Origin of the sequence: Hymenobacter aquaticus, from assembly GCF_004765605.1 — a bacterium.
In the GTDB taxonomy this organism is placed as follows: Bacteria; Bacteroidota; Bacteroidia; order Cytophagales; family Hymenobacteraceae; genus Hymenobacter; species Hymenobacter aquaticus.
Window position 1 is genome coordinate 227313 of record NZ_SRLC01000001.1, and the last position, 57671, is coordinate 284983.

Below are 57671 nucleotides of genomic sequence, written 5' to 3' on the forward strand. Positions count from 1 at the left end.
CTGGTGGCATTCACGGCCAAACTGCGCGGCGACAACACGGTGGCTCTGAACTGGGCTACTGCCAGCGAAACCAACAACCGTGGTTTCGAAGTAGAGCGCAGCGCAGACGCCAAGAACTTCAAGACGATTCTGTTCAAAGAAGGTGCTGGCAGCTCGACGACCCGCACCAACTACGACGCGGTTGACACGAAGCCCCTGGCTGGTGTGTCGTACTACCGCCTGAAGCAGATCGACACGGACGGTGCCGTATCGTACTCGAAAGTAGTGGTCGTGAAGGCCGCTATGACCGACGTGACGGTGTATCCGAACCCCACGCAGGGTGCTGAACTGGTAAACGTGGCAGTGCCGAACGGCTCGACGGAAGGCCTGCTGGTGCGCATCACCGACCTGACGGGCCGGGAAGTGCTGCAGACCCGCCTGGGCAGCCAGGGTGAGCTGAACACGCAGAACCTGAAAGCCGGTACGTACATTGTTATCATTGGTGAAGGCGCCGCGAAAGTGAGCCGGAAGCTGGTGAAAAACTAAGTATAGCCCTCACTTGATAAAAAAGGCCTCCCAGGTAACGGGAGGCCTTTTTTTGTGTTATCACCCGACGGGTAACTATTACATAACAAGGATGCTACGGTATATTATAAAGCTAAACGTATATCTTTAAGAGCTACATTGCTCCTGATGTAGGCTGGACCTTAGTTTCTTTCTGCATGCCAACAACAAGTACTCTATTTCGGCCATTCCGCTCTGCGGTATGGTCTTTTTTGTTTTTGCTGATTCTGCTGCCGTTAGCCGGGAAAGGGCAGAGCACCGTGTTCCGGGAAACAATGGGCACGGTAAGCAGCAACACTGCTATCAGCGCACACGAAACCAATAACGGGTTCGACAACGACGGTTATACCATGACCGATGGTGGGGCCGCCAACCCCGCCGACATTCGCATTTCATCCCCCTCAGCTGGGTACACGGGGGCCAGCGGATTCGCCAACGTTTTCTTCACCGCGAGCGGCGAGCGGGGCTTCGCTATTGAGGGAATTGATGCCGCCGGCTTCACGGGTCTGAGTCTGGGCTTTGCCGTCAGAAAGGAATCAGCGGCCAATACGACCTTCGGAACCTTGGTGGTTGAGTATTGGGACGGCACTGCCTATCAGCCTCTCACGGTTTCGGGGTTGCCGGCCAGTACGGCCGGGGCGGGCTGGTACCTGATTACGGGAGTATCGTTGCCGGCCGCGGCGCAGATTAATGACCTGAAAATCCGCTTTCGTAAAACGGCCGGCACCATGCGGCTAGATGACGTGGAGCTTAAGGGCACCGACGCTACGCCACCCGCTTTCCTGAATGGTTACCCGACGCTCAGCGCCATTACCGCATCGGGTTTCACGGCCCTGACCAAGCTCAACGAGGCCGGCAAAACCTACTTTGTGGTGGTGGCCGATAATGCCGCAGTACCAACGGTAGCGGAAATCAAGGCCGGGCAAAGCAGCGGGGGCGGGGCACCCGTAGCCAGTGGTACCATCAGCACCGCCGCCGCCACGGAAGGCAGCCGCGGCGTAACCGGCCTCAGCGCCGGGACCAGCTACGACGTATACTTTATAGCCGAGGATAACCTCACGCCTACGCCCAACATTCAGGGCGCACCTATCAAGCTCGACGTGACAACCCTGGCCACGGCAGATACCACGCCGCCGGTGTTTGCTTCGGGTTCCCCAACAGCTACGGGCGTAACGGTAACGGGCTTCACGCTGTCGTCGACGCTGGACGAGGTGGGCACCACATACTACGTGGTACTGGCCAGTGGAGCCAGCGCACCTTCATCGGCGCAGGTAAAGGCCGGGCAGAACGCCAGCGGCACGGCTGCGGCGGTGAAGGGTTCCGTGGCTAACCCCACGGCTAACACGGCGGCTACCACTGCCGTAACGGGCCTGACTGGCGGTACGACCTACGATGTGTACGTGGTGGCCGAAGACGCGCCGCTCAATCTGCAGGCTGCCCCGGTAAAGCTGACCGTAACGACTGCGCCGGCTCCGCCGACTGTTACGGGCCTCAATCCTACCTTCGGGCCGGTTGGAACGGCGGTAGCCATTGCCGGCACGGGTCTGAGCACCATTACCGGGGTTACGTTCGGGGGCGTGGCGGCTACCGGCGTTACGGCCACGGCCACGCAAGTGACGGCCACCGTAGCCAGCGGTACTCCCCTCGGAGCGGGCATCGTGGTCCTCTCTGACGGGACGACTACCTACCAGGCCCCGGGTACGTTCACCGTAACCGCCGCGCCCACGGTAACAACGACGGCGGCTTCGAACGTTACGGCCACCACGGCTACCTCGGGAGGCTCCGTGACGAGCAACAACGCTACCATCAGCGGGCGGGGTGTTGTATATGCTACCACGGCCAACCCCCGCATCGGGGGCAGCGGCGTGGCACAGGTCACGGCCACTGGTACTACCGGCTCGTTCACCAGCAACCTGACGGCCCTCAGCGGCAGCACCACGTACTACGTGGCGGCCTACGCTACCAGCGAATTTGGCACCACGTACGGCCCCGACCAAACGTTTACCACGTTGGCCCCGTTTGCGGGGCTGTTCGAGGATTTTGAGGTGACGACCCCCACCAAAAGCAGCTACCCGATTGGCACGGTAACGACGGCCAACGGCAGCTGGACGTTCGATGAGGCGGTAGTTGGCAACCTGTCCAACGACAAGAAGAACGGTACCAAGTCGGCCCGCTTGCGCGGGGGAAGTATTTACATGAACTTCAATAAGGCCAATGGCGCCGGCCTGGTTACCATCACTGCCGCCTCTTTCGGCACCGACAGCCCGTCGTCGTACGCCATTGATATTTCGACCGACGACGGCGTTACCTACGATGCTTTTACCAGCGACGTCATTGCGGCCACCAGCACGCTGACGGCGACGCAGTTTGCCGTGAACGTGCCCGGGGCAATCCGCCTGCGGGTGCGGCACGTGGGCGGCTCGGTGGGCAACAACCCCCGCCTCAACATTGATGACATTACCATCACTGATTTCACGGGAACCGCCACCACCATTGCCGCGCCCACCTTTGCCGGCACGAGTTTCTGCACGACCACCGCGGCGACTTTCCCGGTTGACTTCGTCCCCTCGGGTACCTTTGCCGCCACCAACGATTTCTCGGTACAGCTGTCCAACGCCGCCGGCTCTTTTGCCTCGCCGGTAGTGGTCGGGACGGTAACGGATAACCCCGGTACGGCGACGCCGATAACTGTCAGCGTCACGATTCCGGCGGGTACGGCCAGCGGCACGGGCTACAAGCTGCGAGTGGTAGCCAACGACCCGGCCCGCAACGGCGCGGCTTCGGCCGCTATTACCCTGGTAAATTCGCCGACGGTTACGGTGGCCCCCAACGCGCCCCAGACCTTGTTGCCCAACGCCAACGGCACCCCACTGGTGGCTACCGAAACGCCGGCGGCCGTGTCGCGGCAGTGGTTCTACACCACGCCGTCGAACACTACGCCTACCGCAATTTCGGGTGCTACCGGCCTGAGCTACACGCCCAGCTTCGCCACGCCCGACACGTACTACGTCACGGTCGTATCCACGTTTGCCGCCTGCGGCTCCGTTGCCAGCAGCGCCGTAACCATTACGGTGGCCGCCCCGGTAGCCACGCTCACGGCCACGCCCAACGCGCTGACGATAAATGCTACCACCAACCAAACTGGCACCCAGGAGTACCTGCTGGAAGGCAGCAACCTGCCGGCCAACGCGCCGGTGGCCCTCAGCAGCAACAACCCCGCCGTCGACTTCTCCCTGAACGGGGGCGCCAGCTACGTAAGCACCGCTTCGCTGACGGCCTCGGCCAGCGGCAGCCTCAGCCAGACGGTGCGGGTGCGGTTTTCCGCGCCGGCCACGGCCGGGACTACCACTGCCACGATCAGCAATGAAAGTGGAGCGCTGTCGGCACCGGTAGCGGTAACGGGCAACGCCAGTGAGCCGGCCGCCTCCACGCCGTTTACGCCGGGTAACCTGGCCCTGGTGCGGGTGGGGGATGGCAGCGCGGCGCTGACCTCGGCCGCCACTCCCATCTTTATCGACGAGTACACGCCCGCCGGAACGCTGGTGCGCAGCATTGCCGTGCCCACCGCCCCCGCCGGCAGCAACTTCGCCCTGACGGCCAACGGCACCTCGAGCACCAATGGGCTGGTGACTTTGTCGCCTAACCGGCAGTTCCTCACTTTGGCGGGCTACAACGCGGCCCCCGGGACGGCCAGCGTGGCTACGGCCAGCGGCGTCGAGCGGGTTGTGGGCCTAATTACGGCTAACGGGAGCATCAACACCAGCACCCGCATGACCGACGGCTACCTGGGTGGCGACATTCGCTCGGCAGTTACCACCGATGGCACCGGCTTCTGGACGGCGGGCAACGGCGGGGGCAGCACGGCTAACCTGGCTTCGGGCGGCACCCGCTACGTGGCCTTCGGCAGCAGCGGCACTTCTACCCAGCTCAGCACCACCCCGACCAATACCCGCGTGGCGGCCATTTACTTCGATCAGCTGTTCGTGAGCACCGGCTCCGGTAGCAACGTGGGCATCAACACCGTGGGTACGGGAGTGCCAACCGATGCCGGGCACGCTACCACGCTGGTAGCTGGCCTAACGGCCGGGGATGCCTACGGCTACGTGTTCTTTGACCTGACCGATGCCGTAGCCGGCCCCGATGTGGTATACGTGGCCGACGGCAACGCCGGAATTCGTAAATACTCCCTGGTGGGCAGCAGTTGGGTGCAGAATGGCTCTACCATTTCCGGAGGTGGGGCTCTGCGGGGCCTGGCCGGCTCGCGCACGGCGGCAGGTATCCGCCTGTTTGCTACCAGCGCCGGTAACCTGTACACCGTGCTCGACGACGTAGCTTACAACACGGCCCCCAGCACTACTACGCTTACTTCCCTGGCCCTGGCGGGTACCAACCAAGCTTTCCGCGGCCTGAGCTTTGCTCCCGGTTCGCCGGTGGTGTTGCCCGTCAAGCTCACCGCCTTTACGGCCGAGCGGCAGCAAGGCAGCGTGGCCATTCGCTGGACCACGGCTTCGGAGCACAACAGCGCGCATTTCCAGGTTGAGCGCAGCGACGACGGCAAAAAGTTCGCCGTGGTGGCCCAGGTGGCTGCGCAGGGGCAGAGCACCCGCACCCAGCACTACACCGCCCTCGACCAGCAGCCTTCCACCCGGTTGTCGTACTACCGCCTGCGGCAGGTCGACCAGGATGGCACGGCGGCGTACTCACCGGTCGTAACGGTGCGGCCCGCCCAGGAAGCGCTGCTGTACCCGAATCCCGTGCAGCGGTTGCTCACGGTGCAGTTGCCCCAAACCCCGGCGGCTACCACGCTGGTGCAGATTACGGACTTGTCGGGCCGGGCGTGCATCAGCCGCCGCATCGGGCAGGGCGAGCAACTGGACGTGCAGGGCTTGCAGCCCGGTACCTACCTGGTGTACGTAGGCGAAGGTGCCAGCCGGGTCGTGCAAAAGGTTGTGAAAAACTAGGCCGCCCTATTTTTCGCCCGCGTGAATCCACTAAAAAAAGCCTGCTACGGTGAGTAGCAGGCTTTTTTGTGTCTGGGCGGTAGTACGATAATCAGAAAATATGGTTTATAACTATTGGGTTAATATTTTATATATTGCCGATACGTGAAAAAAGAAAAGATTCTGATTACTTCTGAGTCTACGCTTCGCCCTTTTATCTGCCGTCCGTCACAACACACCTCCTGATCTGAACTCATAGCTAGTTGGCCCATGAAAAGAACAACCGCAACACACCTACTATTTGCCGGCCTGATGCTTTGCCCGCTGTTAAGCTGGAGCCAAGCCCAAAACCTGACCCAGAACTTCGATAGCCAGACGACTACATCACTACCGTACACGACAACTGGCACCGGTGGCGTAGCGGCAGCAGTGGGGGTAAGTAGCTCCAATGGCTACCAAGTGGCCAAAAACAACAATGGCAACACAGCAGTTCTGGGCACGCTCGAAACCGATGTCATTCGGACTACTTCAGGGGCTACTACCACTTTCAAGCTGCGCCTGTCTGTCACGGGCAGCGGCATGAGCAATAATGACGGCTCCGTCACTATTGCACTTCGCACGAATGGCGGTGCTTACGGCGGAGCCGGCAATACGCTAACAATTACTGGGCCCACCTCCGGGAATACCAACGTGCCGTGGGCGTATGGTACCGGTACCCTAAACGGCACGATGGGTTCATTGGGAACAACAGCCGTGACCAGTGGCAACGGAGCCGGCTCAATCTCGATTACTCTACCGGCCAATACAACCTCGGTGCAGGCCAGAATATCATTCGACGTACCCAAACAGTCTCAGCTGAACGTAGACGACGTACAGTTCGACAGCAACAGCCCGCTGCCCGTGGAGCTGGTCGCCTTCAGTGCCAGCCGCCAGAGCAACACGGTGCAGCTGAAGTGGACCACGGCCAGCGAAACCAACAGCAACCGGTTCGAGGTGCAGCGCAGCGCCGATGGGCAGAGCTTTGCCACCATCAATACGGTAGCCGGCGCGGGCACTACCACCACGGCCACCAACTACCTGAGCGTCGATGCGGCGCCCCTGGCGGGCACGAGCTACTACCGCCTGCGGCAGATAGATACCGACGGCAGCGTGTCGTATTCGCCCGTGCGGGTCGTGGGAGCAGTTCTGGCTATGGTTTACCCCAGCCCGACCTATGACCTGTTGAACCTGCCCGCCACGGCCGCCGGCGCTGCTTACCGCGTGCTAAATACCACCGGGCAAACCGTAATGCAGGGAACTGTACCGAAATCGGGGGCGCTTACCATGCGCGAATTGAAGCCCGGGGGCTACTTCCTGGAAATTACCAACAATGGGGAACTAAGCCGGCAGCGCTTTGTGCGAGAATAATTCACGGCTTGTTACTGTACACAAAAAAAGCCTCTTCCGCGGAAGAGGCTTTTTTTGCTAAAAGCGACTGGCAAATTACTGACTACACCGAGAAACTCTCGCCGCAGCCGCAGGTGCGCGACGCATTCGGGTTGTCGAAGTAGAATCCCTTGCCATTGAGACCATCCGAGAAGTCGAGCTGAGTGCCGGCCAGATACAAAAAGCTTTTCATATCAACGACTACCCGCACGCCTTTGTCTTCAAACTCCTGGTCCATGGGCTTCACCTCGTTGTCGAAATCGAGCTTGTAAGAGAGGCCCGAGCAGCCGCCCCCGGCTACGGAAGCCCGCAGGCGGTACGTCGCGTCGAGCTGCGCGTCCGACATCAGACGCTCTACTTTCTCCTTGGCTTTTTCAGAAACGGTAATCATGGCTGGTGGCAGTACTGGGTGTGGCGTACTTGGTAGGCAAACAACGAGTGGGGCAGAAGAGTGTCCCGCCCCTAGGAGCTTGCTACCGGTTACTACGAAGAAGGATTGAGCACAACACTGAATACGGTAATCGTGTTCAGGTCGCGTCCGTAATACAATTTGTCGAGGGCTTCGTAGGCATTGTGGGCCCGGAAGTAGGAAGTCTGCAGCTCTTTGTCGCCGCGGGCCCGCCACTGAATGGTGTAGGAGCTCTCCGTGTCGCGCAGGCGCTGCACGTAGGTCAGCATCTTGCGCAACGCATCCAGCTTGTCGTAGCCTTCCTCGTAGCGAAACAGGAAACTCTGGTGGTGGCGCGGATTGACGGTAATCAGATCCAGGCGCACCAGGCCATCCAGCTGCCGGTACTCGAACAGCAGATTGCCCGGACCCATGCCCAGGTAATCCTCAATCTGCTTCTGGATCCGGCTGCTTTCGACGTGAATGTCGGGCGAAACTTCCATTGGGGGACTGTTAAAAGCCAATTGCTGATTGTTGACTGCGGGTTAGGCTCCGGATTGGCCGGAGAACAACTGGCAGTCGACAATCAGCAATTAACAACCACTTAATGGTGAGCCTTGGCCTCTTCCAGGGCGGGCATGCCGTTCTTGACGCGGTAGTCGTTGATGGCCGACTTAATGGCGTCCTCGGCCAGCACCGAGCAGTGAATCTTCACCGGGGGCAGCGCCAGCTCTTCCACGATTTCCATGTTGTCGATGGCCAGAGCCTCGTCCACGGTTTTGCCTTTCAGCCATTCCGTCGCCAGCGACGAAGAGGCAATGGCCGAGCCGCAGCCGAAGGTTTTAAACTTGGCGTCGGTGATGGTGTTGGTGGTTTCGTCCACCTCAATCTGCAGGCGCATTACGTCGCCGCACTCGGGGGCACCCACCAGGCCCGTACCTACGTTCTTTTTGCTTTTGTCCAGCGTGCCCACGTTGCGGGGGTTGCTGTAGTGGTCGATTACTTTATCGGAGTAAGCCATTTTCTTGAATTCTGAATGTTAAATTATGAATTCTGAATTAGTTGCTGGTCTTCGGAATGATGGTTAATTCAAAATTCAGCATTCATAATTCAGAATTGCGAAGCAAAGCGGAGCCTAGTGCTCAGCCCACTCAATTTTGCTGAGGTCGATGCCTTCCTTGAACATCTCCCACAGGGGCGACATTTCGCGGAGCTTGGTCACGGCTTCTTTTACGTGGTTGATGGCGTAATCGATCTGCTCTTCCGTGGTAAAGCGGCTCAGGCCGAAGCGCAGCGAGCTGTGGGCCAGATCGTCGCTCAGGCCCAGGGCCTTAAGCACGTACGAGGGCTCCAGCGAAGCCGAGGTGCAGGCCGAGCCCGACGAGACGGCCAAGTCTTTCACGCCCATCATCAGGCCTTCGCCTTCCACGTACTTAAAGGAGATGTTGGTCACATGGGGCAGGCGGTGTTCGCGCGAGCCGTTCACGTAGCTTTCTTCCAGCGTCAGCAGCTCGCGCTCCAGCTTGTCGCGCATCGCCGAGAGGCGGGCCGTGTCGGCCGCCATTTCCAGGCGGGCCAGCTCACAGGCTTTGCCCAGGCCCACGATGCCGGGCACGTTCAGGGTACCGGAACGCATGCCGCGCTCGTGGCCGCCGCCGTCCATCTGGGCGGTTACTTTCACCCGCGGGTTCTTGCGACGCACGTACAGGGCACCTACGCCCTTGGGGCCGTACATCTTGTGGGCCGTGAAGGCCATGATGTCGATGCCGTCGGCAATAACGTCCACCGGAATCTTGCCTACGGCCTGGGTGCCGTCGGTCATGAACAGGGCGCCGTGCTTGTGGGCAATGGCGGCAATTTCGCGAATCGGCTGAATGGTGCCGGTTTCGTTGTTGCCGTACATGATGGTCACCAGAATGGTCTGGGGCGTCATGGCCGCCTCCAGGTCAGCCAGGCTGATCAGGCCTTCCGAGTTGACGGGCAGGTAGGTTACGCGGCCCCCCAGCTTCTCGATGTGCTTGCAGGTGTCGAGCACGGCTTTGTGCTCGGTGGTGGCGGTAATGATGTGGTTGCCCTTCTGAGCGTACATCTCATATACCCCCTTGATGCCCAGGTTGTCGGACTCAGTGGCGCCCGAGGTGAAGATAATCTCCTTGGAATCGCAGTTGATGAGCGAGGCAATCTGCTCACGGGCGTAGTCGACGGCTTCTTCCGCGGCCCAGCCGAAGGGGTGGTTGCGGGAAGCGGCGTTGCCGAACACCTCGGTCAGATAAGGCATCATGGCCTCCAACACGCGTGGGTCCAGCGGAGTGGTAGCGTTGTTGTCGAGGTAAATAGGTAGCTTGAGCATGGCTCGGAGTATGTAAATCAGCGAAAAACCAGAGAAAGCAGGCGAATCCTAGTGGAGAATGATTCGCAGGTAGAACACCAAAACCGGTGAACAGGTTTTACTTTGTGCCACAAAAGTAGATATATTCCAAATAGCGTCCATCAGCTTCCCACCCCAACTTTCATGTTTACCAATCTTGAACATCTCGGCCTAGCCGTGCACGACCTCGAAGCAGCCACGGCGCTCTACACGACCTTGCTCGGGCAAGCGCCCTATAAAAAGGAGCACGTAGCCAGTGAGGCCGTGGATACCGTGTTTTTTCAGGTGGGCGGCTCCAAGATTGAGCTGCTGGCCGGCACCTCGCCCGACAGTGCCATTACCAAGTACCTGGGTAAGAAACCGGAAGGCATTCACCACGTGGCTTTCGAAGTCGACGACATCCGGGCCGAAATGGCGCGGCTGCGGCAGGAGGGCTTCACCCTGCTGAACGAGGAGCCCAAGCGCGGGGCCGACAACAAGCTGGTGTGCTTCGTGCATCCCAAAAGCGCGGCCGGCGTACTGGTAGAGCTGTGCCAATCCATCAGCCCCCTCGACCATGACTAATAATACGAACAGCAATTTCTTTCGCCAGGAGGTGGATGCCGCCGTGGACGTGCTCCTGCTGCAACAGGTGATTCTCTATCCCACCGATACGGTGTGGGGCCTGGGCTGCGACGCGGAAGTGCCGCCGGCCGTGGAGAAGATCTACAAGATCAAGCAGCGGCCGGCCGAGAAAGGCTGCATCGTGCTGGTGGCCGACGAGGCCATGTTTGCCAAGTACGCCGCCGTGGTGCCCCCGAATCTGACGGAGCTGCTGGCCGCCCAGGAGCGGCCCACGACCTACATCGTGCAGGGCAGCCGCCACCTGGCGCCCAACCTGCTGGCCCCCGACGGCACCATCGGGCTGCGCGTGGTCCAGAACGACGAGTTTACCCGCAAAGTAGTGCGCCGCCTGGGCCACGGCCTGGTATCTACCTCGGCCAACCTGAGCGGGGAGCCCACGGCCGCCATCTACTCCGAAGTCAGCCCGGCCATCGTGCGCGCCGTCGACTACGTGGTAAGCTGGCGGCAGGAGGACGAAACCCGGTCCCAGCCCTCAAAAGTAGTGCGGGTGCTGCCCGACGGCGGCCTGGAAGTAGTGCGGGGTTAATGTGCTCAGGTGCTAATGTGTTGTGAATGTGCCAATGACGTTCCGTCATTGCGGGGTGCAGTCAAGGTAACCCGTCTTCTGCGCAGTACGAAGTGACCTTTTAAACTGAAAAGCCCTTTCCCGCATGAGCAGGAAAGGGCTTTCTAGTAAAAGGCTCGGCACGCTTTAGAGGACGGATTGCTTCATGCCCCGCAGGGACACATTCTCCACATTCCACCACATTAACAACCATTAGCACATTACCCACATTCGCACATCAGCACATTAAACAATTACCTTTGCGGCCGTTTTAACTGTCCGCGTTGCGCATGAATACTCCCCAGCTTCCCGAGAATCCGTTGTTTCATACCATTGCTGAGGCGGCCGGTGAGCTGGGCTACCCGGCCTACGTTATCGGGGGCTTCGTGCGGGATTTGGCGCTGGCACGGCCCAGCAAGGACGTGGATGTGGTGTGCGTGGGCGACGGAATCAGGCTGGCCCAGGCCGTGGGGAGCAAGCTGCCGGGCAAGCCCCGCGTGACGGTGTTCAAGAACTTTGGCACGGCCATGCTGCCCACCGAAACCATTGAGCTGGAGTTTGTGGGCGCCCGCAAGGAAAGCTACCGGGCCGAGAGCCGCAAGCCCGAGGTGGAGGCCGGCACCCTGGAGGAAGACCTGGCCCGCCGCGACTTTACCATCAACGCCTTGGCCCTGAGCCTGAACCCTGGGGATTTCGGTACGCTCGTGGACCGCTTCGAGGGCATGCGCGACTTGCAGCAGAAAATCATCCGCACCCCGCTCGACCCGGATATTACCTTCTCCGACGACCCGCTGCGCATGATGCGGGCCGTGCGCTTTGCCACCCAGCTCGACTTCGACATCGAGCCCGACACCTTCGACGCCATTGCCCGCAACAAGGACCGCATCAAGATTGTGTCGCAGGAGCGCATTACCGTCGAGTTGAACAAGATTATTGAGGCCACCAAGCCCAGCTACGGCTTCAAGCTGCTGTTTCAGACCGGTTTGCTCCAGCTGATTTTCCCCCGCATGGCCCAGCTCTACGGGGTGGAGAAAGTTGGGAGCCATGCCCACAAGGACAACTTTTACCACACCCTACAGGTGCTCGACAACGTGGTGGCGGCCGGCGGCGACCTGTGGCTACGCTGGGCGGCCATTCTGCACGACATTGCCAAGCCCGCCACCAAGCGCTACGACAAAAAGGTGGGCTGGACCTTTCACGGCCACGAAGACAAGGGTGCGCGCTGGGTGCCGGGTATTTTCACCGACCTGAAGCTGCCGCAAGGCGAGGAGATGCGCATGGTGCAAAAGCTCGTGCGCCTGCATCTGCGGCCCATTGCCCTGGTGAAGGAAACCGTGACCGACTCGGCCGTGCGCCGCCTGCTGTTCGAGGCCGGCGACGACATCGACCGGCTGATGCTCCTGTGCCGGGCCGATATTACAAGCAAAGACCACCAGCGCAAAGAGCGCTACCTGCGCAACTTCGGGTTGGTGGAAGAAAAGCTACGGGAAGTAGAAGCCAAGGACCATCTGCGCAACTTCAAGCCCGTTATTACCGGCGAAGTCATCATGGAAACCTTTGGCTTGAAGCCCTCCCGGGAAGTGGGCGAGCTGAAGGAAGCCGTATTGGAGGCTATTCTCGATGGCAAGATCCGAAACGAAATGGAGGAAGCCTTTGCCTACCTGTTGCAGCTCGGGCAGGCAAAAGGACTTCCTCCGGGTCACTCGTTCTCTCACCAATAAGCAAACCCAATCAATTCGTGTTGTCGCGGAGATAGATGCCGGTCAGGAACCAAGGGTTGCCTGGCCGGCATCTGTTCGTTTAAGTAAGTAGGAGCCCCCGGGCGTGGGCGGCTGAAAAGCCGCCGGTCACCAGTGGGCGCGGGAGTAGCAGTGCAGCCGTGGAAACTGGAAAAGGGTGGCCGCGGGGCTACTCGTTGGTCGTGTCGTCGTCGCTGTTGCCGGTGGTGAGGCGCACCACCCGCGAGGAGCCCGACACATCCTTCTGCACCTTATTGGGCGAGCCGGTATACTCCACCCGGCTGGCGCCGCTGAGCTCGGCGCGCAGGCGGTCGGCCACTTTCACGCGGGCCTTGCTCATGCCGGAAAGCTCAAGGTCAGCACTTTGGGTGCTCATGCGCAGGCCCTGCACCTGGCTGGCGCCGTCGCCTTCCACGTTCAACTCGTTGGCTGCGCCGCGCAAATCGGTGCGGCAAGCCCCGCTCAGGTTCAGGTCGAGGCGGGGTACGTCCACGTTGAGCAGCGCGTAGCAGGCGCCCGACTGCTCTACCTGGAGCGCCTGGTCTTTGAACCCGGCCACGTTGGCTTTGCAGACCCCACTCAGATCCAGGGACGTCAGCTCCGGCATCTGCACCCGAATCAGCACGGGCTTGCGGTTGCCAAAGCCCGACAGAAACGAGTTGCGGTTGCGGCCCCGAATCGTCAGCTCATTGCCGTTGGCTTCCACGCGCAGGTCGCGCAGGTCCTTGTCGTCGCCGGCGGCGTCTACCTTAAACTCCGGACCCTGGCGCACCAGCACGCGGTAGGCGCCGCTGGCTTCGATGGTGCGGAAGCCACTGACGTTGAAGGTGCGCCGGCCCGAGCCGTAGCGGCCGGGGGCAGTGGAGAATCCTTTGTCGTCAATGTCGATGTCGACGCCCACGTTGCCGTCCTCGTCGTCATCGGTGTTGACCCGGATCCGGTAGCTTTCGTCGCCGGCGTCCACGCGCACGGTGGTGTCGGTGGTATCCGAGTCGGCCTGGTCGTCGTCCTCATCGTAGCGGCCGAAGCTGTCTTCCAGATCGTCGCCGGTACAGCTGAGGCACTCCAGCTGGTTGCCGCGCAGGCGGTAGGTGTGCTTTTCCGGGTCGTTGGGCTTCTGGTCGTTCACGAAGTTGTCGTCGTTCAGCATGTAGGAGAAGTCGTGGCCCAGGCGGAACGTCTTGTTGCGGGGCAGGCGCACCAGCAGGCTCAGGTCCTGGTCGCGGTACTTCGCGCTGGGGCGGAACGAGAAGTGGTCGTCGAAGAGCAAGGTCGAGTCGTTGCTCTGGCGCACGGTGTAGGTCACCGTGCTGACGGCCGTCTGCCGGGCTTCCGCTTCGCTGTAGCCGCTGGCGGAGAAGGTTTTTTCCACCTCCACGGCCGCCCCGCTGTCGGCGGGGGCCAGGCGCACGTCCACCCGTTGGTCGGAGCCCCGGTCGACGCGGCGCGTATCCAGCAGCAGGGTAGGCGTGGCCTCAAACCCGGTGAAGCGCTGGGTCTGGGTTACTTCGCCTTGCTCCTGGAAGTTGCGGTTGATCTGCGTCATGGCCACGGCCACGCCCACGACGCCCAGCAGCCAGAGGCCGAACATGGTCAGGTTGGCGGTGCGGCTCAGGATGGAGCGGCGCAGCAGCAGCCCCAGGCCGGCCAGCATCATGGCCAGGGCCGGAATGGCCGTCAGCAGGAAGAAGGCCAGCAGCGCCCAGCTGGGCACGGTGTTCATCATTACGTTGGCCGACACGTCGCCCAGCACGAAGTTCTGCGACTCCGGAATCGTGCCCAGGCCAATGCCCAGCAGAATCAGCAGCGTGAGCAGGAAGCCGAAGCCGATGATGGTCATCATCACCCCGATAAAGATGCGCAGGGCCGAGCCGATGAAATTCAGCAGGGGCCGGATGTTGCGGAACAGCTCCTCCAGAAAAGTGCCCACGGGCCGGTTGTTGCCCAGGGTTTCGGGGTTGCCGTCGGGGTTGCTGCGCAGGTTGCTGTCGAGGCTGGAAAGCGTCAGGGCGTCGCCCCGCATCCGCATCCGGTCGGACACGGTTTTGGCTTCGGGCAGCAGAATCCAGAGGGCAATGTAGAGCGGGATGGCAAAGCCGCCGGCGAAGAGGAAGGCCACGAACAGCACCCGGATCAGCACCACGTCCACGTTGAAGTAGGCGGCCAGACCAGCCGACACCCCGCCGACCTTGCCGGTGTCGGTGTCGCGGTAAAGCTTCTTAAAGGTGGGGTCTTCTTCGCCCGCTACCATATCGTAGCGCTTGGGCAGGGCAATCCAGAGAATGATGTAGACCAGCAGCGAGACGCCGGCCAGGTCGCCGCCAAAGTCGCTGTGGCCGTCGTAGCGGTCGAACACCACGGGGGGTAGCAGCAGCAGCGTCAGGAAGCCCAGGCGCACCCACAGCGGGTTGATGGCGAAGTAGCGGGCAATACCGGCGGCGACGCCGGCAATCTTGCGGTTGGCCATGTCCCGGAACAGGCGCTTGGGCTCGGTAGCGGCTTCGGCCGTGGCGGCCCCGGCGGCTTTGGCGTAGTTGGTGTACACCTCGGGGCCACCGGCCAGGGCTTCTTCCTCTTCCTCGGCCTCGTCGGCGGTCTGGAAGTCGCTCACGCGGCCCATCTTACCGACCATTTCCTGCACGTCGGCCAGGGTGATGACCTGCTTGGTGGTGGAGGTGCGGGCGGCAAACAGCTCGGCAATGCGGGCCTCAATGTCGGCCACGATTTCCTCGTGTCCGCGGTAGCCGGAAAAGTGCGCCCGTACTTCGGCCAGGTAGCGGCTCAGTACATCGTAGCCGTCTTCTTCGATGTGGAAGATGAGGCCTTGGAGGTTAATGCTGATATTCTTTTTCATCTCAGTGCTGCAAATCAAGAGTAACTCGAAAGGAGGAATGGTCCGGGCCAACTAGCTGCCGCTACGGCGTTGGGGTTGCGGCGCCATTGAGGTGAGGTTTCTGGCGGATGATGCGGATCGAATCCTGCACTTCCTCCCAGGTCAGGCGCAGCTGGTGCAGAAACTCCTGGCCGTCGGGGGTGAGGGTGTAGTACTTGCGGGGCGGTCCGGAGGTGGACTCTTTCCAGGTATAATCAAGCAAGCCGGCATTTTTGAGGCGCGTCAGCAGCGGATAGAGGGTTCCTTCCACTACAATCATGCGGGCGGAGGTGAGCTCCTCCAGCATGTCCGACGCATACACCTCGCCGCGGGCAATGATTTCCAGGATGCAGAACTCCAGGATGCCCTTCCGCATCTGCACTTGGGTGTTCTCTACTTTCATGGGCTGGGGCAGAAATCGGTGAAGAATGAAACAAAGATAATGGAAGGTACTATGCGACGCAAGGTACTGGTCGAATTTATTTTTAGTACTATGTAATACATAGTTCATGGACGGTGGAATTGTAGCCCGGCCAGCCGACAAAACGGGCTGGGCTAAAAACCGGAAGGCGGATAAAATCGTTGATTGCCGCGTACCAAGGCCGATTTCGGTTGACTACAGTCGAGCCGCGCCCGTCGGCCCGATTCGCCAGCGCACTATTAATAAGTATCTTGCGTTGCTGCTCCGGACAAACCTGGATTTTATTCATTACACCTCTATGCTGCACTTCTCCCGATTCGCCCCCGCACTGGTAGGGGCGGGCCTTAGCCTGGGTCTGGCTACCGTGGCTTCGGCCCAAACCAAAGACCTGACGCCCAAATACAGCAACGACTTTCTCAACATCGGGGTGGGGGGCCGGGCCCTGGGCATGGGCAACGTGCAGGTAAGCTTGGTAGGCGACGCCACGGCCGGCTACTGGAACCCGGCGGGCCTGCTGAATCAGAAGAGCAAGTACGACGCGGTGCTGATGCACTCGGAGCTGTTTTCCGGCATCGTCAAAAACGACTACGCCGCCTTTTCCATGCCCCTCGACGAGCAGAGCGCCATCGGGGCCAGCCTCATCCGGGTGGGCGTCGACGACATTGCCGATACCCGCGCCCTGGTGAACGAGTACGGGCAGGTGTCCTACGACCGTATCACCTACTTCTCGGTGGCCGATTACGCGCTGCTGCTCTCCTACGCCCGCAAGATCGGGGCAGTTGAGGGGCTGAAGCTGGCCGGCAACGGCAAGATCATCTACCGCAACGTGGGCAAGTTTGCCAACGCCTGGGGCTTCGGCATCGACGCGGGCGTGCAATATGACAAGGGCGGCTGGCGGCTGGGCCTGATGGCCCGCGACATTACCACCACCTTCAACGCCTGGGCCATCAACTCCGACGAGTTTCAGGGCAGCGCCAACGCCTCGGACCCGGTGCCGGCCAACAGCACCGAAATCACGCTGCCCCGCTTTATCCTGGGGGTGGGCCGCGCGGTGAAGCTGCCCGCCCAGCTCACGGCCCTGGCCGCCGTCGACTTGGAAATTACCACCGACGGGCAGCGCAACACGCTCGTGTCGAGCAGCGCCGTGAGCATCGACCCCAAAGCCGGGCTGGAGCTGGGCTACAAGGACCTGATTTTCCTGCGCGGCGGCGTGAGCAACTTCCAGAAAATGGACGCCGATAAGTCTTTCGACGGCAAGGGTGGCTGGAAGCCCCAGCCCAGCCTGGGCGTGGGCGTGGCCTTTAGCGGCCTGCGCCTCGACCTGGCCCTCTCGCGCCTGGCCATTGAGAAGGTAGGTGACCAGGGCTCGACCAATTCCGTTATCGTTTCGCTGGGCTACGGCTTTAAGTAAGCCCCGGGCCGCCCGACGCTTGTCGGGCGGCTGGTGTCGAAACCTTCAGTTAGTATCTATGATCAACTCTACCCAACTTCGAAACCTGCTGCGCTGTTTTGGCTTGCTGCTGGGAGTAGTTCTGCTGCGTCCGGCTGCCGTGCAGGCGCAATCGGGCCCGTACGGCAACGAGTGGCTCGTGCCGGGGCAGGCCTACTATAAGATTAAAGTGGCCCAGGACGGGCTCTACCGCCTGGACTACCAGTACCTGACCCGGGCCGGGCTGGGCAGCACGACCAACCCGCAGCGGCTGCAGCTCTGGCGCCGGGGCCGGGAAGTGGCCATCTACGTGGGCGGCACTTCCTCGACGGGGCTGGATGCCACGAGCTACGTGGAGTTCTATGGGCAGCGCAACGACGGGGCCCTGGACAAGGGCATGTACAAGAACCCGGCCGAGCAGGCCCAGCGGCTCTACAGCCTCTACACCGACACGGCGGCCTATTTTCTCACGGTCTCGGCCACGGCCAACGGCAAGCGCATGGCCCAGCCCGCCCTGAGCCCCGTCGGTGGCAAGCACCCGTATTGGATCAAGCCCCAGACCAACGTTATTGCCGACCGCTACCACGACGTTCCGGCCGAAAACTTCGTGTACCAGCCCTGGGGCGAAACCAACGAAGGGTTTCTGGGCCAGCACTGGGGGCGCGGCTTCGATAACTTCGGCAACGTCTCGCGGGCCGGCGACGAGTATAAGGTAGACTCGGTGGACAGCCGCTCCGCCACCGGTCCGCTGCCGGTGCTGGAAACCCTGGTGGTAGGAGCCAGCAACTCGGCCCACACGATAAACCTGTACGTGAAGCCCGAGGGCACCGACACCTGGCGCGTGTTCCGCACCTTCGTGATGCAGGGCTTCGAGCAGCGCAAAATCGTGGAGCAGCTGCGCCGAACCGACATCAAAGCCAGCGGCGTGGTCCGGATGCTGATTGAGGTGGTAACGGCGGCCACGCCCAGCACCGAAAACAACCTGGTGAGCCTGGCCTACCTGCGCGTCAGGCACACCCAAACGGCCCGCTGGTTTCCCAAGCGCAGCTTCTTTAGCTTCAGCAACGACTCGACCCTGGGCGCGGCCCCGGCCTACTACACGCTCGACAGCATCCCGGCTACCGTCCGCGGATTTGATGTGACCGACCCCTACAATGCCCAGCGCATCGAGGGCCTGGCCGGCGTGGGGCAGCAGCGCACCTACGTGTTTCCGAATGCCCTGGCTGGCAACCGCACGCGCAACCTGGTGCTGGCCGACGTGGCCCGGGCCCTGGTGCCGCTGCCCGCGCAGCCCGTGCGGTTCCGCGCTATTTCGCCCGCGTCGCACAACTTCCTGATCGTAAGCCACCAGGCGCTGATGAAGCCGGCCGGCGACACGCTCAACCCGGTGCGCGAATACGCCAAGTACCGCGCCTCGGCCACCGGCGGCCGCTACGACACGCTCGTCGTAACGACCGACCAGCTCTACAACCAGTTTCACTACGGGGAGAAGTCGGCGCTGGCCATCCGGCAGTTTTCCCTTTACATGCTCACCAACCCCCGGGCCAAGTACCTGCTGCTGCTGGGCAAGGGCCTGAATACCGGCGAATTGGGCAATGGCAACATCTACCACCGCAAAGACCCGCGCGGCTACTCGCCCACGGTGCGCGACCTGGTGCCGACCAGCACGCGCGGCTCCTCCGATACTTTCTTTTCGGCCGACTGGCCCAATAACGACTACGCCGCCCGCATGGCTACCGGCCGGATTTCGGCCCAGACGCCGCGCGAAGTGCTGGATTACCTCAACAAGCTCCGGGAGCACGAGGAAGTAATCAGCCGGCCCGACGCGCCCGATCTGGCGTGGCGCAAAAACGCGCTGCACCTGGGCGGGGGCGAAGAGCCCTACCAGTTTGAGCTGTTTGCCCAGTATCTGAACGAGTATAAAGCCCAGATTGAGCGGCCTTTCTTCGCCGGTACGGTCGTCAAGACGTACTCGCGCACCACGCTGGGGCTGCCCCAGGAAATCAACGTTTCCTCGGAGCTGAACACCGGCCTGGCCCTGATCAACTACTTCGGCCACGGTTCCATTCAGGAACTGTCGTTGGGCCTGGGCAACGTCCGCACCAATCCGGCGAAAGGCTATAACAACCGGGCCAAGTACCCCATCATGTTTGCCAACGGCTGCGCGGCCGGCAATACGTTTTCCATCTACAACGCCCTCTACGCCGAAGACTGGATTCTGGCCCCGAAAAAGGGCCTGATCGGCTTCATGTCGGAGTCCAGCTTCGGCTTTGAGTCGACGATGCACACCATGCAGAAGCTCACGTATCAGCTGATGCTGAACGATGCGGCCTGGTACGGCAAGCCCGTGGCCGACGTGCAGAACGAGGTGGCGCGCCGCCTGCAGAACGGCCCGCTGAACAACCCCATCGGCCAATCGGCCCTGCTGAACACGGTGTGGCACGCCGACCCGGCCCTGCGTTTGTTCTCCCCGCCCAAGCCCGACTTTCTGTTCGGCGCGACGCCCCTCACGGTGACGCCGGTGGGCACAGAGCCGGTGCGCACCACCTCCCGGGAATTTAAGCTGCTGGTGCAGGTGCGCAACCCCGGCAAGGTGACCTACGACAAGCTCGATATTTCGGTAAAGCGCACCTACGACCCCACCACGCTGCCCCTGCGCGCCGACACGCTCTACACCTTCACCAACCTGCGCCAGGCCCTGCACGACACGACCTACGCGCTGGTGCTGCGCAACACGGGCAATGCCTTCGGCAACAACCAGTTTCTGGTTACGCTCGATTACCAGAACCGCGTGGATGAGCTGGATGAAACCAACAACCAGGCTTCGACGAGCTTTTCGTTTTTGCAGGAGGGCATCACCCTGCTCAACCCGCCCGAGTTTGCCATCGTCAGCACGGCCAAGCCCCGGCTGGTGGGGCAGACCAACGACCCGCTGGGCCCCCGGCGCACGTTCCTGCTCGAAGCCGACACGACGCTGAGCTTCTCCAGCCCGCTGCTGCAGCGCACCAGCATTCAGGCCGCGCTGCTGGCCGACTGGCGGCCCACGCTGCCGGTGCTGGCCGGGCGCGACAGTGTGGTCTGGTACTGGCGCATGCGCTTCGAGAGCAAGCTCACGCCCACGGAAAATACGGAGTGGGTCACTAGCTCCTTCCGGGTGATTCCCACTAGCCCCGGGGGCTGGTCGCAGGCCCACCACGGGCAGTTCAGCCGCTCGCAGCGCCAGCGCGTGGACGTGGCCGCGCCCTCGGGCAAGTGGAGCTTCTCTGACATCACCAAAAGCCTGACTCTGCAGACCCGCGGTGGCGGCTCCGGCGGTATCACCTTCCTTGATTCTTACGGGGTGCAGGTGGATAACGAGCCGCTTTCGGTGCTGGAGTGCGGCGTGACGTACCCCAACATTCTGGTCAGCGTGTTTGATGGCAGCTCACTGAAATCGTTGCGCACGGTGGCCGGTACCTACGATTCCTGCGGCATGGCGCCCAACCGGTTTTACCAGTTTGCCCGGAGTGCCACCGACAACATCAACACGCCGGCCCGGCAGGCCCAGCTGCTTTCCTTGCTGACCAACGTGCCCCGCGGCGCCTACGTGGCGTTGCTGTCGGTAAACAAGGTTGATTTCGGCTCGTTTTCCCCGGCCCTGAAAGCAGCTATTGCCGGCCTGGGCTCCCAGAAAATCAATCAGCTGCAGAACGGGGACCCCTTCGTGTTCATCGGCCAGAAAGGCCCCGGTGGCCGCCCCGCTCAGGAAGCCACGGCGGATTTGGGCAGCGCGGTGCCGCGGGCCGAGCAGGTGGTTTCGCTGCGCGGCACGCTGGCCACCAAGGGCGGCAGCGGAGTGGTGACCTCCCCGCGCATCGGCCCGGCCCAGCAGTGGACCACGCTGGTGCACACTCTCAAGCAGGAGCCCACCGACAGCTACACCCTGCGCCTGCTGGGCATTGCCCCCGATGGCACGCGCCGGGTGCTCAACGCCAGCGTGCCCCGCGGGCCATATGCGCTCAGCGCGGTGTCAGCCAAAGATTATCCGTATCTGCAATTGGAAGTGGTGCTCAAGGACACGCTGCAGCGCACGGCCCCGCAGCTCAAACAGCTCTTGGTGACGTACCAGGGCCTGCCCGAGGGCATCGTGCGCCGCGACTCGGTGGTGGCCAAAACGCCCACCGCTTACGACCCTACCGCTCTGGCCAAGCAAGCCGAAGGAGGCTCGGTGTCGGTGCCGGTGATTTTCCAGAACGTGAGCGGGCTGCCGTTTGGCACGCCGCTGAAGGCGGTGTTTACGCTGCGCAACGCCACTAAGGAAATCAGCAAGGAATTTGACCTACCTGCCCTGGGTGCCAACGGCACGGTAGCCTTCAACGCGGCAATGCCCCTGGATATCTACGGCGACATCAGCGGCTCTGTCACGCTCAACATCGACAAGAACCGCAGCCGGTTGCCCGAGCTGTTCTACTTTAACAATGAGCTGACGATACCGTCGTTCCGGGTGGAGGACCGTAGCGTGCCGCCGGTGCTGGACGTGGCCTTCGACGGGCAGCACATTCTCAACGGCGACATCGTCTCGCCCCGCCCCACCATCACCGTGCTGCTCACCGATGAGGACAAGCTGCGGCCCATCACCGACCGGAGCGCCTTTGACCTGGTGCTGACCCCGCGCAATGGCACGCCGCAGAAAGTAAACCTGAACGCCTCGAACGTCATTTTCCTGTCGGATCCGGCGAAAGGCACGGCCCGCATCGAATATAAGCCGGGACAGGATACACCGCTGGCGGATGGGCTCTACACGCTGGAAGTGCAGGGACGCGACGCCTCGGGTCGGGCCGCCGGGGCCGAGAACTACCGTGTGGGCTTCGAAGTGGTCAACGCCAGCAGCATCAGCCACGTGTTTCCCTACCCCAACCCCATCACCCGCTCGGCCCAGTTTGTCTTTACCCTCACGGGCGAAGAGCTGCCGCGCAACCTCAAGATCCAGATCCTGACGCTCACGGGCAAAGTCGTGCGCCAGATTCTGATGGCCGAGCTGGGGCCCTTGCGCATCGGCACCAACGTGACGGCCTATCACTGGGACGGCACGGACGAGTACGGCGACCGGCTGGCCAACGGCACGTATCTGTACCGGGTGGTGCTGGACGACGCGGCGGGCAAGTTTGAGCAGCGCGCCACCGCCGCCGACAAGGCCTTCAAGAACAACTGGGGCAAGCTCGTGCTGCTGCGCTAGCTTTATTTCCGCTTCTTCCTCAGAAACAGGCAGTCAAGTCCGGCTGCCTGTTTTTCTTTGTAGTACTACAACAACTTGCCTGCATCTTATATGTCCCGTTTCTACCGGTTTGATTCTTTCCCGCGCTGGTTTGGCTTTATATTTCTACTGCTGCTGCTGACCAGCCGGGGCGCGCAGGCGCAATCGGGCCCGTACGGCAACGAGTGGCTCGTGCCGGGGCAGGCCTACTACAAGATTAAAGTGGACCAGGACGGGCTCTACCGCCTCGACTACCAGTACCTGACCCGGGCCGGGCTGGGCAGCACGACCAACCCGCAGCGGCTGCAGCTCTGGCGCCGGGGCCGGGAAGTGGCCATCTACGTGGGCGGCACTTCCTCGACGGGGCTGGATGCCACCAGCTACGTGGAGTTCTATGGGCAGCGCAACGACGGGGCCCTGGACAAGGGCATGTACAAGAACCCGGCCGAGCAGGCCCAGCGGCTCTACAGCCTCTACACCGACACGGCGGCCTACTTTCTCACGGTCTCGGCCACGGCCAACGGCAAGCGCATGGCCCAGCCCGCCCTGAGCCCCGTTGGCGGCAAGCACCCGTATTGGATTAAAAACCGGTTGTTTATCCGCAACGAGCGTTTCGCGGAGAATACTGAAACCACCGTTCACCAACCCTGGGGCGAGGCGGGGGAGGGGTTTATGTCCTACAGCTACGGCCGGGGCACGGGCAGCAACCACCAGTCGCGTATGGCCTCCTGGGCGCCCGATACGTTGTCGGACATGCTACCCAGCGGCGGCCCTTCGCCCCGGGTCGAAATGCTGATGACCGGGTCCAGCAGCGGGCCGCACGAGCTGACGACCTCGGCCCAGCAAACCACCTCCACCGACAAGGATATCGTGACCCGGCCGCTGGGGCCGCCGGTGGTGCTGCAAGGCTTCGAGCAGCGCAAGCTGAGCTACCCCTTTCTGCGCTCCGACGTGTATCCCAATGGGCGCATCGGTATCATTACCGACATCAACAATGCCGTGAACCCGGGTGCCAAGAACTGGTTCCGGATGGTGTACCTGCGCCTGATTTACCCTTCGGCCAGCGCCTGGCCCACCGGCCGCCGCGAGGTGAGCTTCTCCAACGACTCCACCCTGGGTGCGGCCCCGGCCTTTTATCAGCTGGATAATATCCCGGCCTCGGTGTGCGGCTACGACGTAACCGACCCCTACAACGTGCAGCGCATCGTGGGTGTCGGCAGCGGGTTGCAGCGCACGTTTGTGTTTCCCAATGCCACGGCCGCCGCTACCCGTCAGCTGCTGCTCACCGATCTGACCTGGGCCCGGGTGCCGCCGCCAGCCCGGCGCGTGCAGTTCCGCACCATCAACCCGGCCGCCTACAACTACCTGATTGTAACCAGCCCGGTGCTGATGAAGCCCACCGGCACCTCGGCCGACCCCGTGCGCGACTACGCCGCCTACCGGGCCGCCCGCTTCACCCCGCTCATCGTGACCAGCGAGGAGCTCTACGACCAGTTTCACTACGGGGAGAAGTCGGCGCTGGCCATCCGGCAGTTTGCCCTTTACATGCTCACCAACCCCCAGCCCAAGTACCTGCTGCTGCTGGGCCAGGGCATTTCGCCGCAGGAGGTGAACACCGTGAAAGTGCTGGTAAACGGGAAGCTGGAAGACGACTACGTATACCTGCGCAGCGACCCGGAGCGCTACCGGCTGACCAGCGCCGACCCCGCCGCCCGCGACCTAGTGCCCACGAGCACGCGCGGCAGCTCTGATGCCTTCTTCACCGCCGACTGGCCCCGCAACGACTACGCCGCCCGCATGGCCACCGGCCGCATTGCGGCCAACACCCCGGCCGACGTGCTGGCCTACCTGACCAAGCTGCGGCAGCACGAAAGCCAGCTGGACGCCTCACTCGAAACCCAGCCCTGGCGCAAAAATGCCCTGAACCTGCTGGGCGCCCAGACCGAGGCGGAATACGCCCGCTTTGCCCTGCGGCTGGACCAGTATAAGGCCCAGATTGAAAAGCGGCCTTTCGCGGGCAAAGTGGTGAATAGCTACGGCACCGCGGGCATTGTTTCAACCAAAAACATTGCGGCCGACCTGAACGCCGGCTTGTCCCTGATTACCTATTTCGGGCACGGGCAGCCTGATATTCTGCAGCTCGACTTGGGCGACATCAACAACCCCTCCAACGGCTACAACAACGTGGAGAAGTACCCGGTCATGTTTGTGAGCGGCTGCGCGGCCGGCAACACCTTCCGGGGCCAGCCGGCCCGCTACGCCCAGCAGTGGCTGCTGGCCGACCAGAAAGGCCTGGTCGGTCTGATGGCCGAGTCGGACTTGGGCGGCGAGGGCGACGTGCATACCCTGCAAACGGAGCTGTATGATGTGCTGCTCAACGATGCCGCCTGGTATGGCAAGCCCGTGGCCGAGGCCCAGAGCGAGGCCGTGCGCCGCCTGCAGCGGCGGGGCACGCCCGACCCCGGCGCGGTCAGCAGCTGGATGAACACGGTGTGGCACGCCGACCCGGCCCTGCGCCTGTATTCGCCCCTGCGGCCCGACTTTGCCTTTGGCGCTCCGGCCCTGGAAATCAGGCCCGACGGCACGGAGCCGGTGCGGGCCAAATCGGCGAGCTACAAGCTGCTGGTGCGGGTGAAAAACCCGGGCAAGGCCACCGGCGACAAGCTGGACTTCCGGATTCAGCGCCAGTACGACCCGCTGACGTCCGACAACCGCCCGGCCGACGTCTACTTTTTCCGGGCCCAGCCCCAGCCCCTGGCCCTCGGCGACACCACCTACACCTTCGTATTGCCCAATCCGCAGAGCCCGGCCAAGGTCTTTGGTACCAGCATCTTCACCGTTACCCTGGACGACCAAAATAAAGTGGCCGAGCTGGATGAAACCAACAACCAAGCTTCGACGAGCTTTTCGTTTTTGCAGGAGGGCATCACCCTGCTCAACCCGCCCGAGTTTGCCATTGTCACCAACGCTAAACCCCGGCTGGTGGGGCAGACCAACGACCCGCTGGGCCCCCGGCGCACGTTCCTGCTCGAAGCCGATACGACGCTGAGCTTCTCCAGCCCGCTGCTGCAGCGCACCAGCATCCAGGCCGCGCTGCTGGCCGACTGGCGGCCCACGCTGCCGGTGCTGGCCGGGCGCGACAGTGTGGTCTGGTACTGGCGCATGCGCTTCGAGAGCAAGCTCACGCCCACGGAGAATACGGAGTGGGTGACTAGCTCGTTCCGCGTGATTCCCACTAGCCTTGGGGGCTGGTCGCAGGCCCACCACGGGCAGTTCAGCCGCTCGCAGCGGCAGCGCGTGGAGGTGGCCGCGCCCTCGGGCAAGTGGAGCTTCTCTGACATCACCAAAAGCCTGACCCTGCAAACCCGCGGCGGCGGCTCCGGCGGGGTTACGTACGAGCCGGGCTACGGTATCCGGCTGGACACCGAGCCGGTGTATGCCGAGGATTGCGGCATTGCTTTCCCCAATCTTCTGGTGGCCGTGTACGATGGTAATTCCCTGCGGCCCCTGCGCAGCCTGGGGGCCGGCCCCTACGATTCCTGCGGAACGGCCACCAACCGCTACTACCATTTCGCCCGGAGTGCCACCGACAACATCAACACCCCGGCCCGCCAGGCGCAGCTGCTGGCTCTGCTGAATCAGGTGCCGACGGGCGCCTACGTGGCCCTGGTTTCGATTAATAAGGTGGATTTCAGCTCGTTTTCGCCAGCCCTGAAAACTGCCCTGACGGCCTTAGGCTCGCAGAAAATCAACCAGCTGCAGGACGGCGACCCGTACGCCTTGTTTGCGCACAAAACCGGCGGCGCGCCCGTCGCCCAGGAAGCCACGGCGGATGTGGGCAGCACGGTGCCGCGGGCCGAGCAGGTCGTCTCGCTGCGCGGCACGCTGGCCACCAAGGGCGGCAGCGGGGTGGTGACTTCCCCGCGCATCGGCCCGGCCCAGCAGTGGACCACGCTGGTGCACACCCTCAAGCAGGAGCCCACCGACAGCTACACCTTGCGCCTGCTGGGCATTGCCCCCGACGGCACGCGCCGGGTGCTCAACGCCAGCGTGCCCCGCGGGCCGTACTCCTTGAATGGGGTTTCAGCCAAAGACTATCCGTATTTGCAGCTGGAAGTGGTGCTCAAGGACACGCTGCAGCGCACGGCCCCGCAGCTCAGGCAGCTCTTGGTGACGTACCAGGGTCTGCCCGAGGGCATCGTGCGCCGCGACTCGGTGGTGGCTAAAACACCCACCGCCTACGACCCCACCGCCCTGGCCAAACAGGTAACGGACACCGGATACCTGACCGTGCCGGTGATTTTCCAGAACGTGAGCGGGCTGCCGTTTGGCACGCCGCTGAAGGCGGTGTTTACGCTGCGCAACGCCACCAAGGAAATCAGCAAGGAAATCGACCTGCCCGCCCTGGGTGCCAACGGCACGGTGGCCTTCGACGCCAGAATAAGTGCCTTCGACCTCTACGGCTCCATTACGGGCACTGTGACGCTGAATGCGGCCAAAAACGGTGGGCGGCTACCGGAAGTGTTCTACTTTAACAATGAGCTGACGATTCCCGCATTCCAGGTGGAGGACCGCAGCGTGCCGCCGGTGCTGGACGTGGCCTTCGATGGGCAGCACATTCTCAACGGCGACATCGTCTCGCCCCGCCCCACCATCACCGTGCTGCTTACCGATGAGGACAAACGCCGCCCCGGCATGGAGCGCAGCGCCTTCGACCTGGTACTGACCTATCCGAACAAGGAAACGAAAAAGGTCGATTTAAACGCCGCCAACGTCAGATTCACTGCCGAGCCGGCCAAGGGCAGCGCCCAGGTAGAGTACGAACCCGGCCGCGACGCACCGCTGGCGGATGGGCTCTACACGCTGGAGGTGCAGGGGCGCGACGCCTCGGGCCGGGCCGCCGGGGCCGAGAACTACCGCGTGGGCTTCGAAGTGGTCAACGCCAGCAGCATCAGCCACGTGTTTCCCTACCCCAACCCCATCACCCGCTCGGCCCAGTTCGTCTTTACCCTCACGGGCGAAGCGCTGCCGCGCAACCTCAAGATCCAGATCCTGACGCTCACGGGCAAAGTCGTGCGCCAGATTCTGATGGCCGAGCTGGGGCCCTTGCGCATCGGCACCAACGTGACGGCCTATCACTGGGACGGCACGGACGAGTACGGCGACCGGCTGGCCAACGGCACGTATCTGTACCGGGTGGTGCTGGACGACGCGGCGGGCAAGTTTGAGCAGCGCGCCACCGCCGCCGACAAGGCCTTCAAGAACAACTGGGGCAAGCTCGTGCTGCTGCGCTAGGGCTGCCGCGAAGCGTACCGATTACCGAAGCGAGGCGGCCAAATCCGGCTGCCTCGCTTACTTTGCGGCCCCGTTCGTTTTCCGGTGTTCCACTGCTCTTTCTGCTGCTTTATGACCGAATCTGCTGGCATGCACGCCTTGTTCTTTGAAACCTTCGGCGGCCCCGAGGTGCTGCGCTACGGCCCGGTGCCCCGGCCTGAGCTGTTGCCCGGCACGGTATTAATGCGAGTCAAAAGCATTGGCCTCAATTACGCTGACATCTACCGGCGCTACGGCAACTACCACCTGGTGGGCGAGCCACCCTACATTCTGGGCTACGAGGCCGCCGGCGAAATTCTGGCCGTGGCCCCCGACGTAACCCACCTGCATGTAGGCCAGCGCATTGCCTGCGCCGACGTGCCGCACTCCAACGCCGAGGTGATGCGCGTGCCCGTGGAGCACGTCATTCCCCTGCCCGACGATATTGCCTTCGACCAGGCCGCGGCCTTGCTGCTCCAGGGCCTGACGGCGCAGTACCTCACCGCCGACAGCTACCCGGTGGGGCCCGGCACGGTGGCCTTGGTGCACGCCGTAGCCGGTGGGGTGGGGCAGCTGCTCACGCAGTTCATCAAAGCCCGGGGCGGGCAGGTCATTGGCCTGACGTCGAGCCCGGCCAAGCGGGAGCAGGCCCTGGCCGCCGGCGCCGACGCCGTTTTTCTGTACCAGGACGCGTGGGAAGCCGCCGTGCGCGACTATTGCGGGGCGGCCGGCGGCGTCGAGGTGGTCTACGAATCGGTGGGCAGCACGCTGGCCCAGAGCCTGGCCGTGACGCGGGTGCGGGGCACGGTGGTGTTTTTCGGCATGGCCGGCGGCGACCCGGCCCCCGTGGACCCGCGCCAGCTGATGGACCGTTCCCTGACCCTGACCGGCGGTGACCTGTGGAACTACCTGACTTCGCGCGCCGAGCGGGAGCAGCGGGCCGCGGCCTTGTTTGAGCTGGTGCGCGGCGGTCAGCTGCAGGCGGTTGTCACGGCTGCTTTCCCGCTTAGTGAGGGGCCGGCGGCGCACCGTTTGCTGGAAAGCCGGCAAAGCACCGGCAAGATTCTGCTGCATCCCTAACCGTCGTTTCGCCCCGTATGCCCGCACTCCGGTCTGTTTCGTCGGCTCACGCCCTGGGCTACCTCGATGGCCTGCGCGGCTTGGCCGCCGCCGTGGTCGTTATTCACCACCTGGCCGGCTTTTTCTACCCCACCATGCTTTCCGGCGACGCCTACTCGGCCCACTGGGGTGGGGGCGTGGAGCAAGCCGTAGCCAGCACCCCGCTCAACCTCCTGATTGGCGGCAACTTTGCCGTTTGCCTGTTTTTTGTGCTCAGCGGCCTGGTGCTCAGTGAGAAATTCTGGCGGACCGGGCAGCTGGAAGTGCTTCGGTCCCAGGCCTGCCGCCGCTACGTGCGCCTGATGCTGCCGGTGCTGTTTGCGGCCCTGGTAGCCCTGGCATTGTGGGTGGCCGGGGCGTACCGCAACACGGAAGTGGCCGAAATCACCGGGGCCCGGCGCTTCGGCGAGTACTGGGCCGAGCTGCCGGGCCTCAAGCAAATTCTGCACGATCTGGCGGTGGGTATTCCGCTGGGCGGCGAATCGGGCTACAACCCGGTTTTCTGGACGTTGAGCATCGAGCTGTTCGGCTCCTTTATCGTGTTTGCCCTGCTGGCGTTTTTCGGTGCGGTGCGGCACCGGGCCTGGGTGTACGCTGCGGCTATTCTGGTGCTGAGCGTCTCCGAGCTTAACTTCTACTACACCGGCTTTATTCTTGGCGTCTGGCTCAACGACTGGCGGCACCACGCGCCGGGCGGGCTGCCCCGGGGCGTAGGCGTGGGTAGCCTGCTGCTGCTGGGTGCCGTGTTTTTTGGCTCGTACCCCACGGCCGACCTGGTGCGGGTGCAGGACACCATCTACTGGTTTTTGCAACCCGACTGGCTGGGCAACGAGCGGGCTATTCAGGTGTGGCACCTGCTGGGGGCGGCGCTGCTGCTGCTGGGCGTGTTTGCCCTGCCTGGGTTGCAGCGGCTGTTGGGCCGGCGCTGGCTGCGCGGCCTGGGCGCTGTTTCCTTTTCGCTCTACCTGCTGCACTTTCTGGTGCTGGGCTCGTTTTCCAGTGCCGTGTTTCTAGCCCTGCGGGCACAATTCGGCTACGATGCCAGCGTCGCCCTCACGGTGCTGGCCACCCTGCCCGTGCTCGGGCTGACGTCCTACGCCATGTATCGAGTGGTCGATTTGCCCGGCATCCGGCTGGCGCAGTGGCTCTACGACCGGTTTTTCCGGCCCGCTGCCCAGCCGCAAGCCACTGCTGCCGCTCCGGTAACTACCGCCGCCGAAGCGTGACGAAGCTAAAGGCATAGGCGTGCTGGTCGTCGGGCTCGTGCCGCTCCCGGGTTTCCTCGCGCCACTCGCCCGGCAACAGGTCCGGAAACACCGCGTCGCCCTCAAAGTCGTGGTGCACTTCGGTCAGGTACACCGTATCGGCCATCGGCAGGGCCTGGCGGTAGATTTCGCCGCCCCCAATCACGAAGATATTTTCATCGGTGGTGCGGGCCGTTTCCAGGGCGTCGGCAATGGAAAACGCGGCCTCGCAGCCTGTTGCCTGCCAGTCGGCCTGGCGCGTTACCACGATGTTGCGCCGCTTGGGCAGGGGCCGGCCAATGGCTTCAAACGTGCGCCGGCCCATGATAATTGGGTGGTTCAGCGTCAGGCGCTTAAAGTGCTTCAGATCATCCGGCAAGTGCCAGATCAGCTGATTGTCCCGGCCAATCACGCCGTTATCGGCTACGGCTACCACTAAGGCTATCATACGGTCGGGGCGTTTAAGACGGCAGCGTTGAAACCGCGCAGAAACTCAACCACGGGCATACGCTTTTTGCCTTCCAGCTGCACGTCGAGCAGGTCGAGCTGGCCCTGGCCGGTGTGCAGGCGCAGGTAGGTGCGGCCGTCGGTAGCCCAGGTGCCGGGCGCGGCGGGCTTGGTTTCGTCTAGCGCTTTGGCCTTGAAAATCTTGAGCGTGCGGCCGTCGGGCAGCTGGGTGAAGGCCGTAGGAATGGGCGACAGGCCCCGCACCAGGTTCACCAGCGCCGCGGCGGGCTGCGCCGCGTCAAGGCGGCCGGTTTCCTTCTGGATTTTAGGCGCGGATTTCAGCTCCTGGCCCGTAGTCTGCGGAATGCTGGGCGCGGTGCCGGCGGCAATAGCCTGCACGGTGCGCAACGCCAGCCGGGCCCCGGCAGCTTTGAGCTTCTCGTAGAGCGCGCCGAAGTCGTCGTCGTCGGCAATGGGCACCACGTCCTGGAAAATCAGGTTGCCGGTGTCGATTTCGTGCTGCAGGAAAAACGACGTGACGCCGGTTTGCTTTTCCCCCTGAATCAGGGCCCAGTTGATGGGCGCCGCCCCGCGGTACTGGGGCAGGAGTGAAGCGTGAATGTTGATAGAACCCAGCCGCGGCATGTTCCACACGGCCTCGGGCAGCATCCGGAAGGCGACTACCACCTGCAAATCGGCCGCGTAGCCGCGCAGCTCCTGCTGAAACTCCGGCGCCTTCAGATTCGTGGGCTGCAGCACCGGCAGGCCGTGGGCCGCCGCCGCCTGCTTCACCGCCGACTCAGCCAGCTGCCGGCCCCGGCCCGCGGGCTTATCGGGCGCGGTAATGACGGCCACCACTTCGCAGCCGGACCAGGTAAGCAGGGTTTCGAGGGTAGGCACGGCAAACTCGGGCGTGCCCATGAAGACTATTCGTAGCATATGTAGTATTTCACGCAGTGTCTCGCAGTGGATTACGCAGTGGCCCGCTGGGGCGACACTGCGAGACACCGCGCCGCCTACTGCGAGACCCTGCGTGAGTTTTACTTGAAATCCGGGTACAGCAAATACTTCTTGCGCAGCGCCTTGTACTGCCCCAGCGCCGGCTCCCAGCTCTTGCGGATTTCCTTTTCCGATTTGCCCGCCACCACCATCTCCCGCAACGAGTTGGTGCCGGTGAGCTGCTCGAAGTACTTGCCGAAGAACTTGTCCTTGGCCGTGCTCTGCTGGTAAAAGTCAATCAGGTAGCGCAGGGTGAAGCCGCCGGATTCAGCCGCGGAGAGCTTGCGCAAGTCCTGGCCGTAGCATTTCTGTCCGTTCAGCGGCGGCTGGGGCGAGCCGGTGGTGGGGTGGGGCGTGAAGCTGAAGGGCCGGGAAGTGGGCTGAGTCGGCGCGCCTATCATTTCGAAGGGTGCCTCCGTGCCCCGGCCCACACTCACGTTGGTACCCTCAAACAAACAGATGGTGGGGTAGAGCAGCACCGCGTGGGCGTTGGGCAGGTTGGGCGAGGGCCGCACCGGCAGCTCGTAGCGCGTAGCGTGGGTGTAGCCCGCCACTGGCACCACCGTCAGGGGGCATTGCTTGCCGCCGGCCAGCCACTTTTCGCCGTTGATCATCTGGGCCAGCTCGCCCACCGTCAGGCCGTGCACCACCGGAATGGGGTGCATGCCCACGAACGACTTATGCTGGGGCTCCAGCACGGGCCCATCCACGTAGAAGCCGTTGGGGTTGGGCCGGTCCAGCACGATGACGCTCTTGCCCTGCTCGGCGGCGGCTTCCATCACGTAGTGCATCGTGCTGATAAAGGTGTAAAACCGCACGCCCACGTCCTGAATGTCGAAAATGAGCACGTCCACGTCGGCCAGCATTTCCGCCGAGGGCTTCTTGCTTTTGCCGTAGAGCGACTTCACCGGCAGCCCGCTGCGGGTGTCGCGCCCGTCCTTGATGGTGGCCCCGTCGGCTTCTTCTCCCCGAAAGCCGTGCTCGGGGGCAAAAATGGCTTTCACCTGCACGCCCTGGCTCAGCAGCGTGTCCACGAGGTGAGTGCGGCCCACCAATGACGTTTGATTCACGACCAGACCCACGCGCTTGCCTTGCAGCAGCGGCAGATACTTGCCAAACTGCGCCGCGCCCATTTGCAGGCCCGCCGGCGCCGGCGGGGCCGTTTGCGCGGCCGTTTCGGGCGCCCGGTCGGGCGTGGCCAGCCGGGCCGGGGAGGGCGTGCAGTAGCCCACGAAGAGCGCGAAGCCGAGCAGGCCACAGAAGATAGAAGATGCCATCAGGAAACGAAGCTAGGAAACTGAACGTAGACGCGTAGCTTTACGCCAGTGAACATCTCGCGGTACATATCCAATAAGATTGACGGAGCCGACACCGGGTCTTTTACCTCGTCGGTGACAAAAATAGCCATTATCAGCATTGCGCTGGGCGTGGCCGTCATGATTGTGTCGTTTGCCATCCTGGAAGGATTCCGCAACGAGATTCAAAGCAAGATCTTTTCCTTTGGCGCCCACCTGCAAGTCAGCAAGTACGACACCAACAATTCTCTGGAGGTTGAGCCCATCGGCGGGCCGCGGCTGATCAAGGACTTGCACCGCTTCAAGCAGGTGAAGTCGACCCAGTCGTTTGCCCGCAAAACGGCCATCATCAAGACCAAGGAGGAAGTGCTGGGCGTGGTGCTCAAGGGCATCGACGAGAAAGACGGCATCTCGCCGATGCGCGAAAACCTGGTGGCCGGCAAGTTCCTGGCTTTCCCCGACTCGGCGGCCAGCAACGACGTGCTGCTCAGTCGCAAAGTGGCCGACAAGCTGCGCCTGAAAGTGGGCGACGAAGCCCTGTTCTACTTTATCCAGAACCCGCCCCGGGTGCGCAAGTTCAACGTGCGCGGCATTTACCAGACCGGCCTCGACGAGTTCGATGAGGTCTACATCATCGGCGACATCCGCCAGATCCGGGAGCTGAACGCCTGGCCCGACTCGCTGGTGGGCGGGGTGGAAGTCGTGCTCAAGGACTTCAACCAGCTCGACCCGGTTTCGGACAACATGTACGAAAACCTGCGCTACGACCTCAAGCTGGACAAAATCACGGATCAGTACGCCCAGCTGTTCGACTGGCTGAAGCTGCTGAACCGCAACGTGGTTATCTTCCTGATCCTGATCATCTTCGTGGCGACGTTCAACATGGTGGCCACTATCTTTATCATGATTCTGGAGCGCACCAACATGATTGGCGTGCTCAAGGCCCTGGGCGCCACCGACAACCAGATCCGCAGCATGTTTTTCTACCGGGGCCTGAGCCTCACGCTGCGCGGCATGCTCTACGGCAACCTCATCGGGCTGGGCTTCTGCGCCATCCAGTACTTTTTCCACCCGATTCCGCTGGACCCCGAGAACTACTACATGGACCGGGTGCCGATTTTCTGGGACCCCACGATGGTCCTCATTCTCAACGTGGCCACCTTCCTGACCTCTCTGCTGGCCGTGCTCATTCCCACCTACCTGATTTCGCGCATCCGCCCGGTGGCGGCCATCAAGTTCGACTAAGCCGCCTTGCCTCGTTTGTCATCCTGAGCCTTGGCGAAGGACCTTCCTTGCCTGAGTGACAAGCCTGATTCAACCCAAAAAAGCCCTTTACTACTGCGGTGGTAAAGGGCTTTTTGCGTTGGCGCGAGCGGCGGTAGGGTAGGAAGGTCCTTCGCCAAAGCTCAGGATGACAGCCGGGAAGCTGGCACTGCACCATCCCAACCTGACAACGTTGCCGGGAACGTTTGCATAGATAAAAACGCGCCGGCGCTTCCCAATCAGCGGAAATACCGGCAGCTTCAGCGTGTTTCCATGCTTCGCTCTTCCTAACCCTGCCATTCCCATGCTGCGCCGAACCTTCCTCCAAACCACCGGCACCGCCCTGGCCGGTACGCTGCTGACTGATAACGCCCTGGCCGCGGCCCTGGCCGCGGCCCTGGCCGCGGCCCTGGCCGGCTCCCGCAAGCGCGTGGCGATGGTGGGCACCGGCCACCGCGGGCTGGGCATGTGGGGCACGTCCGTGCTCAAGGAGTTTGGCGACCAAATCGAATTCGTGGGCCTCTGCGACATCAACCCCGGCCGGGTGGCTACGGGCAAGAAGATGCTGGGCGTGAAGTGCCCCACCTTCACCGACTTCGACCAGATGATGAAGCAGACCAAGCCCGAGCTGCTGATTGTAACCACCGTGGATGCTGCCCACAACGAGTTCATCATCAAGGGTATGGAATATAGGGCCAACATCGTCACGGAAAAGCCCATGACCACCGACGAGCAGAAGTGCGAAGCCATTCTGCAGGCCGAGCGGCGCACCGGCAAAACGGTGATGGTCACGTTCAATTACCGCTACTCGCCCCACCGCCAGAAGCTCTACGAGCTGCTGCGCTCTGGCGTCATCGGCACCATCACCTCGGCCGACTTCCACTGGTACCTCGACGTGTACCACGGGGCCGACTACTTCCGGCGCTGGCACCGCCGCCGCGAAAACAGCGGCTCGCTGCTGGTGCACAAGGCCTCCCACCACTTCGACCTGCTCAACTGGTGGCTCGACTCGGACCCGGAGGAGGTGTACGGCAACGGGCAGCTGAATTTCTACGGCAAAAACAACAGCTTCCGCCACTCCCACTGCCGGCCCTGCCCGCACAAAGGCAAGTGCCAGTTCTACTGGGACATCACCAAGGATGAGCGCCTGACCAAGATCTACGTCGACAACGAAAAGTACGACGGCTACCACCGGGACGGCTGCGTGTGGCGCGAAGACGTGGACATCTTCGACAAAATGGCCGTGCAGATCAAGTACGCCAACCAGGTGCAGGTCAGCTACTCGCTCACCACCTACTCGCCCTACGAGGGCTACCGGATTTCCTTTAATGGCACCAAGGGCAAAATCGACGCCTGGATCAAAGAAAAGCAGCCCTGGGAAGCCGAGCGCTACGACGAAATCCAGGTCACGACCAACTTCGGCCAGCGGGAGCTGATCCAGATTCCCAACACCGAGGAAGGCCACGGCGGCGGCGACGTGCGCCTGCGCAAGCAAATCTTCGCGCCCGATGGCCAGGACCCCTTCCGCCAGGCCGCCCGCAGCCGCGACGGGGCCCTGGCCGTGCTGGTTGGCATTGCGGCCCGCAAAAGCATCGACAGCGGCCAGCCCATCCGCATCGGCGACCTGACCTCACTCAAGCCCCAGGCCCGGCGGGTGTAGAAGCGGGAACCTGTAACGCGAAGTTCCACTTCGCGAATCGTTGAACGACAGTCATTGTACTGGCGCACACGATTCGCGAAGTGGAACTTCGCGTTACAGCTAGGTTTTAGCCAGCCGCCGCCAATACCTGACTTTGCAGAATCAAATTCGGGTCGGGGCAGAGCTTGGCCCACTGTTCGCGCTCGGCGGGGGCGGCCACGCCGGGGAAGTCACCTTCGCGGCCCAGCATGTTGGCAATAATCTGGAAGTGCAGGTGGGGTGGCCAGTCGCCGTTTTCGGGGTGGGGGCCCACCTCGGCAAACTTTTCGCCTTTCTCTAGCAGCATGCCCGGGCGCAGCAGCGCCACTTCGGCCCGGCCCAAGTGGCCGTAGAGGGTATAAAAGGTAGTGTCTTCCAGCTCGTGCTGCAAAATCACGGTGGGGCCGTAGTCGCCGAAATGGTCGTTGTCGGCCACGCTGTGCACGGTGGCGGCCAGCGGCGCCAGCACCGGCGTGCCGGCCCGCAGCCATACATCGACGCCCAGGTGCAGGGAGCGAGCCTGCTGGGCCGGGTCGCCAAACTGGCCGGGGCTGCGGCGGTAGATAACCCGGTCTTCGAGGTAGCCGCCCACGCCAATCAGGGCATTCTGCGCTTCCAGCAGCCGGGCCACCAGCACTTCGAATGCCGCGGTGTCGCGCAGGTCGGCGGTGGCCAGGATGGGGTTGGCGGCGGTGAAATCGAGGCGGGCTACTTCGGGGGCGTTCAAATCGACGGGCAGCACGGGGCCAAACTCGTGCTGATGCCGTTCGAGCAGGGCGGAAAGGTCGGAACCAGACATAGGTAAAATCGTTATTTCGGAAAGCAGTGGGAGCGAGGCCGCAAGCTAAAGCCTTCTGGTATGCCGACCAAGCCGCCCCATTTGCCGTACTTTGCACGCCCGTCGCCCCAGCGCCACGGTTTGTCCCGATTCTACCTTTCCAATCCCCGAAGTTCTTTGCCCCGATGAGCAGCCCCTACCTGATGCTTAACGTCGTGGAAATCACCCACGAAACCGCCGACGCCGCCACCATTCACCTCGAACGGCCCGACCGCCAGCCCGTGGCCTGTGAGCCCGGCCAGTTCCTGACGCTGATTCTGCCCTGCGGCCCCGGCGGCAAAAAGGAGCGCCGCGCCTACTCGCTCAGCAGCACGCCCTCGGAAGCGCCGCGCCTCTCGGTCACGGTGAAGCGCGTGACCGGCGGCCTGGTCAGCAACTACCTGCTCGACACGGTGAAGGTGGGCCAGCAGCTGGAGGTAATGGCACCGCTGGGCAACTTCACGCTCAAAACTAGCCCCCAGGCGGCCCGTAGCATCGTGCTGGTCGGGGCCGGCAGCGGCATCACCCCGCTCATGTCCATCCTCAAGGCCGTGGTGCGCGACGAGCCCCGCAGCCACGTGCTGCTCGTGTACGGCAACCGCACCGAGGAATCGGTGATTTTCCGCCAGCAGCTCCAGCAGCTGGAGAATCAGGCCGGCGGGCGGCTGCAGGTCGAGCACGTGTTCAGCCAGCCCAGCAGCCCCACGTCGGGCCACCGCCACACCGGCCGCCTCAACCGCACCATGCTGCTGCGCATTCTGGAGCAGCGCCACCAGTTTCCGGCCCAGCAGGCCGAGTACTACCTTTGCGGCCCCGAGGGCATGATGACCGAAGCCCGCGCCGCCCTCGATTTGCTCGGGGTGCCCGCCGCCCGCATTCAGCGCGAGAGTTTCGTGGCCGCCGCCGAAACCATTGAAGCCGCCGCCGGCCAGCCCAACGGCCACGGCGACGTGTCGGACGCCGCCGACGACAAAATCACGGCCCGCACCGTCACCATTCATTACGAGGGTGCCGAGTACGAGCTGGAGGTAAAGCCCAGCCAGACCATTCTGGAAGCCGCCCTCGACCAGGACATCGACCTACCCTACAGCTGCCAGGCCGGCCTCTGCACCGCCTGCCGCGGCAAGTGCCTCTCGGGCAAAGTGCACCTGGATGAGCGCGAAGGCCTGTCCGACTCCGAAATGAAGCAGGGCTACGTGCTGCTTTGCGTGGGCCACCCCGTCACCGACGACGTGGTTATCGAAGTCGACTAGCCGGCGAAGCCAGCCTAAAACACAACGTCATGTCGACCAGCGGGAGACATCTCGCGTGCAACGGTAATTAAGTTACTACTGCACGCGAGATGTCTCCCGCTGGTCGACATGACGTTCTTTCTATCTATTTCCCCATTCAACCAACTTTCCCCGCTGCTGTCCGGTTATTTTCTGCCGCACTTTCCGCCCGGAATAAGCCAACGACTTTTCCCGGTGGCGCGTAGAAACCAGGTTACGCATCGGGAAGAGTTTCTGGTGTTGTTTTTTCTTTCTTCCGCCGCTGGCTAAAGCTGTTCCGAAGGTTAGCGCGCAATCTTTCGTCTCCCGACGTATCTTGCTATTCATGATGAATACCGCCCCCGAACCTGCCCTTGCTTCGGCCACTGATACGCAGCGCCCGCCGCGTCAGTATTTGCCCGAGTCTTTCTCCGTAACCGACTGGGAATCACTCGAACCGTATTTTGTGGAGCTGCGCGACCGGCCCCTGGCTTCGGCCCGGGAGCTGGAGCGCTGGCTGCTCGACCGCTCGGAGCTGGAAAGCGTGCTGAGCGAAGACCTCGCCTGGCGCTACATCCGCATGACCTGCGACACCCAGGACCAGCAGCGGGCCGACTCGTTTCAGTACTTCGTGAGCGAGATTGAACCCAACGTGGCCCCCTACGACCACGCCCTGAACGAGAAAATGATGGGCTCGGAGTTCCTGGAAGGCCTCGACCCGCAGCGCTACCGCATTTTCGTGCGCTCGGTGCGGCAGGCCCTGGAAATCTACCGGCCCGAGAACATCCCGCTCAAAACCGAAATTAGTACCAAGCAGCAGCAGTACGCCGCCACCGTGGGGGCCATGACCGTCACGCTCGACGGCGAGGAAATGACCCTGCCCCGGGCCGCCGACCGCCTCAAAAGCCCCGACCGGGCCGTGCGCGAGGAAGCCTACCGGGCCGTGCAGCAGCGCCGCCTCCAGGACTCCCAGCCGCTCGACCAGCTCTTTACCGACCTGGTGACGCTGCGCCACCAGATGGCTCGCAACGCGGATTTTGCCAACTTCCGCGACTATATGTTTGCCGCCCTGGGCCGGTTCGACTACACGGCCGAGGACTGCTTTGCCTTCCACCGCGCCATCCGGGAAACCGTGGTGCCCCTCATCGACGACCTCGACTTGGAGCGGCGGCAGGATCTGGCGCTGGCCGAGCTGCGCCCCTGGGACCTCGACGTGGACGTGACCGGCAAAGCCCCGCTGCGGCCCTTCGAAACGGGGGAGGAGCTGCTGGAAAAAACCATTACCGTGTTTCAGCGCCTCGACCCGTACCTGGGCGACTGCCTGAAAACCATGCGGCAGATGGGCCACCTCGACCTAGAGTCGCGCAAGGGCAAGGCCCCGGGCGGCTACAACTACCCGCTCGACGAAACCGGCGTGCCGTTTATCTTCATGAACGCCACCTCCTCCCTGCGCGACGTTATTACGATGCTGCACGAGGGCGGCCACGCGGTGCATTCCTTCCTGACCCGCTCCCTGCCGCTGTCGGCCGACAAGCACCCGCCGTCCGAGGTGGCCGAGCTGGCCTCGATGAGCATGGAGCTGATTTCGATGGACCAGTGGGACCTGTTCTTCCCCGATGCCGACGAGCTGCGCCGGGCCAAGAAAACCCACCTCGAAAGCGTGCTGGAAACCTTTCCCTGGGTGGCTACCATCGACAAATTCCAGCACTGGGTGTACGAAAACACGGAGCACACCGAGGACGAGCGCCACGCCCAGTGGACGCGCACCTTCGACGAGTTCAACCAGCGCACCGTGAGTTGGCAAGGGCTGGAAAACTACAAGCCCTACCTCTGGCAGAAGCAGCTGCACCTCTACGAAGTGCCCTTCTACTACATCGAGTACGCCATGGCTCAGCTCGGCGCCATTGCCGTGTGGCGCAACTTCCGCCAGAATCCGCAGCAGGGCCTCGACGCCTACAAGCGCGCCCTGGCCCTGGGCTACACCGCGCCCATCGGCGAAATCTACGCCGCCGCCGGCATCCGCTTCGACTTCAGCACCGAGTACCTGCGCACCCTGGCCGACTTCGTGCGCGAGGAAATGGCCAAGCTGTAAGTAGAAGCAACGTTTGTCATCCTGAGCAGAGCGAAGGACCTTCCTCCGATAAGTGACAAGCTTCAGTAAACGTAAAAAGCCCTTTACCATGTGCTGGTAAAGGGCTTTTTGCGTTGGTAAGCACGGCAGTGGGGTAGGTGAGGAAGGTCCTTCACTCCGCTCTGCTCCGTTCAGGATGACAGACCTAACAACGAACAACAAGCAACTGCCAACTAACTACTCCTTCAGCTCGAACAGGGGCAGCTGCTGCAACTGCTTGTACTTGCCGCCGAGCTTGCTGAGTGCTTCCTGATGGAGCTGGAGGTAGTTGTTGAACTGCTTGGCGGCCTGGTCGTAGCGCAGGCGGTAGCCCACTACTTCGCTGTCGGCGGTTTGGATGTCGGTGGTGAGCTGCTGCACGGTCGCGTCGGGCTGGCCGGCGGCGGGCTGGGCCAGGGTGTACACGGCGCGCAGCACCGAGTCCTGGGCCGTGTCGTAGGCGTCAATCCGGGGCGAGGAGCTCATGCTTTGCTGGTCGTAGCGGCGGACGAGCAGCTGGTTGTTGGCCCGCACCAGGGCTTTAAGCTGAGCTTTGTCGGCGCCCGGCTGCTTTTCCAGGGCTTGCAGCACCTGGGCCGTGGCCTTTATTTTGGCGTCGTCGCTGGCCGTCATGCGGGTCCAGCGGCTGTCCACGGAGTCGCGCAGCACGTCGAGCTGGGCTTTGGCCGCGGCCGGCGAAACGGGGTCAAGTACTTTGTTGGAACGGTCGGTTTTGCAGGAATTCAGATTGCTCAGCAGCACGAGCACGGCCATGGACAGGTAGAGTTTCATAGCGGCAAAAACGTCAATAATCCCTAAAATATTCCGTGGCCCGGAAAGTTGCGCGGAATTTAGGAGTGACGAGCCGGGGTATAATATTCAAAGCCGGCCTAAGGGGCCAATGCCGCCGTTTTACGGCCCATAGCATAATACCGAGCCAGGCTTATGCCGTGCTTCGCCAGCCAGTGGCGGACTGCCTCGGTTTGCTCTCCCTTTTTGCAACTCTCCAAAAAGGGAGAGCAAATCGGTGATGATTTTGCTTTACGTTTTTACGCATGATCAAAAAGGTAAAGCAAAACCCGGGCAAACCTCCGGCGGCCGGGGTGGTTACGACAGGCCGGCCGCTGATTCTCGGCGCGGCCGGCGGCAAATCCGTACCAGTTGCAGTATTCTATCCGTTCAGCGCCGTACTTTTGCCTGCTATGAGTGACATCACCCCCCTGGAAAACCTTGGAGAGTTTGGCCTGATTCGCCGGATTCAGGAAACCGTGACCCTGCGCCAGCCCAGCACCCGCCTCGGCATCGGCGACGACGCGGCCATTCTGGCCCCCGAAGCCGGCCACGACCTCGTGGTCAGCACCGATCTGCTGGTCGAAGGCGTCCATTTCGACTTAACGTTCTGCCCGCTCAAGCATGTGGGCTACAAGGCCGTGGCCGTCAACGTGTCGGATATTGCCGCCATGAACGCCACGCCGACCCAGCTGGTAGTGGGCCTGGCCATCGGCAGCCGCTACTCGGTGGAGGCCATTGATGAGCTCTACGAAGGCATGCGCCTGGCCTGCGAGGCCTACAACGTGGACCTGGTGGGCGGCGACACCACCGCCAGCCGCGGCGGCCTGACCATCAGCATCACCGCTCTGGGCCAGGTGCCGCACGGGCAGGCCGTGCGCCGCAGCGGGGCCCAGCCCAACGATTTGCTCTGCGTAACCGGCGACCTGGGCGGCGCTTTCCTTGGCTTGCAGGTGCTGGAGCGCGAAAAAGCCGCCTGGAGCGCCGACCCCGACATGCAGCCCGAGCTGAGCAAATACCCCTACGTGTTGCAGCGGCAGCTGCGCCCCGAGGCCCGCATGGACGTGATTCACGAGCTGCGCGACCTGGGCGTGGTGCCCACCAGCATGATCGACGTATCCGACGGGCTGGCTTCCGAGGTGCTGCATTTGTGCAAGGCCTCGGGCACCGGGGCGCGGGTGTTTTCCGAAAACCTGCCCGCCGCCAACCCCATGCTGGAAGTGGCCGAGGAGTTCCAGCTCGACCCCATCATGTGCATGCTCAACGGCGGCGAGGACTACGAGCTGCTCTTCACCATCCCGCTCAAGGACCACGACAAAATCAAGAACCACCCCGACATCACCGTGCTCGGCCACATGACCGACGCCAGCGACGGGGTCAACCTGATTACCAAGCAGGGCCAGCCCATTCCGCTGCGCGCCCAGGGTTGGCAGCACTTTTAGGCCACTCCCAAAACGGTCATGTCGACCAACGGGAGACATCTCGCGTGCAATGGTAATTTGATTACTACTGCACGCGAGATGTCTCCCGTTGGTCGACATGACCGTTCTATTGGGTAAATGAATTTTTAATCTTCCGGGTAGGGAATGAACACGAAGTTGGTGAAGTCTTCGTCGAGCACGAACAGGCAGCAGTACTCGTTGGGGTCCTTGTAAGTTTGCTGGAAGGCCTCGATGCCCTCGGCCCCTACGATGCCCTGCTGCACGAACAGCTCCAGGTAGGAGGCAAACACGTGCCACTCCAGGTTGGCCTCGTCGGCATTGACCAAGAGGCTGCCCAGGGGAATTTCGCGCTTGGCGAAGATGAAAATCGGGTACTTCGAAAGGTCCATCTTCCGCACCTGGGAAGAGGCTTCCATGATGGTGTCGGACACCATAGCAAAGTCCTTGGAGATGGTGCCCAAGTATTTGCCGTTCAGTTCGGGGTCGTTGGCGTAGTCCATTGCTTACTTAGTGTTGATGTTCGGGCGAGACTTGCAACGTCTGGATAGTAGTTAGCAACTGCTTTAGCTTCCGCTGGTTTGAGCCAAAATAGAAAGGAAGTCGGCCTTTCTGTGCACTGCCGTGGATGACGTTGAGGTAAATCATGTTCTGGTCGAGTAGGGCAGTGGCCGTTTGCCCGGCGCCTATCCAGCTTTTATTGGTAGCTCCGGCGGTGACAACGGTGGCCGTATCAACATACGTGGTCCAGCCAAGCGCCTGAAACGCTGCAACAACAAGTTTTCTATTGGCATCGGCACCCGCTTTGGATTCGATTGGAGTCAGCCGGTTTTCTTGTCGAAGGCAGTAAACAGCATAAAGAGGTAAGCTACCGGCTGCCAGGCAGAACAACCCCAGGCGGTTGCCTATTTCTCCATTTCGCTGAAACAGCAGGAACAACCAGGCAATCCAGCCAACCGAGACGGTTAACAGGCCGACTACGTTGCCGGGCCAATCCCGCTTGTGCCTCAGCCGCCCGGTGGCAATGGCTGCTGCCCATTCGTCCTTCCGCATCTTACTTCAGCTCCAGCAGCACCACGTTCTCCACGTGGTGGGTATGCGGGAACATATCCACCGGCCGCACGCGCGTCACCTGATATGCCTCGTCGAGCATCTCCAGGTCCCGGGCCTGGGTGGCGGGGTTGCAGCTGACGTAGACGATGCGGGGGGCGCGCATTTCGAGCAGGCGGGCCACCACGTCGGGGTGCATGCCGGCCCGGGGCGGGTCGGTGATGACCACGTCGGGGCGGCCGTGCTTTTGGATGAACTCGGCGTTGAGTACGTCCTTCATGTCGCCGGCGTAGAACTCGGTGTTGGTCACGCCGTTGATTTCGGAGTTGATATAGGCGTCTTTCACCGCCGACTCCACGTACTCGACGCCCACCACGTGCCGGGCCTGCCGGGCCACGAAGTTGGCAATGGTGCCGGCCCCGGTGTAGAGGTCGTACACTAGTTCGGAGCCGGTGAGGCCAGCAAACTCGCGGGTGAGCTTATACAGGTTGTAGGCCCCGTCGGAGTTGGTCTGGTAGAACGACTTAGGCCCCACGCGGAAGCGCAAATCCTCCATCTGCTCGTGAATGTGGGGCTCGCCCTTGTAGCAGACCACGTCCAGGTCGTGGAAGGTTTCGTTGCCCTTGTTGTTGAGCACGTAGTTGAGCGAGGTGATTTCGGGGAACTGCTCCTGCACGAAATCCAGCAGCGGAAACAGGGCCTCGTGGGCGTAATAGCACTGCAGAATCACCATCAGGTCGCCGGTGTTGGCCGTGCGGATGATGAGGTTGCGCAGGAAGCCTTCCTGGGTCACGAGGTTGTTGAAGGGCAAGTCGTGCTCCAGGGCGTAGTTGCGGATGGCCAGCCGGATCTGGTTCGAGGGGTTGGGCTGCAGCCAGCAGTGCTGCACGTCGATGATCTTGTCGAAGCGGGCCGGGGTATGGAAGCCCAGCACCCGCCGCTCGATCTGCTCGCCGGCCTGAATCTGCTCGTTGGTCAGCCAGCCGTTGTGGCTGAAGGTGTATTCGAGCTTGTTGCGGTAGTATTGCAGGGCCGGAGAGTGCTGAATGGGCTCCAGCGCGGGCAGCGCTACCTTGCCGATGCGCTGCAGATTATCCTGCACCTGCTGCTGCTTGAACTTGAGCTGGGTGTCGTAGCCCAGGTGCTGCCACTTGCAGCCCCCGCAGGTGCCGAAGTGCTGGCAGAAAGGCTCCACGCGCAGGTCGGAGTACTTATGAAACTTGGTGGCTACGGCCTCCAGGAAGGTTTTCTTGGCCTTGGTCACGCGCAGGTCCACCACGTCGCCGGGGGCTACGCCGGTCACGAAGATGACCAGGTTGTCGCGGCGCACCAGGCACTTGCCCTCGGCCACCATGTCGGTAATTTCGACTTCGCGGAGCAGCTCCGCGGGAATGTTTTTAGCTGATTTCCTCACGGGGGCAAAGATAACCACGGATTCGACGGATTTTTCGGATCGGCCGGATTTGCGCGGCGTTGGTCTTCAGTGGTAGCCGCGCCACAGCTCGCGCGAACGGCGTAGTTCGCGTGCCCCGCGCCGTCAAGGTCGTTCTGGCCCGCGAACTACACCGTTCACGCTACTATCCTGGCCGGCCCTACTTCTGTGACATCCTTATGTCACGGGCGTGACATCCTTATGTCACAGGTATGACATCCTTATGTCACGCGGCAACCATACCAGTGCTTGCCGCGGCAGGCAGCAGTAGGTCCGGGGAAAGTCACGAAAAAAGGCCACCCGGGTAGGGCGGCCTTTTTTCGTGGCGGTGTGGTCAGCAAGTCACCAGAACGTCATGCAGAGCGTAGCGAAGCATCTCGCGTGCTGACGTTGCCAGAGTAAATAATATACCATTGCACGCGAGATGCTTCGCTACGCTCTGCATGACGTTCTATGGACTAACCGGCCACATTGCCTAACTGGAGGAAGTCAGGCGAAGTTGACGCAGGAGGCCGGATGCAACACCTCAACATCCGTCTCAGGTCCGTAGGCTTATTTAATCACCTCGAACCAGCCCTTGTACGTCTTGCCGGTGCTGAGCGTGAGCAGGTAGTAGTATACGCCGGCCGACTGCTGCTCGGCCTTCCAGTCATTGGCGTAGCGGTCCGTTTTGTAGACTTCCTTGCCCCAGCGGTTGTAGAAGCTCATGGTGTAACCCGAGTACAGGCCGATGTTGCGGATGAAGAAGGCGTCGTTGATGCCGTCGTTGTTGGGCGTCATGATGTTGTAGAACACCAGGTCGTTGGCGAAGTTGACGCAGGCATCGTTGGAGGAAGCGGTAATGGCCGCCAGCTCACTGTTCACGGCCACTACCCGGAAGCACTGGTCGAAGCCGGCCGAGCTGCTGGGGAAGGATTGTTCGAGCGTGGTGCCGGGCACGGTGGCCAGCAGCTGGGCCGCGCCGTTGCCGGCGGTACGGAACAGCTGGTATTCCTTCACGTCGAAGCCCTTGTAGGCGTTCCAGCTCACTTTCACGGTGCCTTCCTGGCGGCCATCCTTGCTGCCTTCCGTAGCCAGGGCCGTGGTCCGGATGGTGGTATGCTCGCGGCTGGCCAGCGTGGTGCCGCAGTTGTTGAGCAACTCCAGGCGGTAGTCGTAGGCTTTGGCATCAGCATCCACGCCGGTATCGGTGAAGCTGCCGGTGCCCTTGGCTACCGTGCCGACCTGCGCGAAGGCCGCCGAGGTGCCCGCGTCGCGCCGCAGAATCCGGATCTGGCTGGTATTGGCGGTGGGGTTCACCGTGACCATGCCCAGCGTGATGCTCCGGTCGCCCGGGGCCACCGAGGCCGCGCGCAGGGCCAGGTCCACGTTGTCGGGCCGCACCGTGAGCGAGGCCAGCGGGCCGGCGCAGCCGAAGCTGGAAGTCTGGGTGACGCTAATCGTGCGGTCTTCCGCGCCGGGCGTGAAGCTCACCGTAATCGAGCTGCTGCCGTTGCCGCTCAGGATGGTGCCGCCCACCACGGTCCAGGCGTAGGTCGCGCCGGGCGCGTTGGGCACCGAGTACTGCTGGGCGCCAAAGCCGGCGGGGCCGGGGCAGATGCTGGCCGGACCCGTAATCGTCACGGCCGCCGGCAGCGGGTCGACGGTGAACTGGCGCGACACCACCGGGCCGGCGCAGCCGCTGGCGTTGGTTTCCTGGCTGGTGAGCAGGTAGGGGCCGGCCGTGGTGGGCGTAAACGTGGCCGAGTTGCCGGTGTTGGCCAGGGGAGCCCCGTTCAGGATAAAGGCGTAAGTAGAGGAGGCCGCGCCCGGCAGGGCAAAGCTCACTGCCCCGCCCAAACACACCCGGTCGGGACCGGAAATCGTCAGGTTGGCCGCCGGTGAAGGCAGCACCGTCACGCGCAGGGCCTGACTCTGGCCGAAGCAGGTCACGGGCCCGCCGTTGGGGTTGCTGGTTTCCGTCACGACGATGGTGCCCGTGCCGGGGCCGTTCCACTGCACCACCACCGAGCCGGGCCCGGTGCTGAGCTGGGTGCCGCCCGTAATCTGCCAGGCGTAGATGGAGCCGGTGGTGGGCGCTACCGAGTAGGTATAGGGGCCGTTGGCCAGGCACACGCTGGTCGGGCCCTTAGGCGTTTCGGTGGCCAGGCGCTGGTTAATCACCACCGGCAGCGTCACCGGGTCAGAGTCGCACTGGAACTGGTTGCGGGCCACGGCTTGCACGCTGGCCGTAGCCGAGGCCCCACCCCAGTTCACGGTGATGCTGGCCGTGCCGTTGCCGCTGACGATGGTGCCGCCCGTGACCGTCCAGCGGTACTCGGTGCTGCGCGGGTTCACGATGCGGTAGACCACGCCCTCGATGGTGGGGCACACCGACTGGGCTCCCTGAATGTTGTCGGCGGGGGCCTGCGGATTGACCGTGACGCGTACCGTATCCGTTACCGGGCAGTTCCAGGGGGCTACGGCCTGCACCACAAACGTGAAGGTCTGGGGGGCGGTAACGGCCGGGGCGGTGAAGACCGGCTGCGCCGCCGTCGGGTCGTTCAGGCCCGTGGCCGGGCTCCACTGGTAGCCATAGCCGCCGCGCGCCGGAGTCGCGCCGAGGCGCACCGTCTTGCCGGCGCAAAGGGTAGCATCGGGGCCGGCTTCGGCCACCGTTTGCGGGTATACGCTCACCCGAACGGTACTAGTGGCCGAGCAGCCCTGCACGTTGGTCACGGTTAGCGTGTAAGTCAACTCTACTGAGCCGCCCTGGTTGGCCAGCTGAAACACCGGCTGGGCTATGGTTGGGTCGCTCAGGTTGGTAGCCGGGCTCCACTGGTAGGTGTAGCCGGCCACGGCCGGAGTGCCCAGTACGGATGCTTCGTTGGAACAAAGCTGCCGACCTTGCCCGGCATCGGCCACGGCCGCCGGGTTCACCTTAACCGTCACGGTTTTGGTATCCACACAGGTCTGGTTGGTCGTGACGCGCAGGGTGTAGGTTACGGTGGTTGGCGTGGTGCCGGTGTTGGTCAGCGTCACGGTGGGCGCTACGGCCGTGGGGTCGCTCAGGCCGGTAGCCGGGCTCCAGAGGTAAGAGCTGCCGGCCACGGCCGAGGCCGGGTTACCCAGCACGGCCGAGCCGCCCGAGCAAATGGTTTTGTTGGTGCCCGGATCGGCCACGGCCGCCGGGTTCAGCGTCACGACTACCGCGCTAGTGGCGGTGCAGCCTTCGGGCGTGGTGGCCGTGAGGGTGTAGGTGAACAGCAGGGGCGTGGTGCCGGTATTGGTTTGCAGGAACGTGGGTTGGGCTACCGTAGTGCTGCTCAACCCCACGGCCGGGCTCCACTGGTAGGTATATCCCGTCAGGGCCGCCGAGCCCAGGGTTTTAGCCTCGCCCGAGCAGGTGAAAACGTCCCGGCCCGCATCGGCCACGGCGGCGGGGTTCACCTTTACCTGGACCGTCTGGGTATCCTCGCAGCCCCGGTCGGTTGTCACGCGCAGGGTGTAGGTAGTCGTAATCGGGGCCGACGTGGTGTTGGTCAGCGTCACGGTGGGCGTGGCCACCGCCGTGCTGCTCAGGCCGGTAGCGGGGCTCCAGAGGTAAGAGCTGCCGGCCACTACCGAGGCCGGGTTGCCCAGCACGGCCGAGCCGCCCGAGCAAAAGGCCTTATTCGTGCCGGCATCAGCCACGGCGGCCGGATTCAGGGTGACAAGCACGACATCGGTAGCGGTGCAGCCCTCAAGCGTGGTGGCCGTGACGGTGTACGTGAACTGCTGGGGCGTCGTGCCGGTGTTGGTTAGCAGGAAGGTGGGCTGGGCCACGTTCGTGCTGCTCAGCCCCGTGGCCGGGCTCCACTGGTAGGAGTAGCCCGCCAAAGCCGTTGAGCCCAGGGTTTTAGCCTCGCCCGAGCAGGTGAAAACGTCCCGGCCCGCATCGGCAAGAGCCGCCGGATTCACCTTCACGTCGACGCCGGCGCTAGTGGCGCAAACCCCGTTTGTGGTCACCGTGAGCGTGTAGCGCACGACCAGCGGGGCAGTACCGGTGTTGGTCAGCGTGACGGTGGGCGTGGCGGCTGTGGGGTCGCTCAGGCCGGTAGCCGGGCTCCAGAGGTAGGTGCGGCCCGCCAAGCCGTCGGCCGGGGTGCCGATGGTCGTTGAGCCGCCCGAGCAGATGGTTTTGCCGGTGCCCGCATCAGCCACGGCGGCCGGGTTGAGGGTGACAAGTACGACATCGGTGGCCGTGCAGCCCTGGGCCGTGGTGGCCGTGACGGTGTAGGTAAACTGCTGGGATGCGGTGCCGGTATTGGTTTGCAAAAAGGTGGGCTGCGCTACCGTCGCGCTGCTCAGGCCCGTGGCCGGACTCCACTGGTACGTGTAGCCGCTCAGGGCCGCCGAGCCCAAGGGTTTAGCCTCGCCCGAGCAGGTGGTTACGTCGGTGCCGGCATCGGCCACGGCCGCCGGGTTGACGGTGATGGTAACCTGGCGCGAAGTCGTGCACACGCCGTCGGTGCTGGTCACGGTGTAGGTCGTGGTCTGGGTCGGCGACACGGTGATGGTGGGCCCGGTGAAGCTTTGGTTGCCGCCGGTCCAGGTGTAGGCCCCGGCCCCGCTGGCCGTGAGCGTCGTGGAGCCTCCGGCGCAGATCGTGGCGCTGGTGGGCGTTACGGCCAGGCTGCTGGCGGGGCGTATTTCAATGTCGCGGCTGACCGAATCAGAGGGGCAGCCCAGACCCGACACGCCCTGGAGCGTGAGGCGGCCGGTGCCGGGGGCATTCCAGCGCACCTGCACCGTGGCCCCGGAGTTGGCACCCTGAATGGCGCCGCCCTTCACCTTCCACAGGTAGCTGCTCGGCGTGGGCCCCGTGGCCGAGTAGGAATATAGCTGGGTCTGGTCGCAGATAACCGGCGTGCCGGTGATGCCCGACGGCCCGGCCGCGCGGTTCACCCGAATCTGGAAGATGTCCGACACGCTCTTGGCTCCGCAGGTTTGGTCGGTGGCCGTTACCACCACGTCGTAGAGGGTGCTGCGGGCGTTGCCGCACCGCGAGCTGAAGCTGAACTGCCCGCTGACGTTGCCGCCGGTGCCGGTCAGCGTGACGGTGCCGGTGGGGCCGCTCACGGTGCCCTGGTCGCCGCCGAAGCTGGCGTTGAACGGACCCGCCCCGTCGAGCAGCACGCTGTTTACTTTCAGGCTGATGGCGTTGCCGTCGGGGTCGGTGGCGGCCAGGTTGAAGTTCAGGGTTTCGCCTTCCTCAATGGTAAAGGTCTTGTTGGCCAGCGTGCCGGCCGTAAACTGCGGGGCGCGGTTGGGCTGGCACTGCCGCGACACGAGCTGGATTTCGCGCCTAGTCGAGCCAATCAGGACCTCGTTGCCGTTTATTTTCCGGAATTCCTTGACTTCCACGGCCACCACGTAGCGCCCCTGCTGGGAGGTGGCGTATTTGCTCAGGCCGTTGCTGGCGTTCAAAAAGGCGTAGTTGCCCACGCCCGGCCCAAAGGGCGCGGTGGCCGAGTAGCCCGGGATATACGTCACGCTGGGCGGGGGCGGGGTAAAGGCTGTGGGCGGCGGGCCGCCCACGGCCCCGGCAATGTTGTAGGGAGTGCTGAAGGAATAAATCAGCCGGTCCCCGTCGGCGTCCACGGCGTTGTTCACCACGATGCTCGTGTCGCCCTGGCAGATTACCACCACAGCCGTATCCGAGAAAGTCGGGGAGGAGTTGGGCAGCAGCGGCGGGGCCATGTCCACGAAGATGGTCTGGTTCTGGTTGTCGGGCTGCAGCAGGTTGTTGATGGAGCGGTTGCGCGTGCCGTCGGTATACACCACGTAGTAGCCGTCGAACGACACGGGCAGGTTCACGATGGCCTCGTAGCGGCACAGGCGCACGGGCGGGGGTGGGCCGCCGGGCAAAGTGCAGCCCCCGGGCAGGGGCGGCGTAATGGAGGGGTTGGCCACCCGCGGCAGCCGGTAGGAGCCCTGGGGCTGGCTGTCGTTCTGCGAGGGCCGGCCCGAGCAGCTGACCTGGGCGCAGCTGAAGTTCTGGGCCGCCTGCCCGCTGTTGAGGCGGGTGCCGTTCTGCTTGTTGTAGATGTTGACGAAGATGTTGCAGCGCCCGTCCGGCACGTTCGACACATCCGTGGGGTTGGTGCATTCCCAGTTGATGTAGAGCAGCACCGTGATGCGGTAGCGGAAGGGCGTGGCCGCCGGGCCGTTGGCATCGAGGTAGGTGTAGTTCATTTCGCCGCCTACCAGGTGGGATGCGGTGGCCGGGGCCGCCCGCAGGCCAATCAGCAGGGCCAGAAGCCAGAAGCTGCGCAGTAGAGTTTTGTGCATATAGGGGTCGGTAAGAAAAAGGCCTAGCCCGCTACGTTGCAGCGGGCCAGCCAGGCGTGTGTGGTGGTAAAGCGGGAAAGAAAAGGCCGGACTAGTCGCGCTCCACGCGCCGGATGGCCGTCTGGCCGGCGGCATCCGTCAGCCGGAGCACGTACAGGCCCCGGGGCAGCGCCGCCAGGTCTAGGGTGGCCTCCGTGGTGGAACTCAGGCGCAGGGTGGTGGTGCGCAACTCGGCGCCCAGCACGTTGAGCACCGCTACGGTGTAGGTGCCGGCCGCCGCGGCGTCGGCCAGGCGCAGGTGCACCAGGCCCGCCGTGGGGTTCGGAAACAGGCTCAGGGAGGGCAGCTGCCGAGCCTCGGCGGTGCTGTTTACCAGGTCAATGCGCACCGAGTAGTCTTCTGTTTCGGCGTTGGCCTGGTTTTGCACGCAGGCCTGCGCCTGGTTGGCGTTGGCCCGCATCACGATGCGCATCCGGGTAAAGCCCAGCGCGGCGGCCGTGTTCGGAATGGTAAAGACGTTGGCGGAATTGATGTTGGACGTGCCGTTGACCAGCAGCTCACTGGCGTCGAAGGTGCCGTTGCGGTTCACGTCCAGCCACATCGAGGTGGTGCGCTGAAAGCTCAGGTTGGCCGTGGTGCTCAGCGTGTACGACTGTCCCTGACGCAGATTAATGGTCTGGCTGACGTAGTTGCCGTAGCCCCCGGCATCGGCGCCAGACGGGTTGGCAAACGACACCGTAGGCCCCGTCACCGACGTTACGCCCACGTTCGTAAGCCACACGTTGTTGTTCAGGCCGTTGGAGGCGCAGTAGGTCAGGCAGGGCACCGAAACGGTCAGGTAGTTGGCCCGGGTCACGGTGTTGGTGCCGAAGGCGTTGGTGGCCGTCAGCGTCACGGCATAAGTGCCCGAGGCTGTGTACTGGTGCGAGGGGTTCTGCTGGGTGCTGGTCGTGTTGTCGCCGAAGTTCCACAGCCAGGAAGTCGGGGCGTTCTGGCTCTGGTCGGTAAACTGCACCGGGTTCACGCAGCTGGTGGGCACGTAGCTGGAGGTGAAGGCCGCCACTGGCGGGTTGGTATTGGGCCGCACCGTCACGGTGTAGTCTTCGGCCTGGCCCAGCTGGGGCGGGGCGCAGGGCCCGGCCGGGGCACCCACGTAATCGGAGATGACGCGCAGGCGCAGGGGCTGGTTTTTCACGGCCGTGGCCGGAATCAGCACGGTGCCCGTGGGGTTGGTGCGGTTCAGGGCCGTAAAGAGCAGTTCGTTGGCGCCGAAGCTGCCGTCGTTGTTCAGATCCAGCCACACGCGCGTATCCTGCGGGTTGCTGGGCCCCGTCGTCACGCTGACCGCGTAGGAGTTGCCCTCGGTCAGGTCCACGCGGCTGGCGCAGGTAAAGTCTTCGTAGCCGGCCTGGCCGTTGGCGGAAGCCTTGCTCAGGCTGCCCAGGGCAAACTGCGTGATGCCGTAGCCGCAGCAGTAGGCCGTGGTGGCCGGCGTGCAGCTGGCCGCTACCGGTACCGCCGCGTTGTAGGTCACGTAGTTCGTGCGGGTGCGGGTGCTGGTGCCCGCCGCGTTGGTGGCCGTCAGCGTCACGGTGTAGGTGCCGGCCGTGGCGTAGCAGTGGCTGGGGCTTTGCAGGTTACTGGTGGTGTTGTCGCCGAAATTCCACAGCCAGGTGGTGGGCGAGTTCTGGGTCTGGTCGGTAAACTGCACGCAACCCGAGCAGGTCAGCGTCTGGTCGGCCACAAACTCGGCCACCGGCGCCACCGAGCTGACGGCCGCCGTCACGGCGTAGTCTTCCGTCTGCGAATACTGCGGGGCCGAGCACGGGGTCGGAATGGGGGAGTTGCTGTAGTCGGCGGCCACGCGCATACGCAGGCGGGTGCCGATGGTGGTGCCCACGGGCAGGCGCACCGTGCCGGTATGCACTTTCTTGGCGTCCGAGCTGAACACCAACTCGGTGGTGGCGTTGAGCGCGCCGTCGTTGTTGAGGTCAATCCAGACCCGCACGTTTTCGTTCGTGTTGGTGTTGGTGCGCACCGTAATAGGGTAGTCGGCCCCCACGTTCAGCAGGGTGCCGCCGGAGCAGGAGTAGTCGCGGTAGCCATCCTGCACGCCCGCCGTCGTGTTGTTGATGGTGCCCAGCGTCACGTTCAGGATTCCCATTCCGAAGGGGTAGCTGCTGCTCGGGGCCGAGCCCGGCGTGCAGGCCGAGGTGGCCGCGGGGCACTGCGCCTGCGCCCGGCCGCCACTCAGCGCCAGAACCATTGCCAAAGAACACTGAAAAACCGGCGCCCAGCGCCGCACGCGTAGAGGTTGCATCATAGTAACGACCCGGAAGAGAAGGATTTTTCCGTCCCTAAATGTAGCGACTAAATCCAATTCCGGAAATAGGCCAACGGTGTCTCTGCAAATTGAAATAGTGGGCTTGCAAATCCCGGCAAACGCCCAAAAAGCCGTAGTTTTGCCTTGTCCGGCAGCGTAAAGTGTAGCCGGCAATCATCCAACTTTAGCGTTATATGAAAGGAAAAGTGGTGCTTATCACGGGGGCCACCTCCGGCATTGGGCGGGCCTGCGCCCTGGTGTTTGGGCAGGCCGGCGCGCAAGTCGTTGTCACCGGGCGCGACGAAGCCCGCCTGGCGGCCACTGCCGCCGAGCTGACCCAGCACGGTATTGCCCACCGCACCGTGCGCGCCGACGTCGGCGTGGAGGCCGATTCGGCGCGGGCCGTGGCCGAAACCATTGCCGCCTTCGGCCGCCTCGACGTGCTGATCAACAATGCCGGCATTTCGATGCGGGCCATGTTCCAGGATGCCGACCTGGACGTGATTCGCCGGCTGATGCAAACCAACTTTTTCGGTACGGTCTACACCACCAAGTTTGCCCTGCCGCACCTGCTGGCTGCCAAGGGTTCCATCGTGGGCATTTCCAGCATTGCCGGCTACCGGGGGTTGCCGGGCCGCACAGGCTATTCGGCCTCCAAGTTTGCCATGCAGGGCTTTCTGGAAGCGCTGCGCACCGAGCTGCTGCCCCAGGGCGTGCACGTGCTGGTGGCCTGCCCCGGCTTCACGGCGTCCAACATCCGCCAAACCGCCCTGGCCGCCGACGGCTCCGCCCAGGGCGAGTCGCCGCGCGACGAAGGCAAGATGATGACCAGCGAGGAAGTGGCCCACCACCTGCTGCAAGCCGTGCAGCAGCGCCGCCGCGACTTGGTGCTCACGGCCCAGGGCAAGCTCACCGTCTTCCTCAACAAATGGCTGCCCGGCCTGGCCGATAAGCTGGTGCTAAACCACTTCCGCAAAGAAGAAGGCTCGCCGGTGAAGTAAGCGGCGAAACAAGATGCACAAGGCCCGGCAAGTATTTGCCGGGCCTTTTTCGTGGCCGTCAGCTATACCGCCGCGGGCGGTTAGTCGAGCAGCAGCAGGTCGTCGCGGCGGATGTAGGCGTCGCGGTTGCGCCATTCCACGCGGTACCAGATATCCTGTTGGTTGCGCACCAGCAGCCGGTCGCCGGCCCGGGCCGTGGTCAGCCAGGTGGCGCCGGCGCTGGGTCCGCTCATCAGGGCGGCGTGGGGCCGGGCCACCAGGCCTACCTGGCTGAAGCGCAGAAAGTTCAGGTAAAACCCTACTGCTGCCAGGTATATCCCATATACTACCCACCACGGCCGCGTCGTGCGGGGCCGCATCAGCAACAGCACCCCGCCCAGCACGGCCCCAATCAGCAGGCCCTGCAATATGAGATAGTAGTAGCGGCGAAAAGTAATCAGCAACTTGGTGCGCCAGGTATCGGGGTAGCCGGCCAGCCGGTTGCTCTGGGCCAGTTCCGTCATCTTGTGCCAGGTAGCATGGCTGGGCTTGCGGCGGTGCGCCAGGCTCAGATAATACAGGGCCGCCGGGTAATGCCCCAGCCCTTCCTGGATGTAGGCCATGCGCACCAGCGCCCGGGCCGACGTAAACCCCTGCCGCAGCTCCTGCCGGTAAAGCGGATACGCGGCCTCGTAGCGGCCCCGCGCAAACAGCGAGTCGGCTTTTTCAATGGCGGGGCTACTGTTTTGACTGCTAGCTTCTTGAATAGTGAGCCAGGAGCACAGGAAAAAAAAGAAGGCGTTTTTCAACAAAGCATTTGGAATGTTACGCGGGTACCTCTACTTTTGCATCCGCAATCAGGGAAGATAGTTCCCGAGTGCAAATAAACGATTCTGTAGCTCAGCTGGTAGAGCAGTACACTTTTAATGTACGGGTCCTGGGTTCGAATCCCAGCGGGATCACCAAAACCCTCGATTGCAAGCTGCAGTCGAGGGTTTTCTGTTACTGGGGCCGTGAGTGGGACCGTGCAAGCATGATGCTTTGTTGAAAATACCGGGTACGGTGGCAAGTGAGGTGGTCCAGTTGAGCCGGACAGAATTCGGACGTACTTTCCCTTTGTCATGGCAAGTACGTTGCACATCAGTCAGCCGGATAAGCGGCGCAAATACGACGAGGCGCTCAAGACCGAAGCGTTGCGTCTAGCTCGAGAAAGCCGTTCAACGCGTGCGGCGGCGCAGCAATTAGGCATCAGCGAGACGCTGCTCTACCGCTGGCGGCGGGCACAAGCCGAAGCAGAAGCCGGTAGTACGGCGCAGGCGCAAGACCCCGAGTGGCGCGCGTTGCGGGCGCAGAATCAGCGCCTGGAGCGGGAGGTGGCCGTTTTAAAAAAAGCCTTAGCCATCTTCAGCCGCGAGACGCCGTGAGCCGCTACTGCTTCATCGACCGGCACCGCCACCACGGGCCGGTACGCGCGCTGTGCACCCTGCTGCAGGTGGCTCCGAGTAGTCTCTACTACTATGCCTGGCGGCAGCGGCGTGGGCAGCCGGCCCCGGCCTGGGAGCGAGCCGCAGCCGGCGCGTGCCGAGGTGCATGCCGCAGGCCACCGGGCGGGCCGCCCACGGCCTGCGGGCTTAGCAACCCCGCTGCTTCGTACCGCGCACGACCGATTCCGGTCAGCGTGTAGCGCCGAACTGCTTGCTGGGTCAGCCCCACTGCCCCCAACCGGGTCTGGGTGGGCGACAGTACCTGCTTGCCTGAGCAGGGCGGCGGCTGGTTGTACCTGGCCAGTTGGCAGGATGCCTGCTCGCGCAAAATCGTGGGCTGGGATTTGCGCGCAACCATGCCCGAAGACTTGGTGAGCGAGGCGCTGTGCCGCGCTTTGGTGGTACGCCAACCGCCGGCCGGGCTCGTCGGATACTCCGACCAAGGCAGCCAATACACGGCCACACGCTTTCGCGACCTGCTGGTCAAACACGGTGCTACGCAAAGCATGAGCCGAAGGGGCAACTGCTATGACAACGCGCAAGCCGAATCCTTTTGGAGCCGGCTCAAAACCGAACTGCTCGACGGCGGTAGCTTCCCCGGCCTCGAAGAAGTGCGCCTCGAGCTGGCGCACTACATGGCCTACTACAACGGCGAGCGGCGTCACTCCGCCCTCGGCTACGACTCGCCCAACCACTTTGAAACCTACTTTCAACCCACGTCCGAAAAGTGTCCAGCTTAGCTAAACCACCTCATAATGACCCGGATTGGAATGCTTAATACCTTCGTCTAGCTATTGCTAGCATTAAGTGAACTTACTACTTCCGTTTTTTCCAAGAACTCCGCCGCGCCCCCGAAATCAAAATAGCGTTCCTTCAGGATGGCTACCTGGAACTGCAGCGGCAGCGCTTCTCCCCACTTGGCAAACTCCAGCAACCCAGGATTATTGGCAATTGCATCTTGCAGATGGAAGTCCACGTCTAAGGCGAAGAGGCGCAGTTGCTCAAATAAATCATTCAGCAGCGCGGGCGTCACGGATAACGTCAGGCTGCTTTTGCGCTCATCTGCGACGAACTCGATATCAAGGCATTGAAGTAGAAAGGTAAGGCTGCGGTTGATTTTGGTGCCGTTGAATGTGAAGAGAGTTAGTTTATCTTCCTGCACCAGTACCGGACGCATGGGCCCCACCTCCGGTGGAAGCCCACAGCCGGCAAATTCCTGCCGCAAGACGCGCAGGGCTTCCCGCCCGGCTTCGTCCAGCTCAGGCGGCACCGCCTTAGTGCTCAGCAACTGCAGCATCTGCTCCCGGATGCGCGGATGCACTACTCCGCCACCGCCAAAGAACATGGGCTTTTTGCCATCGTGGGCAGGCACCACTTCCACGCGCTTGGCTGGTACGTCTACGTATTTGATTCTCCAGATGCGCGCTGCCAGTAGCAAGTTCTCGTCGGCCTGCACCTGCGGCGAGAAAGGAATTTCGCCAACCGTCTGGCCAGCGTGTACCACCTTCAACGCCAGCTCGGTTTTAAACACGCTGTAGAAATTCCGCGAGTTGACTACGAACTCCCCATCAACCCCAATAATCAATTCTCCACCTAAGGCTTCTAACCACCCAATGCGGAGTAGTTCTTCCACCACGGCTTCGGCATCGGCCGCAGGTATTTCCGTGAAGGCGGCATTTTGACGCAACTGCATCAGCAAAGCAGCACGGCTACAGCCCGACCGTTCCTTGACGATGGACAGCGCCTGGTGCAGCAGCAGGTCGTAGGGCAGGCGGGCCGTGCGCAGTGGTTCCACAAAGCC

General features: G+C 62.9%; 37 protein-coding genes, 1 tRNA gene and 1 pseudogene (2 of these 39 cut by a window edge). 21 read left to right on the forward strand and 18 right to left on the reverse strand.

The genetic code is table 11. The features are described from left to right. From E5K00_RS01010 to E5K00_RS01020, 3 genes are all read left to right on the forward strand, one after another. Positions 1-525: the final stretch of a T9SS type A sorting domain-containing protein gene (locus E5K00_RS01010; RefSeq protein ID WP_167856693.1), read on the forward strand. The gene continues 2424 nt to the left of window position 1, outside the view; the window shows 525 of its 2949 coding nt (coding positions 2425-2949); its start codon lies off the left edge, out of view; it ends in the stop codon at positions 523-525. Positions 526-761: 236 nt separating this feature from the next. After that, positions 762-5504: a T9SS type A sorting domain-containing protein gene (locus tag E5K00_RS01015; RefSeq protein ID WP_167856694.1), complete on the forward strand. Its 4743-nt coding sequence runs from the start codon at positions 762-764 to the stop codon at positions 5502-5504. 249 nt (positions 5505-5753) lie between these two features. Next, positions 5754-6890, forward strand: a complete 1137-nt coding sequence (locus E5K00_RS01020; RefSeq protein ID WP_135460801.1) for a T9SS type A sorting domain-containing protein — start codon at positions 5754-5756, stop codon at positions 6888-6890. Between the two features lie 82 nt (positions 6891-6972). Here E5K00_RS01020 and E5K00_RS01025 read toward each other — a convergent pair whose 3' ends face one another. The 4 genes from E5K00_RS01025 to E5K00_RS01040 all read right to left on the reverse strand — a co-directional run bounded on the left by E5K00_RS01025 (position 6973) and on the right by E5K00_RS01040 (position 9646). Beyond that, on the reverse strand, positions 6973-7299 hold the full coding sequence (locus E5K00_RS01025; protein ID WP_135460803.1) for a HesB/IscA family protein: 327 nt from the start codon (positions 7297-7299) through the stop codon (positions 6973-6975). A 92-nt stretch (positions 7300-7391) separates the two neighbouring features. Next, the gene (locus tag E5K00_RS01030; protein WP_135460805.1) at positions 7392-7799 is read right to left on the reverse strand and encodes a hypothetical protein; all 408 of its coding nucleotides are present in this window, start codon (positions 7797-7799) and stop codon (positions 7392-7394) included. A gap of 101 nt (positions 7800-7900) precedes the next feature. After that, the gene (iscU, locus tag E5K00_RS01035) at positions 7901-8317 is read right to left on the reverse strand and encodes a Fe-S cluster assembly scaffold IscU (RefSeq protein WP_135460807.1); all 417 of its coding nucleotides are present in this window, start codon (positions 8315-8317) and stop codon (positions 7901-7903) included. Between the two features lie 114 nt (positions 8318-8431). Next, complete coding sequence (locus E5K00_RS01040) at positions 8432-9646, reverse strand: IscS subfamily cysteine desulfurase (RefSeq protein ID WP_135460809.1); 1215 nt, start codon at positions 9644-9646, stop codon at positions 8432-8434. A gap of 162 nt (positions 9647-9808) precedes the next feature. Between E5K00_RS01040 and mce the strand changes: the two genes are divergently transcribed. The 3 genes from mce (at position 9809) to E5K00_RS01055 (ending at position 12553) form a co-directional block, all read left to right on the forward strand. Further along, a complete protein-coding gene (mce, locus tag E5K00_RS01045; protein ID WP_135460811.1) occupies positions 9809-10228 on the forward strand; it encodes a methylmalonyl-CoA epimerase in 420 nt (139 codons plus the stop codon). Continuing rightward, positions 10221-10814, forward strand: a complete 594-nt coding sequence (locus E5K00_RS01050) for an L-threonylcarbamoyladenylate synthase (RefSeq protein ID WP_135460813.1) — start codon at positions 10221-10223, stop codon at positions 10812-10814. Before mce ends, E5K00_RS01050 begins: the two co-directional genes overlap by 8 nt. A gap of 308 nt (positions 10815-11122) precedes the next feature. Next, complete coding sequence (locus tag E5K00_RS01055) at positions 11123-12553, forward strand: CCA tRNA nucleotidyltransferase (RefSeq protein ID WP_135460815.1); 1431 nt, start codon at positions 11123-11125, stop codon at positions 12551-12553. 187 nt (positions 12554-12740) lie between these two features. On the opposite strand, the gene E5K00_RS01060 is transcribed toward E5K00_RS01055, so the two are convergent. Both E5K00_RS01060 and E5K00_RS01065 read right to left on the reverse strand, forming a co-directional pair. Continuing rightward, a complete protein-coding gene (locus tag E5K00_RS01060; RefSeq protein ID WP_135460817.1) occupies positions 12741-15425 on the reverse strand; it encodes a PspC domain-containing protein in 2685 nt (894 codons plus the stop codon). Positions 15426-15486: 61 nt separating this feature from the next. Continuing rightward, entirely contained in the window at positions 15487-15846 is a 360-nt protein-coding gene (locus tag E5K00_RS01065) for a PadR family transcriptional regulator (protein WP_100336701.1), read from the reverse strand. A gap of 316 nt (positions 15847-16162) precedes the next feature. On the opposite strand from E5K00_RS01065, the gene E5K00_RS01070 reads away from it, so the two are divergent. From E5K00_RS01070 to E5K00_RS01090, 5 genes are all read left to right on the forward strand, one after another. Continuing rightward, positions 16163-17275, forward strand: coding sequence for a putative type IX sorting system protein PorV2 (locus E5K00_RS01070; protein WP_135460819.1), 1113 nt, complete (start codon positions 16163-16165; stop codon positions 17273-17275). 58 nt (positions 17276-17333) lie between these two features. After that, entirely contained in the window at positions 17334-22508 is a 5175-nt protein-coding gene (gene porU2, locus E5K00_RS01075; RefSeq protein ID WP_135460821.1) for a putative type IX secretion system sortase PorU2, read from the forward strand. Positions 22509-22598: 90 nt separating this feature from the next. Further along, positions 22599-27821: a putative type IX secretion system sortase PorU2 gene (gene porU2 / locus E5K00_RS01080; RefSeq protein WP_135460822.1), complete on the forward strand. Its 5223-nt coding sequence runs from the start codon at positions 22599-22601 to the stop codon at positions 27819-27821. A 111-nt stretch (positions 27822-27932) separates the two neighbouring features. After that, a complete protein-coding gene (locus tag E5K00_RS01085) occupies positions 27933-28919 on the forward strand; it encodes a quinone oxidoreductase family protein (protein WP_210114263.1) in 987 nt (328 codons plus the stop codon). A gap of 17 nt (positions 28920-28936) precedes the next feature. Further along, positions 28937-30184: an acyltransferase family protein gene (locus E5K00_RS01090; protein WP_135460824.1), complete on the forward strand. Its 1248-nt coding sequence runs from the start codon at positions 28937-28939 to the stop codon at positions 30182-30184. On the opposite strand, the gene E5K00_RS01095 is transcribed toward E5K00_RS01090, so the two are convergent. The 3 genes from E5K00_RS01095 to E5K00_RS01105 all read right to left on the reverse strand — a co-directional run bounded on the left by E5K00_RS01095 (position 30165) and on the right by E5K00_RS01105 (position 32925). Further along, a complete protein-coding gene (locus tag E5K00_RS01095) occupies positions 30165-30650 on the reverse strand; it encodes a dihydrofolate reductase (RefSeq protein WP_135460826.1) in 486 nt (161 codons plus the stop codon). The two genes, E5K00_RS01090 and E5K00_RS01095, sit on opposite strands and share 20 nt — an antisense overlap. After that, positions 30647-31588, reverse strand: coding sequence for a methionyl-tRNA formyltransferase (fmt, locus tag E5K00_RS01100; protein ID WP_135460828.1), 942 nt, complete (start codon positions 31586-31588; stop codon positions 30647-30649). The genes E5K00_RS01095 and fmt overlap by 4 nt, the downstream gene beginning before the upstream one ends. 101 nt (positions 31589-31689) lie before the next feature. Next, on the reverse strand, positions 31690-32925 hold the full coding sequence (locus E5K00_RS01105; RefSeq protein WP_135460830.1) for an exo-beta-N-acetylmuramidase NamZ family protein: 1236 nt from the start codon (positions 32923-32925) through the stop codon (positions 31690-31692). Positions 32926-33039: 114 nt separating this feature from the next. Between E5K00_RS01105 and E5K00_RS01110 the strand changes: the two genes are divergently transcribed. Continuing rightward, positions 33040-34188 (forward strand): ABC transporter permease, encoded by a 1149-nt coding sequence (locus E5K00_RS01110; protein WP_245328179.1) that lies wholly within the window; start codon positions 33040-33042, stop codon positions 34186-34188. A 322-nt stretch (positions 34189-34510) separates the two neighbouring features. Next, the gene (locus E5K00_RS01115) at positions 34511-35866 is read left to right on the forward strand and encodes a Gfo/Idh/MocA family protein (RefSeq protein WP_135460834.1); all 1356 of its coding nucleotides are present in this window, start codon (positions 34511-34513) and stop codon (positions 35864-35866) included. Positions 35867-35972: 106 nt separating this feature from the next. Here the strand turns inward: E5K00_RS01115 and E5K00_RS01120 are convergent, their stop codons facing one another. Next, on the reverse strand, positions 35973-36683 hold the full coding sequence (locus E5K00_RS01120) for a peptidoglycan DD-metalloendopeptidase family protein (RefSeq protein ID WP_135460836.1): 711 nt from the start codon (positions 36681-36683) through the stop codon (positions 35973-35975). A 164-nt stretch (positions 36684-36847) separates the two neighbouring features. On the opposite strand from E5K00_RS01120, the gene E5K00_RS01125 reads away from it, so the two are divergent. The 3 genes from E5K00_RS01125 (at position 36848) to E5K00_RS01130 (ending at position 40043) form a co-directional block, all read left to right on the forward strand. Beyond that, positions 36848-37954, forward strand: coding sequence for a ferredoxin--NADP reductase (locus E5K00_RS01125; protein WP_135460838.1), 1107 nt, complete (start codon positions 36848-36850; stop codon positions 37952-37954). A gap of 108 nt (positions 37955-38062) precedes the next feature. Further along, positions 38063-38242 (forward strand): hypothetical protein, encoded by a 180-nt coding sequence (locus tag E5K00_RS22705; protein ID WP_167856695.1) that lies wholly within the window; start codon positions 38063-38065, stop codon positions 38240-38242. A gap of 55 nt (positions 38243-38297) precedes the next feature. Continuing rightward, positions 38298-40043 (forward strand): M3 family oligoendopeptidase, encoded by a 1746-nt coding sequence (locus E5K00_RS01130; RefSeq protein WP_245328180.1) that lies wholly within the window; start codon positions 38298-38300, stop codon positions 40041-40043. A gap of 216 nt (positions 40044-40259) precedes the next feature. Here E5K00_RS01130 and E5K00_RS01135 read toward each other — a convergent pair whose 3' ends face one another. Continuing rightward, positions 40260-40853: a hypothetical protein gene (locus E5K00_RS01135; RefSeq protein ID WP_135460840.1), complete on the reverse strand. Its 594-nt coding sequence runs from the start codon at positions 40851-40853 to the stop codon at positions 40260-40262. 410 nt (positions 40854-41263) lie between these two features. Between E5K00_RS01135 and thiL the strand changes: the two genes are divergently transcribed. Further along, positions 41264-42292: a thiamine-phosphate kinase gene (gene thiL / locus E5K00_RS01140; RefSeq protein ID WP_135460842.1), complete on the forward strand. Its 1029-nt coding sequence runs from the start codon at positions 41264-41266 to the stop codon at positions 42290-42292. Positions 42293-42417: 125 nt separating this feature from the next. Here thiL and E5K00_RS01145 read toward each other — a convergent pair whose 3' ends face one another. The 5 genes from E5K00_RS01145 to E5K00_RS01165 all read right to left on the reverse strand — a co-directional run bounded on the left by E5K00_RS01145 (position 42418) and on the right by E5K00_RS01165 (position 53349). Continuing rightward, on the reverse strand, positions 42418-42792 hold the full coding sequence (locus E5K00_RS01145; RefSeq protein WP_135460844.1) for a hypothetical protein: 375 nt from the start codon (positions 42790-42792) through the stop codon (positions 42418-42420). 7 nt (positions 42793-42799) lie between these two features. Further along, positions 42800-43342: a hypothetical protein gene (locus E5K00_RS01150; RefSeq protein ID WP_135460846.1), complete on the reverse strand. Its 543-nt coding sequence runs from the start codon at positions 43340-43342 to the stop codon at positions 42800-42802. Position 43343: 1 nt separating this feature from the next. Further along, positions 43344-44753 carry a 23S rRNA (uracil(1939)-C(5))-methyltransferase RlmD gene (gene rlmD, locus E5K00_RS01155; RefSeq protein ID WP_135460848.1) on the reverse strand — a complete coding sequence of 470 codons (1410 nt, stop codon included), beginning with the start codon at positions 44751-44753 and terminating at the stop codon, positions 43344-43346. A gap of 570 nt (positions 44754-45323) precedes the next feature. Next, a complete protein-coding gene (locus E5K00_RS01160; RefSeq protein WP_167856696.1) occupies positions 45324-51083 on the reverse strand; it encodes a gliding motility-associated C-terminal domain-containing protein in 5760 nt (1919 codons plus the stop codon). 91 nt (positions 51084-51174) lie between these two features. Beyond that, the gene (locus E5K00_RS01165) at positions 51175-53349 is read right to left on the reverse strand and encodes a GEVED domain-containing protein (protein ID WP_245328276.1); all 2175 of its coding nucleotides are present in this window, start codon (positions 53347-53349) and stop codon (positions 51175-51177) included. A 251-nt stretch (positions 53350-53600) separates the two neighbouring features. On the opposite strand from E5K00_RS01165, the gene E5K00_RS01170 reads away from it, so the two are divergent. Next, positions 53601-54407, forward strand: a complete 807-nt coding sequence (locus tag E5K00_RS01170) for an SDR family oxidoreductase (protein ID WP_135460854.1) — start codon at positions 53601-53603, stop codon at positions 54405-54407. Between the two features lie 80 nt (positions 54408-54487). Here E5K00_RS01170 and E5K00_RS01175 read toward each other — a convergent pair whose 3' ends face one another. Next, complete coding sequence (locus E5K00_RS01175) at positions 54488-55195, reverse strand: tetratricopeptide repeat protein (protein ID WP_167856697.1); 708 nt, start codon at positions 55193-55195, stop codon at positions 54488-54490. Between the two features lie 80 nt (positions 55196-55275). Between E5K00_RS01175 and E5K00_RS01180 the strand changes: the two genes are divergently transcribed. The 3 genes and pseudogenes from E5K00_RS01180 to E5K00_RS01190 all read left to right on the forward strand — a co-directional run. After that, positions 55276-55351 (forward strand) — tRNA-Lys (locus E5K00_RS01180). A 156-nt stretch (positions 55352-55507) separates the two neighbouring features. Then, the gene (locus E5K00_RS01185) at positions 55508-55810 is read left to right on the forward strand and encodes a transposase (protein ID WP_135460859.1); all 303 of its coding nucleotides are present in this window, start codon (positions 55508-55510) and stop codon (positions 55808-55810) included. A gap of 293 nt (positions 55811-56103) precedes the next feature. Further along, positions 56104-56610: pseudogene (locus E5K00_RS01190) on the forward strand (IS3 family transposase); the annotation flags it as partial. Positions 56611-56657: 47 nt separating this feature from the next. Here E5K00_RS01190 and E5K00_RS01195 read toward each other — a convergent pair. Then, positions 56658-57671: the 3' portion of a DEAD/DEAH box helicase gene (locus E5K00_RS01195; protein ID WP_135460862.1), read on the reverse strand. It continues 1140 nt past the right edge of the window; the window shows 1014 of its 2154 coding nt (coding positions 1141-2154); its start codon lies beyond the right edge, outside the window; the stop codon is at positions 56658-56660.

Coding starts and splice junctions, on each gene's coding strand:
- E5K00_RS01145 (WP_135460844.1), bottom strand. CDS start 42,792: ATGGACTACGCCAACGACCCCGAACTGAACGGCAAATACTTGGGCACC.
- E5K00_RS01185 (WP_135460859.1), top strand. CDS start 55,508: ATGGCAAGTACGTTGCACATCAGTCAGCCGGATAAGCGGCGCAAATAC.
- E5K00_RS01130 (WP_245328180.1), top strand. CDS start 38,298: ATGATGAATACCGCCCCCGAACCTGCCCTTGCTTCGGCCACTGATACG.
- E5K00_RS01125 (WP_135460838.1), top strand. CDS start 36,848: ATGAGCAGCCCCTACCTGATGCTTAACGTCGTGGAAATCACCCACGAA.
- fmt (WP_135460828.1), bottom strand. CDS start 31,588: ATGCTACGAATAGTCTTCATGGGCACGCCCGAGTTTGCCGTGCCTACC.
- E5K00_RS01120 (WP_135460836.1), bottom strand. CDS start 36,683: ATGTCTGGTTCCGACCTTTCCGCCCTGCTCGAACGGCATCAGCACGAG.
- mce (WP_135460811.1), top strand. CDS start 9,809: ATGTTTACCAATCTTGAACATCTCGGCCTAGCCGTGCACGACCTCGAA.
- E5K00_RS01165 (WP_245328276.1), bottom strand. CDS start 53,349: ATGGTTCTGGCGCTGAGTGGCGGCCGGGCGCAGGCGCAGTGCCCCGCG.
- E5K00_RS01060 (WP_135460817.1), bottom strand. CDS start 15,425: ATGAAAAAGAATATCAGCATTAACCTCCAAGGCCTCATCTTCCACATC.
- E5K00_RS01030 (WP_135460805.1), bottom strand. CDS start 7,799: ATGGAAGTTTCGCCCGACATTCACGTCGAAAGCAGCCGGATCCAGAAG.
- E5K00_RS01085 (WP_210114263.1), top strand. CDS start 27,933: ATGACCGAATCTGCTGGCATGCACGCCTTGTTCTTTGAAACCTTCGGC.
- E5K00_RS01025 (WP_135460803.1), bottom strand. CDS start 7,299: ATGATTACCGTTTCTGAAAAAGCCAAGGAGAAAGTAGAGCGTCTGATG.
- E5K00_RS01090 (WP_135460824.1), top strand. CDS start 28,937: ATGCCCGCACTCCGGTCTGTTTCGTCGGCTCACGCCCTGGGCTACCTC.
- porU2 (WP_135460821.1), top strand. CDS start 17,334: ATGATCAACTCTACCCAACTTCGAAACCTGCTGCGCTGTTTTGGCTTG.
- iscU (WP_135460807.1), bottom strand. CDS start 8,317: ATGGCTTACTCCGATAAAGTAATCGACCACTACAGCAACCCCCGCAAC.
- E5K00_RS01040 (WP_135460809.1), bottom strand. CDS start 9,646: ATGCTCAAGCTACCTATTTACCTCGACAACAACGCTACCACTCCGCTG.
- E5K00_RS01050 (WP_135460813.1), top strand. CDS start 10,221: ATGACTAATAATACGAACAGCAATTTCTTTCGCCAGGAGGTGGATGCC.
- porU2 (WP_135460822.1), top strand. CDS start 22,599: ATGTCCCGTTTCTACCGGTTTGATTCTTTCCCGCGCTGGTTTGGCTTT.
- E5K00_RS01055 (WP_135460815.1), top strand. CDS start 11,123: ATGAATACTCCCCAGCTTCCCGAGAATCCGTTGTTTCATACCATTGCT.
- E5K00_RS01065 (WP_100336701.1), bottom strand. CDS start 15,846: ATGAAAGTAGAGAACACCCAAGTGCAGATGCGGAAGGGCATCCTGGAG.
- E5K00_RS01135 (WP_135460840.1), bottom strand. CDS start 40,853: ATGAAACTCTACCTGTCCATGGCCGTGCTCGTGCTGCTGAGCAATCTG.
- E5K00_RS01170 (WP_135460854.1), top strand. CDS start 53,601: ATGAAAGGAAAAGTGGTGCTTATCACGGGGGCCACCTCCGGCATTGGG.
- E5K00_RS01095 (WP_135460826.1), bottom strand. CDS start 30,650: ATGATAGCCTTAGTGGTAGCCGTAGCCGATAACGGCGTGATTGGCCGG.
- E5K00_RS22705 (WP_167856695.1), top strand. CDS start 38,063: ATGACGTTCTTTCTATCTATTTCCCCATTCAACCAACTTTCCCCGCTG.
- thiL (WP_135460842.1), top strand. CDS start 41,264: ATGAGTGACATCACCCCCCTGGAAAACCTTGGAGAGTTTGGCCTGATT.
- E5K00_RS01150 (WP_135460846.1), bottom strand. CDS start 43,342: ATGCGGAAGGACGAATGGGCAGCAGCCATTGCCACCGGGCGGCTGAGG.
- E5K00_RS01160 (WP_167856696.1), bottom strand. CDS start 51,083: ATGCACAAAACTCTACTGCGCAGCTTCTGGCTTCTGGCCCTGCTGATT.
- E5K00_RS01070 (WP_135460819.1), top strand. CDS start 16,163: ATGCTGCACTTCTCCCGATTCGCCCCCGCACTGGTAGGGGCGGGCCTT.
- E5K00_RS01105 (WP_135460830.1), bottom strand. CDS start 32,925: ATGGCATCTTCTATCTTCTGTGGCCTGCTCGGCTTCGCGCTCTTCGTG.
- E5K00_RS01020 (WP_135460801.1), top strand. CDS start 5,754: ATGAAAAGAACAACCGCAACACACCTACTATTTGCCGGCCTGATGCTT.
- E5K00_RS01115 (WP_135460834.1), top strand. CDS start 34,511: ATGCTGCGCCGAACCTTCCTCCAAACCACCGGCACCGCCCTGGCCGGT.